Source organism: Lentzea sp. NPDC060358, from assembly GCF_042725365.1.
In the GTDB taxonomy this organism is placed as follows: domain Bacteria; phylum Actinomycetota; class Actinomycetes; order Mycobacteriales; family Pseudonocardiaceae; genus Lentzea.
Genome location: NZ_JBHXCW010000002.1, coordinates 34,526 through 92,196, shown reverse-complemented (window position 1 = coordinate 92,196; position 57,671 = coordinate 34,526). Strand labels below are relative to the sequence as shown.

Genomic DNA, 57,671 nt, shown 5'->3' with positions numbered 1-57,671 from the left:
ACGGTCACGCCGGCCAGGCGGGCGACGTCCGCGACGATCCGATGGCCGGCCTCACGTACCCCGTCGGCGTCGGCAATGTTCAGCACGACGCCGCCTACATCGGTCTTGTGCGCGAGCTGGTCGGACAACGCCTTGACCACCACGGGGAAGTCGAACGGCAGCTCGACGTCGTCGAGCGAGGCGGTCTTGAGGACCACCGACGGCAGCACGGGCACGCCGGCCGCCGAGAGCACCTCGGCCGATGCCTGTTCGTCGACGAGCTCCGGCTCACCGGGCGGGCACACCCCGATCCGTTCCGGGTCGATCGTGGTGGTACGCCGGGCGAATGCGGCGGCGACGGCATCGGCGCACGTCTCCGGAGTGCGGAAGGCGGGAACACCGGATGCTGCCAGCAGTGCGGCGGCGTCCGGGGCGTCCGGGAGCGCGAACCCGACGACGGGCACGGCGTGACCACCGCAGTCGGCCAGCGCCTGCACGGCGAGTTCGGGGTTGAGGCGCGCGGACGATCCGATCACGAACACGACGAGGTCGTACTCGCCGCTGTCTTGCAGTTCGCGCAGGGCAGCGGTGACGACGTCGTGCCGTGCGCCGGCCAGGCCGAGGTCGGAGATCAAGCTGTGCGGCACAGGGGCACCCGCCGCCGCCATGCGGGCGACCAGGTCGTGGCTGGGCGCCCGCACGGACACCCCGCGCAGCGCGAGCTGATCGACCATGATCGCCGCCCCGCCGCCGGTGGTGGTCACGACGCCGACGCGCGGGGTGCGCGGGCCGCTGCCCGCCGCGATCCGGGTGAGCAGCGCCGGCGCCTCGGCAAGGCCTTCGAACGTGTTCACCCTGGTGAACCCGCAGGAGCGGAAGAACGCGTCCGCCTCGGTGTCCTCGCCGGCCAGCGCGCCGGTGTGGGACACGGTGAGCGCCGCGGCCTCTTCGGAGCGGCCGAGCTTGTAGACCGCGACCGGTTTGCCCGCCCGGTGCGCCGCAGCGGCGAACTCCGCCAAGTCACGGGAGTGGCGCAACGACTCGAGAAACAGCGCGTAGGAGGTGATCTCGGGGTCGTCGAGCGTCGCCGCGCAGATCTCACCCAGGGACAGGTCGGCCTCGCCGCCGGTCGACACGAGTCCCGCGAACCCGATCCCGCGTCCTCGCGCCCGGCTGACGAGTGCGCCGATCACACTGCCGGACTGCGAGGCCACGAAGATGCCGCCACGCGGGGTGTCCGGTTCACCGAACGCGGCGTTGCCGGTGAGCATCACACCGTTGCGCGGGTTGACGACACCGAGGCTGCTCGGACCCACCACCCGCGTCGGCCCCTGTGCGGCCGCGGCACGCAACCGGTCCTCCCGGGCGAGCCCCTCCGCGCCCTCCTCGGCGAAGCCCGACGACAGCACGGTCACCACCGGTACTCCGAGCGCCGCGGCCTCGGCGACCGCCTCGACGGCCGCGTCCGCCCCGGTCATCACGTAGACGTGGTCGGGCACGCCGGGCAACGCCGACAGACTCGGGTACGCCTTCTCCCCCTGCACGGTGTCCCGGCGCGGGTTCACGAACCACGCGATGCCGCCATAACCGGCCTGGGCGAGAAACCGCTGTGGCCGGCCGGTGGTTTTCCTCGGATCGTCGGAGGCACCCACGATCGCCACGCTCGCGGGGTGGAGCAGGGCGGCGGCCAAGGGGATCTGGCTCATCGGTTCTCCTCACGCAGGTCGTTGCTCGACACTCTATAGACTATTTCTTGTATTGTCTGCGGCATGGCGCACACCGGAGACGAGACGTCGGTTGCAGGAGTCGTGAACACCACTTCCCTGGCAGAGCGATTGGCTCTGCACCGTGCGGACGACCTGCTGACCGGGTCCCCGATCCACGGGTTCGACCAGCGGCTGTTCGGCGGCCACCTGCTCGGGCAGGTGGTGCTGGCCTCGGGCGCGCACACCTCCGGCGGACGGGTCGTGGAGTCGCTGCACGTCTACTTCCTCCGCCCAGGACATCCCGGCACCCAGCTCGAGTACTCGGTCCGCACCGTCCGAGAAGGACGCACGCGCACGGTGCTCGCCGTCAGCGCCGTGCAAGCCGGCCGCGAGTTGCTCACCGGCCTCGTCTCGCTGGGTCCGGGAAAGCCCCCGCACGATCCCGTGTCGCCGACGGCGCCGTCCGTGCCCGCGCCGGAGGAACTGCCCACGCTCGCCGAGCGCCGTCGTCTGGGGCTCGCGCCGGACGGGGTGCGCCTCCCTCCGCTCGGGGACTGGCGCACCGCGTCCCGGCCGTTGGACGTGCGGTACGTCGGCGACTCGCCGCGGTGCTTCTGGTTCCGCTCCGAGCCCGCGCCGGACGCGGACGCGCATCTGCACCGGGCAGTGCTCGCGTTCGCCTCCGACCGCTCGTTGCTGCCGGTGCTCGCCCGTGGCCGTCCGATGACGAGTGTGGACCACGCTCTGTGGTTCCACTCCACCCCGACGTGCGGCCAGTGGTACCTGTACGTCCAGGACTGCGCCGCCGCGCACGCCGGGGGCGGGCTCGCGCGCGGCACGGTGTTCGACACCGCGGGCCTGGCCGTCGCCTCCGTCGCCCAGCACGGTCTTGTGCTCTGATCAACGCAACAACGCCGGATCGCCCGCGCGAAACCCCCGGCCTGCGGCGTCTTCCAGCCGCCGCAGGGCTCGTGCGAGCTTCTCGGGTGGCTGGGTGGTGGCCCAGTGGCAGGGGCCGCCCAACTGCTCCGGGAAGCCGTAGCCCCGAGTCAGCAACACGTCGATGTCGCCGGGCCTGGCCGCGATCCCCTCGGCGAGCAGCAACGCGGCCTCGTTGGCCATCGAGGCCAGCACGCGCTCCGCGATCTCGTCCGGTCCGATCGGCCGGGCTGCGATCCCCCTGCTCGACCTGGAGTCGGCGATGATGCTCGCCACCTCGGGGTCGTCCTGCGGCACCCGAGTGCCATCGGGGTATCGGTACCAGCCGGCGCCGGTCTTCTGCCCCAAGCGGCCCTTCTCGACGAGTCGGTCGGCGACGTCCGGGTAGCGCTCGCGCGGATCCCTGGTGGCATCACGGCGGCGCCGCGCCCGCCAGGCGACGTCGAGCCCGGACATGTCCGCCACCGCGAACGGTCCCATCGCAAAGCCGAGATCCAGCAGGGCCTCGTCGACCTGGTGTGGCTCAGCTCCTTCCTCGACGAGCAGTTCGCACTGGTGACGGTAAGCGCTGAACACCCGGTTGCCGGCGAACCCGTCGCACACGCCGACGACGACCGGTGTCTTGTCCAGCAGCCGCGCCGCGGAGAACGCGTGGTCCAGTGCCTCGGAGCTGGTTTCCCTGCCCCGCACCACCTCCAGGACGGCAGTGCGGTGCGCCGGGGCGAGGAAGTGCAGGCCCACCACGAGCCGCGGGTCCGGTACGGCGGCGGCGAGCGCGTCGACGTCCAAGTAGGACGTGTTCGTAGCGAGCGGGACCCCCGGCGCCGCTGTGGCCGCGGCAGCGAGCACCTCGGTCTTGACGTCGTGGTCCTCGAAGACCGCTTCCACCACCAGGTCCACCCCGGCGAGGTCGTCCATGCGCTCGCTGGTGCGCACGTCGTGTCCCGCGCGCTGCACCGCCGCGCTGGCCCGTTCCAGCATCTGGGGGTTCACATCGACCAGCACGACCTCGGCGCCGGCCGAGGCGAACGCGCGCGCGATTCCCGCGCCCATCGTGCCCGCACCGATCACCCCGACACGCCGGATCTCCCTTCGCACCAAAGGTTTTCCCGCTTTGTTCGCCGCCGCGCGAGCGAAGAAGAGATGCCGCAGTGCCGCCGCTTCCCTGCTCGCGCGCAGTCTGGTGAACTCCGCGCGTTCGTGCCGCAGTGCGGCTCGCGCCGGGAGCGCGCACGCCGCCAGCACCGCGGCGACCGCCGCGACCACAGGCCCCGTCGCACCGTGACGGGCGAGCAGCCGGCGGGACGTCTCCTCGACCTCGCCTGGCGGACCCGTTCGCGCGGGTAGTCCGGTGAGCACTCGCTTGGTCGCGGTCCTGGCGGCGGCGACGGCGTGGTCCCGCAACCGCTCGGGCACCACCAGGTCGACCAGGTCCCCGGCGTGCTTCACGTCCACCGAGGTCGCGGACACCACGAGTTCCAGCACGCGGGCCGGGTCGAGCAGCCGCACGGTCCGCACGATGCCGCCCGCTCCGGGGATCATTCCGAGCCCTGCCTCCGGCAGGCCGACCCGCGCGCCCTCCGACGCCACCCGCAGGTCACAGGCCAGCGCCAGCTCGAGTCCGCCGCCCAGGGTGGAACCGGAGATCGCCGCCACGACCGGGCACGGGTGCCGTTCGATCGCGGCGAGCACCTCCGGCAGCTGCGGTCCGGGGATCTCGCCGTCGAACTCGCGCAGGTCCGAGCCGGACACCAGGTGCCTGCCCGCGCCGATCAGCACCACCGCCCGATCGTCCCCGGTCGCGCGCAGCGCTTCCAGCAAACCTCGGCGCACGGCGGCGGTGCTCGCGTTGACGGGAGGGTTGTCGATCACGACGACAGCGACGTCGCCGTCCCGTTCGACCCGCACGGGCCCGCTCATCGGGGCGCTCGCTGGCTGAAGCGGCGGCCGAAGATCTCCTCGGCGACCCGGTTCTTCATCATCTCGATCGAACCGCCGGCGATCATCCAGCCGCGGGTGCGGCGCATGCAGTACTCCACCAGCGATTCGGTGCTGTAGCCGAGCGCGCCCATCATCTGCATCGCCGCGTCGGCGGCGTGGAACCCGGCCTTGTTGGCGGCGAGCTTCGCCACCGTCGTCTCGTAGGCGGACGGCAGCCCGTCCTCGGCATTGCGCACCGCACGGTCAAGCAGCGCCTCGGCCGCCTCGAGTTCGACCGCGGTCTCGGCGAACGTCCACTGCACGCCCTGGAACTCGTTCAACGTCCGGCCGAACTGGGTGCGCTGCGAGACGTGGTCACGAGCGAGGTCGAAGGCGAGACGGCCCAGCGCGAGCGACCGCGCGGCGTTGCCGATGCGTTCCACGTTGAAGCCGCTCATCTGCTTCTTGAACCCACCGGGACCGAGCAGGATCCGCGAGCGCGGGATCCTGCAGCCGTCGAAGTACAGCTGTGCCCAGGTCTCACCGCTCATGTAGGACGACGGTGTGCCCAGGCTGAAACCGGGGTCGCCGCGCTCGACGAGCACCGAGCCGATGTTGCCCGTGCCAGGCCCGAACCGGACGTAAACAAGGAACAGGGTGGCATCGACGCTGTGGGTGGACCAGATCTTGGTGCCGTTGATGACGATGTCGTCGCCGTCCTCGGTGACGCTGGTGGTCAGCTCGGTGGCGGCGGAGCCGGCCTCCGGTTCGCTCATGCCCAGCGCGATCAGCGCCTTGCCGGACAGCAGGTCCGGCAAGTAGGTGGCCTTCTGCTCGGGTGTGCCGAACTGGGCGAACGTGCGGATGGCGCCGAAGTTGCCCGCCTGGAGGATGTCCGCGCTCTTCGGGCAGTGGCGGGCGACGGCCCTGATCACGGCGACGGCGGTGGCGAGCCCGGCGCCCTGGCCTCCGTCCGCCTCGGCGATCGTGAGGCCGAGCAGGCCCTGCTCGCCGAGCGTCCTGGCGATGTCCCAGGCATACCGCGGGTCGTGGGCCCGTTCCAGGGCGCCTGGTGCGAGGTGCTTGCGAGCGAACGCGTTCACCGAGTCGAGCAGGTCCTGCGTCGCGGTGACGTCGGCGGGATGCGCGACGGTCGTGGTCATGTCGTGCCTTTCGTCGGAAGTCAGCCGATGAAGCCGAACTTCTGCTTCCACAGGGTCTCGTCGGCCTTGGCGTGGCGGGCGAACCCGTCCTCGGTGAGCAGGTGGAACCGCGGTGAGTCGGCGGTGGGCAGCTCGTAGTCGCCGGTGCGGACGGTGCCGATGTCGGTGCGCACCGGCACGAAGCCCTGCGATCCGACGAACCGCTGGCCCGCCTTGGACGCCGACCAGTTCATGAAGACCTGTGCGGCCGGGTTTTGCGCGCCGCGAGGAGTCACACCGAGAGGTCCTTCGGAGGCGGAGACGCCTTCCTTCGGGATGACCAGCCGGATCGGGGCTCCCCCGGTTTCGGCGCCGAAGGCGTTGTTCACGCTGACGGTCGCGATCGAGATCTCGCCGCGTGCCAGCGCTTCGACCTCGGTGGAGGTCGAGTTGAAGACCCGCGGTCGCTGCGCGGCCATGCGGTCCAGGAACTCCGGGCCGAACGTGTCGAGCTGGAAGCGCGTCAGCGCGTTCAGCGTGCCGCCGGTGGTGATCGCGACGACGCCGAGCTCACCGCGGTAGCGCGGATCGACCAGGTCCTCCCAGCCGTCCGGCGGGTTTTCGGTGTGGATCGCCGCGTTGTAGGCCATGGCGTTGACGAAGTAGTACGCGGCGAACCAGTTCGGGCTCGACTGCTTCAGCTGAGCGCGGAACGGCGTCTCGTACGGCACGTACACGCCCGCGTCGGTGAACTTGCGCGCGGTGCGCGGGTCGGTGAGCCGGATGACGTCGGCCCCGAGCTTGCCCGCGCCGTGCTCGGACAGCGCCCGCTCGGCCAGCTTGTTGTTCGGCAGCCGGGTCAGCTCGACCGCGATGCCGGTCTCTGCGGTGAACCGGGCGAGCGTGAGGTCCTCGGCTTCCTTGCCCGCGGCGGAGTACAACGTCGCGCGTTGTCCGCGAGCTGCCTCGTAGAGCGCGCGATCGGCGACCAGCTCGCCGTCGATGCGCAGCCCGTCGGAGGTGTCCACCGCTGCCCGTGGCAGCAGCCGTTCCGCTTGCGCGGTCTTGGAGTTCGCCGGCGATCCGCACGCGGTGACGAGCAGCACGGCCGCTGCCACCGCCAAGATCCGGAACCTCGTGTCAGGCATTGCGGCCCCCGGACCCCGCGCCGAACCGGCGCGGCAGGTAGCTGAGCAGGAACATGATCGCGCAGTAGACGAGCGCGGTGGCCGAGGCCTCGCGCAGCGCACCGCCGTTCTCGAACTGGTCGTAGATGGCGATCGAGAGGATCTCGGTATCGGTGGTGTAGAGGAACAGGGGCACGGTCAGCTCGCGCATGCTGAGCATCAGCAGCAGCAGGAACGTCGACAGCACCGCGACTCGCAGCAGCGGGACGGTGATCCACGCGACGGCCTTGGAGCGCCGCGCACCGAGCATGACCGCACTGTCCTCCAGATCCCGGTCGAGCGACCGGATCGAGGACGCGATGCCGCGGAACCCCTGCGGCATCTGCACCACCAGGAACCCGATGATCAGGACGCCGAGCGTGCCGTAGACCGGCAGCGGCATCACCAGCCAGGTCCACAGCAGACCGATGCCGAGCACCACGTGCGGGATCGCCAGCGGCACCATCGAGATGCCCTCGAGCGCGCCCCGTCCCCACGTCCTCGTCCGGTACACCAGGTAGGCGACGACAAAGGCCAGTGCGGTGCCGAGGGCGGCGGCGGCCACCGAGACCACGACGCTGTTCGTCGTCGCGCCCAGGAACCCGTCCGAGGACACCGCGGCGACGAACGACGTGATGTCGATGGCCCCCGGATCCGCCAGCGAGGCGAACGACCGCATGTACGGTGAACTGCGCACCGCGGAGAGCAGCAACGCGAGCAGCGGCAACACGATCGACAGCGAGAAGTAGGCCAGTGCCGCCAGCAGCACCGGTGTGCGCCACTTGCCGAGCGCGATGGCCCGGGGCTTCACCCCCTTGCCGGACACCGTCGTGAACGACCTCGACGCGAGGAACCGCCGCTGCATCCACGTCACCAGCACGACCACCACGACCAGTGCGATGGCGACCACCGCGGCCTCGTTGCCGCGTGACGGCGTCGTGTTCATCAGCTTGTAGATGAAGGTGGGCAGCGTGTCGATACCGCCCGGCGTCGCGAGCACCTGGGAAACCGGGAAGTTCTCGAAGACCAGCACGAAGATCAGCAGGCCGGACCCGAGGACCGCGGGAAGCGACAGGGGCAGTGTGACCATCCGCAGCGCACGCCACGTCGGGCTGCCGTGCACACCCGCCGCGTCCTCCAGGTCCGGGTTCATCAAAGCCATCGAGCCGTGGATCATCAAGAACGCGTACGGCGCGTAGTACATCGCCATCACGACGATCACTCCGCCGTAGGAGTACACGTCCACCACCGGCCCGGTGATCCCGAGGTCGCGGAAGCCGACGTTGATCAGCCCGGCACCGGGGCTGCCGAGGATCGACCACGCCAGCGCGCCCACGTAGGACGGCAGGAACAGGGGCATCAGCCCGATCAGGTACAGGAACCCGCGCGCCCGGACATCGGTGCGGGCCGCCGCGAAGGCCAGCGCGCCGCCGATCAGCAACGCCAGCGCGGTAGCACCGACGGCGATCACCAACGAGTTCACCGTGGCGGCCGTGACGCCCTCCGCCACGAGCACCCGCAGGTTGTCCAGGGTGAACTCCAGGCCGGTGCTGCCGGGACGCGGCACGTCGGAGCTGAACGCGGCGAGGATGATGAAGCCGACCGGGACCAGCACCAGGAACGCGATCAGGGCCAGCAGCGGCAGGCCGAGCAGACGGGTCCGCCACGGGACGGTACCGCGCCGGCGGGGCCTCGGGCTCGCCGCACCGGGTGTCGCGGCGGCGGGAGGACGGGTGGGGACGGGTGTCGTCGTCATGCCGCCACGACCTCCCCGTACTCGGGTGTGTGCTCCGGCAGCAGCCGGATGTCGCGGGCATCGATCGCCACGCTCACCTCGGTTCCGGCCGTCAGCGTCCCGGCCGACGGCGGCGGGCAGATCGCCTCCAGCACCATTCCGGACCCCGTCCGCACGGTGCACCGGATCGACGCGCCCTGGAACACCGCGACCTCGACGGTGCCGGACAACCGGTTCACCGCGGGATCTTCCGCCCCAGAGGTCAGGTCGACCCGGACGTGCTCGGGCCGGATGCACGCGTGCTGCGGCCCCGTGCCGGCGGCGACCTCGTCGACCACGAGTTCCTGGCCATCGAGCCGCACCCGGTGGCCGTCGGCGGCGGTGACCTCGAAGACGTTGGTGACGCCGAGGAAGCGCGCGATCGACGCGCTGGCGGGCCGGGCGTAGATCTGCTCGGGCGTGCCGAACTGGGTGATCCTGCCGTTCTGCATGATCGCGATCGAGTCCGCGAGTGCGAGTGCCTCCTGCTGGTCGTGCGTGACGTAGAGACTCGTCAGCCCGTTCTCCAGCTGGATGCGACGCAACTCGACCCGCAGCTCGTCGCGCAGCCGGGCGTCCAGGTTGGACAGCGGTTCGTCGAGCAGCAGCACAGCCGGTTCCATCGCCATGGAGCGCGCCAGCGCCACCCGCTGCATCTGGCCACCCGAGAGCAGGCTGGCACCACGGGACCCGAGGTGCGCCAGCCCGACGACCTCCAGCACTGCCAGAGCGCGGCGACGGCTGTCTGCGCGGTTGATCCCCTTCATGCGCAACGGGAACGCGACGTTGTCGATGACCGTCATGTGCGGCCAGACCGCGTAGGACTGGAACACCATGCCGACGTTGCGCCGGAACGGTGGGACCGTCACACCGTTCGCGCCGTCGTACACCGTCCGGTCGCCGATCGTGATGCGGCCGCCGCAGGGCGCCTCCAAGCCGGCGATGCAGCGCATGGTGCTGGTCTTGCCGCAGCCGGACTCACCGAGCAGCACCACCGACTTGCCGTCGGGGATGGTGAGGTCCAAGTTCTTCACGGCACGGTGCTCGCCGTAGACGAGCTCGAGCGCCTCGACACCGACCTTCATCGGTTGCCTCCTCGGGTGCGGGCCGCGCGGTCGACGTCAGCCAGGAAGTCCAGGTCGTCGAACCGGTGCACGGCGTCGATCAGGTCCCTCGTCGCGGGTTCACCGATCGCGGGTTCGCAGAGACCGCGAACCTTGTCCTCCAGCGCGGCGTCGGACAGCGGATTCGCGGGTTCGCCGTAGGGGTGCTGGACCCACGTGCTGAAGGTTCGCCCGTCGCTCAGTCCGACCGTCGTGCGCGCCGGGCGGCCCGACCTCGGGTACGCGGCATCGGCTTCCGGGTCGACGGTCACCGTGACGCGGTTCATCAAACTCCGGACGGTGGCATCGGATCGCGCCTCGTCGGCGAAGTCGCGCAACGTCACGGCGCCGCGGGTCAGCGCGACGGCCACCGTGTAGGGAAGGCTGAGCTGGGCCTGCAGGACGGTGTCGAGCACCGTTCCGGCGTGCCGGGCGGCGATGGGGAAGGTCTCGACCAGGACCGTCTCGATCTCCGCCGAGTCGATGCCGAGTTCAGCGCGCAAGGCCAGTGCTCCGTCGATCGCGCCGTGCACGTGGCGGCAGCACGGGTAGGGCTTGACGTAGGTGTCGAGCAGCACCCATCGCTCACCGAGGCCGTCCAGCACCCGTTCCGGGAACCACGCCTGGCCCACTGGACCGGCGTAGGCGGCGAAGTAGCCGTCGACGCCCTCCAGCACCGTGGTGGGGCCGGTCAGGCCGCATGCCGCGAGGTCGGCGGCGGCGATGCCGTCCCGCGCGGCTTTGCCCGGGTGGAACCGCTTGACCTCGGCCGAGTCACCGAGGAACTCGAACAACCCGCCCGCGTGCGAACCGGCGATGCCCAGTGCGTTCGCCGTCTCCTCGACCGTGAGACCGCGCAGCACCGCGGCTGCGGCCGCGGCACCGAACACCCCGGCGAGAGGGGTGTTGTGGAAGTGTCGGTCGCGGGTCGCCGGGTGCCCGGCGGCCGCGATGCGGCACGCCAGCTCCATCCCGATCGCGGCGGCCACCCGCACGCGCGCCGCGTCCGCGCCGGTGCTCTGGCCGAGCGCGAACACCACCGGCAGCACCACCGACGTGGGGTGCATGCTCCCGGGCGTGTAGCCCTCATCGGACTCGATGCCGTGCCCGTTCGTGCCGTTGACCAGCGCCGCTCCCAGAACCGAAGCACGCCCGTGGCCGATCGCGGTGGCCTCGTCGCCGGGGTACAGGTTCGCGACGTGGCGCGCGACGGCGTGCGACACGGCCCCGCCCGAGCTGGCGACCATGCCGGCCACCGCGTCGAGAGTCATCCGTCGCAGGTGCCGGTCGAGTTCGGCGGGCGGAGGCCGATGCCCCTGGCCGACGATCCATTCCGCGACATGCCAGGTCAAACCGGTCTGTGCAGCCATTGCACCCTCCCGCTCGGCTGGTGGGCCACCCGCGTCGGCGGCGTGCGAGAGAAGCTACATAGTCTATAGAGTGTTGTCTACGGGTAACGCTGGTGTTTCCCGGAAGGGCCTTCTTACATCCCATAGACTGTAGAGATCAGGCCTCTGGACCGAAGGGCGTCGCATGACCAACGGAAGCTCCGCGTCTCCCCCGCAGAGCCGCACCGCCTGGGTTGCCGACCGGATCCGCGAGGACGTCGCTTCCGGCACGCTGCGCCCCGGCGAGCTGATCAAGCAGACGGTGCTGGCGAAGAGGTACGGAGTCAGTCCCACACCGGTACGCGAGGCACTGCGCATCCTCGAAGCCGACGGCGTGATCGACTACGCCACGCACCGAGGTGCCACGGTGCGGGAGATGACGCCGGACACCGCAGCCGATCTCTACCGTCTGCGCGCCGCCGTGGAGGCCGTCGCGGCGACTTCGGCCGCCGAACGGATGACACCGGAAGGCCTGCGCAAGATCGAGGAACGGCACGCGGACATCGAACGGGCCATGCGCGACGGTGCCGCACCAGCCGAGCTGTCCCGCCTCAACAAGCGGTTCCACTTCGCGATCTACGAGATGTCGTCACCACTCATGCTGCAGTACGTCGAGACGCTGTGGGTGCGCTTCACACCGCCCGCGACGATCTGGTCGACCGACCACGCGGACGCGCTGCAACGAGATCACGACGACATCCTCCGGGCGCTGCGTGAAGGCGACGCGGAGGCAGCCGGAAGATTGACCGCCGATCACGTCCAGCACGCGGCGGCGATCCGCGACCGGCACCCCGAACTGCGCGCGTCCGGCAGCCACGACCGGGAAACCCTCGACGCCACCTGAACCGCTCGCACCGTGCCGACCGCGAGCCGTGACAGCTCTGCCAGGGCGTGGCGATCGGCGTTCAGTGGCTGATGACGACCTTCCCGAAGTGCCCGCCTGCCGCGAAACGGGCGAACGCGTCCGGTGCCCGGTCGAAGGAGAAGACCTGATCCACGACGGGCTGCAGGGCACAGCGGTCAATCGCCTCGTTCATCTGCTCGAAGTCACCACGGCTGCCCACGCTGATGGACCTCAGTGAGGCCGCCCGGCGAAAGAACCGGTCCACGTCCATGCCGTCACCCGGAGCGAGGTTGCCCACGAGGGCGATCTGGCCGCCGAGCGCGACGGCCTCCACCGACTGCTCTAGCGTGCCCGCCCCACCGATCTCCAGCACGCGAGTCGCACCACCACCGGTCAGTTCGCGCACTCTCGCACCCCAGGCCGGTGTCGCCCGGTAGTCGACCACGTCCATCGCGCCCAGGGACCGGAGCCGTCCAGCCTTGTGCTCGCTGGACGTGGTGGCCACCACTCGTGCGCCCGCGAGGCGAGCGAACTGCAGCGCGAAGACCGACACGCCACCTGTCCCCTGGACGAGCACTGTGTCGTCAGGGCCTGTCCCGGACACGACCGACCACGCGGTGAGCGCGGCACACGGCAGGGTGGCCGCTTGCTCGAAGGACAGCGCGCCGGGAACGGGAACCAGGCTCTGCTGGTCGGCCACGACGTACTCACTGAGCCACCCGTCGAGCTGCGTGCCGCGCAGCTCTCCCCAGCCGGGAAAGGTGCCGTACAGCCACGTGGGGTGAAAAGTGCCCACGACCCGATCTCCGGCCCGGAACCGTGTCACCCCGTCACCGACGGCCTCCACGACGCCCGCGCCGTCCGACAGCGGCACCCGTCCCCGCGCGTCGACGGAGTAGGTGCCGGACACGATGAGCCGGTCTCGGGCGTTGAGCGACGTGGCCCTGACCTTCACCAGCACCTCGCCCGCCGACGGATCTGGTATCGGGAGCTCGGTGAGTGCCAGACCTCCACCGGCCCGCACTTGGTACGCACGCATCGCGTCTGCCGCCTTTCCTTCGAGGACTCGAACTCACGGTAGGTCGCTCCCGCTGGCCGACTTGCATCTTGACGTCCACAATTCGGTGCAGATCGTCCAGGAGGATGCATGGATCCGGTTGACGACCTCCTCGCCACGATGAGGATCGAAGACGCGCGGTACGTCCAGGTGGAGGCGCACGCGCCGTGGGGCCTCTCCTGCCCGCCACGGCATCTGGCCCGGCTCGTCCTCGTCGCGGAAGGATCGTGCCTGCTCCACTCGGATGCCCTGACCAGTCCAGAGCGCCTGCGGGCCGGTGACTGCTTCCTGGTGCGCGCAGGAGTGGGCTTCACCCTTTGTGACGCGGACGGCAGCGAAGTAGTCGACTGCGACGACTTGGCGGCCCAGGCCTCCGGTCACCGGGTACGACTCGGAGGAGACGGCGATCCGGCCCGGATCGTGTCGACCAGGTTCACCTTCGACGCGATCGCCTCGGAGATGTTCTTCGCGCTCCTGCCCGCGTTGTTCCGGCTGCGTCTCGACGATGTGTCCGGCGGGCTCCTGCGCGCCACGTTCGACCTCATCGAGCAGGAGTGCTCAGCGAACCGCCTGGGTGCCGGTTTCGTCCTGAGCCGCCTGTCCGACACGCTGTTCGTCCAGGCGGTGCGCACCTTCTGCGCGGACGTCGGCAGCGGCACCGTCGGCTGGATCGCCGCCTTCCGCGACGACCGGCTCGCCCGTGCCGTCCAGGACATGCACGCCGACCTGGGCCGGCCGTGGACGGTCGGCCACCTCGCCAGGACAGCGGGGATGTCCCGGTCGGCCTTCGCCGCGGTGTTCAGGGAAAGAACCGGGGACACGCCGCTGAACTACCTCGCGACGTGGCGCATGTACCGCGCGAAGGTACTGCTCCGGGAGACGACGCGGAGCGTTCAGGACATCGCCGCCGAGATCGGCTACGAGTCCGGCACCGCTCTCAGCCGGGCTTTCGCCAAGAAGGAAGGGGTCTCTCCGGGACGGTGGAGGACGGCCCTGGGAAAGGCCACGGGACCACCGATCACGACGGACCGGTGACACCAGGCCCGGCACGGGGTCTGCGAACGTCCGGCGGCAGTTGCGTCATGTCGCCGCGGGTGGCCGCTTTGGCGAGTACCCAGGCGGGGACGTTGGACATGCCCCAACTTGCCGCCGGCCCGGACCGGACGAAATCCTGGAGCACGTCCACCCAGCGGGCAACGTCGATCCGCGGGTCGTGCACGGTGGGCTACAACGAGATCCAGGTAGTCGGTGCGCGGGCGCCGATCGGCCTGGATCCGCACGTCCCCGTTCTCCAGGGCGGCTTCCACCACGGCACTGGCACCACCGAGTGCCGGCAACACCGCGGCCAGATCCTCCCCGCAGACCCGAGGCCTGGGCGTCCCCCGCGAGGAGTTCTCAGCCAGCGCACCTGCCTGGCCTGCCAGGTGGTCGGGCAACTGGTACTTGGGCGAGGTGGCCAGGTAGGCGGCAAGCTGATTGAGCCCGGCAAGGATGTTTCAGATCCGGGCCGCGGCGGTGTCATGGGGTGCTGCAGGGCAGGTCACCGGACACCCACAGGATCGTCCCGTTCGGCGAGGCGATCACCTGCAAGTTGACCCCGTGCATCTTGTGCTTGCCGGAGCAGAACGGCCGGTTGGCGGCGATCCGGTCGATCGGGATCGGCGTGCCGTTGATCACCACGTAGGCCACGCCCTGCCGTTTCGCTCTGCGCAGCGCCTGCCACAGCTTCGGGGACCGCTGAGCCGGCAGTTCGACGGTCTCGTTGACATAGCGCCAGCAGGTTGTGGCCGAGACCGCGAACCCAGCGCCGCCGTCGGCGAACGGCTCGCCCTTGTGCAGGTACACCAGCACCAGCAACGCCTGCTGTCCTGGGGGTCGGGCTTGCGCCACACCGACCCGAGCTGCTTGCGATGGGCGCGGATCAGGCTGGACGCGAAGGTCAGGGCACGCGCCCGCCAGAGCGGGCACGGCTGTGCCACCGGCGTTGACGCTCCTTGAGGACAGGCTCGATCCGATCGGTTCGAATCGAACACGGCCGCGATCGTGCCGGACGATGATCGGCCCGCCCATGCCGCTGAACTGCTCAGAGGTACTTCTCAGTACGCCAAGGCCCTGGCTTTCGCCCGCGACGGCCTTGGACGAACCGAAGTCGGCGCGCCGTTTTGTCACCCCTTCGTGCAATTGGTCCAGCCAACCACAGGTTCTAGGTTCGAAGGCTGGTGTGCCTACCAGTCGAACAGGAGCTCTTCAGTGGCGATCGCGGACACCGGCGTGCGGGCGGGCCTGCTCTCCAAGCGGGCGCTCGTGGTCGCGTCGCACGCCGTGGAACAGGCGGCGCTGGCGAGTGGTCCCCACGAGCCCGTGCTCGTCATCGCGTTGTTCCAGCGGCTGCCGTACTTCCTGCGGGAAGCCGAGGTGTACCAGCGGATCGGGGCGCTGGCGTCGGTAACGGTCGTCGGCATGGTCTCCGACGTGCGTCCCGACCTGCCGTTCGGTGTCACGCCCGTGCTGCTGCGGCCCGACGAGGAACTGTCCAGGGAGTGGTCGGTGGTCGTGCTGTCCCCCGCCTTCGGCGCCTGCGTCGTCGCGACCGACCTCGAGGAGCTCGACCCGGACGGCACCACGCTCGAAACCAGCCGGTTGTTCCGGGGGCGGTGGGGGTTCCGGCGGGAAGAGGCCTACGCCGAGGCGATCCGGTTGCGCGACGCGCTCGGCGACCGGGTGCCACCCGACGTGCGCAGGCGCTTCGAGGCCGTTCTCGGCGCCATCGTCGCTCCTCCGTCCGGTGAGGTGGAACGCCGCGCGGAGGCGGCGGTGCGACACCTGGCCGCACGGCTGGTCGACGCCCGCGACGCCAATGACGTCGCGTTCTCGAAGGCCGGCCAGAAAGCGATGAACACCCTCGACCCGTGGACCGGTCTGCACACGGTGGAGTCGGTGAACGTGTGGCTGGGCAGGCAGGTGGCGGACACCGTTCGGCTCGGGCTCGTGGTGATCCGCGTGCCGGGCCTGAGCAGCTTCCCGGACGTCCACGGGCCCAGCGCGGCGGTGCACACCGAGAACAACATCGCGGACGTCCTGCGACTCCACCTGCGTCCCGTCGACCGCGCCGCTCGGCTCAACGGCGACGAGTTCGTGCTCGTGTTGCCGGGTGCGTCGCCCCTGTCGACGCAGGCCGTCGCGGACCGCGTGCTGGACGCATTACGCCGACTGCCCGACACCTACCCCCACCTGCCCGTCACCGTCGAGGTCCGCGTGCAGCACACCCGTGACCGCCCGATCGACGTCGGGGACCTGGGAACCCGGCGCGCCCCGGTCGTGCCGGAGCGGCCCTACACGCTCTCCGGCACGTTCGACGAGCAAGAGTGGGCGGCACTCACCTCGCGCTGACGTCCTCGCCGCGTGCAGTGACGGGCCGCGGAGATGGCGTGGCGCTCAGTGGCAGATGAGACGGAGGTCGGTCGCGACGGCGGCCGTGCGCCTTGTCCGGTGTCGCGACGAGACACTGGGCGCTCTCGTACTTCAGTCGCAGTGCCTCATACTCCCCCGGGATCGCGGGAGGCGCGGGCCAGAGCTCGTGATGACGCCAGCTGAGCAGTTCATGCAGGTCCTCAGTGGATAGTTCGCGTTAGACGACCACCGCGTCCCGACCTGCCGGGCGGGACGTGCTTTTCGGCACGCACAACCCAGCTCCGCCGCACCCAAGAGCCCCTGCGCACAGCCTGATGTTCTACGCGGACTCCAAGCCCTAGTCGCGCGCTGGACAGGCAGCTGCAACACATGTCCAGACCCGAACACACGACACAACAATAACCCAAGCCAGAAAACACTAAAAAGAATTACCGGAATCATTCCAAAACTGAGACCAGCCGTGACATCGCACACTAGACGGGCTCACCGAGAACACTGGCGCGTTAGACCCACTTGGGCCACGGCTTCATCCCTTTGGGCGCATGAACGCAGATCAACGGGCGATCCGCACTTACCATGAGATCCAAGCCCTCGTGCGGTGTGTTTCCGACACTCCAGATCAAACCGTTTGCAAAAGCGGACATAGCGCCGTCTTCTCGCATGAAGACGTGTGAATAGCTAAGCCACCAGCCGATTGGAAACCAAACTCCACCGATTGCCGAGCCAATAGCCAAGGATTCATCCTGATGTCTCCCTCCAACCCCTGCAGCGTCGACAAAGAACGGCTCACCGTTAAAGAAGTTGGGGCCATCCTCGCGAGCTGGTCCGACTTTAAGCCCACAGAAGGATTCAAGGAAGCAGAGTGCTGCTGAACTCGGGGTACAACCCTGCGCTTCCAGGCAATTGATATTCGAGGATACGTATACATACCGTCCGGGGTACCAGCCAGCCACGCGTAGGGCGGAAACGGTTGTCGGATTCAATCGGGAGAAAAAGTCAACAGGTTCGCCAGCCATCAGCAATTTACCCTCAAACTATCCATCACCCGGCGGCACGCTTTACAAGGAGAGACAGGCGCTCCGTGATCTCCCTTGGGCGTATCGCTCACATGCACCGTGGACATGGTCCCGCCTCGAATCCCTACCTCACCTTTTCTTGAATATACCTTGCTCAGACACCGCATTTCCGCACATCCACCATTCATCGGATGGCCCTGCTGTTCGAATATCTCCATCATCTCGTCCGGAGAAATAACGCTCTCCTTATTGCCCGATCGGTAGACATAACCACTCCGCAATTCGCACTCGGCGGCGAAGTCACTTCCTCGAATCTCGCCCCCATCGGCCTGTACTCCAAGTGTTGCCTCACCACAATTATGAACGAGAACTGGCGTGGCCCCAAAAAGCACATGATACGTGCGATCGCTATCTACCGTAAGGTTGTGGACTCGTCCTTGTGTAGTCCATTCATAGGCTGCAGAGACCTTGAGTGCAGCGCCGGCTGAGGCCAGCAGGACTGAGCCGGTCTTGAGTTCTCTGGCGAATGTCCATTTCTTCTGTTCAGGGAGCCAAAAGGGATGGTTATCGGTCGCAGTGACGACGCCACCGCCCTCGACGCTGACCTCAACGAGGTTCTTGGTGCCGTCACCGACGATCGTGCCCACCACGTCACGTGCCGCAGTCTCGCCGGTGATTTCGTTCGTTGCAAGGACTTGATCGCCGGTGACCACGTCTTCGATCCGCTTGGCAGCCCCGTCAGCGAGAAGGATCTTGGCGCCGGGAATAAAGCTGTTCTTTTAGCACATCCTGGACTATTACCGCCGATCTTGGCCAGTGCCGCCGTCGCTATCCGTTGCGCCTCGCAGGCGAACCCGTCGACGCGACGGAGTAGCGCTTGGGCTTTGGTGATGATTCTGACCATGGAAGCGACGGCTTTTACCGCCTTGTAGCCGGCTTCGATGACTTTGCCGACCTTGCCCCACGGCACGAGGTTCATGACAAGACCGCCGCAGGCCCAGATATCGCCCTTGGTGAAGCAGTCGACACGGGCGTTCACCGAACTGGCTCGGCGGCACGCGGCACTGCGCACCGGGTTCTCGGCGACGCACCAGGAGGTCCTGCGGCACCTGCCGGTCACCGTCGAAGTGGACGAGGTTGCCCAGGACCGCGTCCACGACGAGTTCTTGGGCCAGGCCGAAGTGGAGTTCGACCTGGCTACCGTTCCTGTTCCGGCTCCGCACCGCCCATACCGGGGACGCCAGATGGATGCTGGCCCTCGTCTTCCACCACTCGCATCTGGAATCACGAAGGGCGGCTCGCGGACCGAGCGTGGCGGACCGGTGTCGCCCCCTGCTGAGCACGACCGCCGGTCCCGCACGCCTCGTTGGCATCATCAGCTGGTTGGTGCGGGCTTCGGGATCAGTCGCTCGACGATCTGACGCACTGCTTCGTCCACCGCCCGCGGGGTGTACCGCTGCTCGTACAGAGTCGCCGCGCACTCGGCGAGAGAGCGCCGCCGGCATCCGTCCAGCAGCAGCTTGGCCACCGCGTGCGCAAAAGCCTCGGCATCGTCCTCGATCCTCAGATGCACCTCGTCCTCGGCTTCCAGTCCTTCGCAACCGACACTCGTCGAGACGACGGGAACACCGTGGGCGAATGCTTCGAGGATCTTTATCCGAGTGCCACCACCGACACGCAACGGAGCGACCATCACGTGCGCGCGATCGAGATGAGGCTTCATCTCCGGAACCTCACCGACCACTTCGACACCTGGTAGCGACCGAAGGTCCTCCACGTCCCGCGAGGCCTTCCCGACCAGGAGCAACCTGGCTCGCGGGTGGAGGTCGCGGACGCGCGGAAGGATGTCCTTCGCGAACCAGATCGCCGCGTCCTCGTTCGGCGGCCACTCCAGCCACCCCTGGAAGAGGATCGTGTCACCCTCGCCACGCGTTCGATCCAGCTCTGCACCGAGATGGCCATCACGCCGATAGGTGTTGGTGACCACCGTGCTGTTGGCGAACGCCAGCTTGGCCGCGTCCGAACCACTGGTGAAAACGACCATGTCCGCAGCCGCCGCTACCTTGGCGTGTTCTGCTTCGATGCTGGCCGCCTCTTGCATTTGCCGCTCTGCCTCAGCCGGGGTCAATTCCGTCCTGTCTGGGCTCATGCCGAGCTCCGACCAGCGCCTCAGGATCACGTCTTCGAAGTCGTCCACGTCCACGACGGATTTTCCGCTCGTCAGCCCTCCTGCGATCTGCCACAGGCGTTCTCGGTCGTACCAGACCAGGTCGTACGGCTCGCCGTCCAGCCAGCCGGAAAGAGCGTCCTCGAGAGTCGCCCTGTTCCGGGGCGTGTCGTACGCGTCGTCCAGCGCGAGCACCTTGCGGAACGGGCCGACCGGCGGATCGTCGTCGACGGGCGGCGCGTCCTTGTAGCGGAACAGGACCAGGTCGACAGCACCGAGTTTCGCGAGCGCTTCGCACGTGGCTCTGATTCGCAAGGCCCCGCCTGTGGCCTGCCAGGGTCGCGTACCGGTAAGCACGAGAAATCGCATCAGTTGACCCCAATGCTCAGTCGATCCCCGCTCGAGATCGAACGATTCTTCTGGTCAGGCGAATGTCGGCGAGTCTGATTCCCGATGGTCGATCAGTTCGGCGTGCTCACCACGATCCGATGCCCTTCCGGCAAGCGGAACGCGAACTCGCGCCTCCCCCACGGCTGGTCGACGGGCGGTTCGACGTGAACTGCCCCTGAACCCAGCACCGACTGGTACAGCTCAGCGAAGCCACTGCCGACGTCGAGGCCGATCTCGACCGGAGCGCACGTCGACGGTGAACACCGAACCAGGCGCACGCCTGGCCCCGTACTCCACGGACCGAGGACGATCCCGGCCATGTCGGCGGGCTCGCCGACGGTGAAGGAAACCCTGGCGGCCAAGGCAGCGCACAGCAACGTCGCCGTCGCCGTCACGTCGGCCACCTGGACCACCGGTTGGAGGTGGACCACCGAAATCGGATCCGGTCTGCTCGCCCGGCCGAACACGATCATCTCGTGCGGCCGCTCCCGGTGTTCGTAACGCTGGACGAGCCGGCCTCGTTCACTCAGGCCGACCTTCCTGCACACCGCGATCGAACGGGCGTTGGTGGACTCGACCCAGGCCTCCACCCGGCCGTGGCCCATATGCGTGAAGGCGTGGTCGATGACGGCGGTAGCCGCCTCGGTGGCGAACCCATGTCCCCAGGCCTGTTCGGCCAGGATCCAGGTCAGGCCGGGAATGGCCACGCCGCCGAGCAGTCCGGCCATGCCGATCACCGACCTGTCCGCTGTACGACGCAAGGTCCACAGCGCGGCACCAGGTCTCGTCCCCTCCTCGGCGAGCACCTGGCGTGTCTGCTCCACCGAAGCTAGCGGCGGACAGGTCCACCACCGCATCACCGCCGGGTTGCCGTAGACCTCGTGCAGCGCTTCGGTGTGCTCGTCCGGGTCGAGTGGCAGCAGCTCCAGCCTCGAAGTCTCGAGGTACATCGTTCTCCGTTCTTCGTCGATAGCCGCGAAGACGCGTCCACGCCAGCACGTCGTGATCGTGGACACGGTCCTGCTCACGGGCTTCTGCGTTCCTAGCGCATCTGCTCGGCGGGTGCGATGCCGACTCCCGAAAGCCAGGTTTCGACCAGCTGCGACACCGCGTCGTCCGGGGCGAGAACGACCTCGCTGGCCTGGTTCACGCCGTTCCACCTCCCGCGGTTGCCAGGCAGAGCAACGGGTTGATCCGTTCCTCGCCGATCCGGGCGCGCAGGGCCGGATCGGTGACGCCCAGTCCACGCTCAGACGCGAGGCACAACACGGCGATCTTCCCGAGGTGGCAGTTGGTCTGCACGAGCCGAGCCGCCTCGGCAACCTCGGCCAGTGGGGACACGGCGGACATGGTCGGGACCACAGCACCGCTCGCGATGAGGCGGTTGGTCTCGACCTGCTCCTGGAGGTCCATCGCGTGGCTGCCGATGACCTTTTTCAGCTTCATCCACAGGTACCGGTTGTCCAACGTGTGCTGGTAACCGGTGCTGGAGCCGCACGTGACGACCGTTCCTCCTCGCCGCGCCACGAACACCGAGACGCCGAACGTCGCCCGTCCCACGTGTTCGAAGACGATGTCGGGCCCCGGCCGATCCGGCGGCGGATCTCGGTGCCGAGCCGCTTGCCGACCTCGAGCACCTTGGCCGGATCGTCGCCCGTGGTGTCGTCCAGGCCGATGGGCCGCGTACGCACCCAGACCGCCTGCGGCGCTCCAGATCAGCACAGCATCGCCCTGCTTCATCCTGGCGCCGTGGTCACCGACGAGCATGCGGCAGGCGGTGCCGGCACACAACTGGTTGCACGCGGCCTCCTCCCACGTCAGGTGCGCGGGTTTCGGCACCAGCCGGCTTGCCCGCACCAGCGCGTACTCCGCCAGGCCGCCGAAGTTCGTCTCGAAACCCCACGCGCGCATCCCGGCGCCGAGCATGCCGTCGTCGTGGGAGCCCGCTTCCTGCTCGTCGACGTAGGCGGGGTTGACCACCACGTGGTCGCCCGCTCGCCACCGCCGCATACCGGAGCCCACGCGGACGACCACGCCCGCGGCGTCGGAGCCCACCACGTTGCGGGGACGATCGTGCCGCCGCGCCCAGCCTCCCTGGGCCGCGAACTGCCGCAGGAAGCGGAACGTGGAGATCGGCTCGAACATCGCCGACCACACGGTGTTGTAGCTGACAGAGCTGGCCATCACCGCCACGACCACCTCGTCCGGCGCCAGGTCCGGCATCGGAACGAGGCCCATGTGCAGCGACTTGCGAACGTCCTTGCCCGTCACCCCCTGGAACATCGCGACGTCCTCCGCCCGCAGAAGCGCGGCGAGGTACATCTGTGGCAACGGGGAACGCTCGATTTCCTCCTCACCCGCGCCGGTGAGCACAGCGTCGGACAACGAGTTCATGGCACTTCTCCTTCGGTCACAACAGAAAGCGGGTGCGGACCGAATCGCGCTCGTGTTCCTGTCCAGTGATGCTCGCCGCACGACCGCCGAGCGCGGCATCGGTGATTCCGTGCAACCCGGCGCGGGATCGTCGATCGCGAGGTCCGGGCCGTCAAACCTGCCGCTCCCACCGCACCTGCTCGCCCTCGAGCTCAGCCCTGGTGATGCCGGTGCCGGACAGGTAGGTCTCGACCAGCTGCCGTACGGTGTCATCCGGCGTGAGCACCACCTCGCCGTCCTGGACGCGCACCTGCCGCAGACCGCGTTCGCGCATGAACGAGACGATCTGCTCCTCGAAATTGTGCCGCCGCCGCAACAACCGCTCCTGGTGGTCGCCGCTCAGATCTGGGTGCAGCACGTCAACGATCAGCACCACTCGGTCCTCGGTGCCCCGGTGCCACACCTCGTGCTCGAACGAGTCGTCGAAGACGAGGCACTTGCCCTCCTCCCACCGCGTCTCCTGATCACCGACTCGGATCCCTGCACCGGCAGGGACTTTGATCGGCAGGTGAATGCGAAGCAACGCGTTCGTCGAGCCGCAGTGCGGCATGATGTGCGTGCCCGGCGTCACCCTGGACACCGAGATCACCCCTGGACTGAGCACCGTCACGTCCGGGATCTTCTCCAGAACACCCATGGTGACGGGGAACCGCGCGCAGGTCTGGCTCTGGAAGCGGCCGTCCCGGTACAGGTATGCCTGTTTCCAGCTGCCCTTGCGGATGAGGCCCGCGTCATCGGTGATGGGCACCACCGGGTCGAGCGGGGTGTCGAGCAGCTGCTCGATCTCCGCCCGGATCAGCGGGTAGTTCTCTTCCAGGTACGACGTGAACCAGAACTGCCCGGGGTCGTGCAGCGGCTGCGCGGTCAGCCCAGGTACGTACTCCCTCGCCCGCTGCAGCGGATGCTCCCAAACGCCCTGCCGCACCGCCGCGTTCGCGCACTCCATCGCCTTCTCGGCATCGCCCGCGTAGTGCCAGGCGTCGATCAGGCCGGTGTAGTACCGACGTGCCATCTGCACCAGGTACGCGCGCGCACCGACTGTGCTGGAAACGCTCAGCTCGCGATTCACAGACGTCATCACTGTTCCCTTCTCCTCTGCAACCAGCCGACTCCCGAACGGGGTGTCCACGGCCTGTCGGCGCCGCAAACGCCGAGCTACCGGAAGTGGTCTCCGGGCAAGGCCGTGCACGAACGGCCGCCGAAGTCGATCTGCTGGTGCCGGAAGCACGGTTGCGCACCGTCAGGCCCACTGTGCAGCGGCGACCACCCTCCAAGGCCTCGGTGCCGTCGACGAGCTCAGCCACGGCTCGTCCGCTCGTCGGCCGGCTCGCTCACGGCCGGAACGAGGTCGAGGTCATCGGGAACCTCGAATCCCAGCTCCTGCAGGCAGAACCGCTTCCACTCCACCGTGACCTCGGCTAGGAGCACGTCCTCATCAGGCCAGATCGACGAGGTGACGGTGAAGTCGTCGTGCACGTAGACGATGGCTCCGCCTTCCCGGGAACCGTCCCGGACGCTCTCGTCCGCCTCCCAGGGCCAGCCGCGGTAAGCCCGCACCGCGTTCAGCGGATACGCGCGGCAGTAGGGCGTCCAGTTGCCGGACGCCTGCCCGGCGCTCTGGCGCAACATCCCAGCCACCTCCCGATGCCCGGCGGCCAAGGCGATCGCGTAGGGCGTCTGCTCGTCCCTGGTCGTGGCCGCCGGGTCGGCTCCTGCTTCGAGGAGAGCGGCCACAGTCGCCCGATTCCCGGTACCCGCGGCCCAGTCCAGCGCGCTCCACCCGTGTTCGTCGCGGGCCGCGAGATCCTCCGCTGTCGGCGCCAGTTCCCGAATCGCCCGGTCGTCGCCGGTACGACACGCTTCAGCCAGCGCACCGTCCTGCCGTTTCTCAGCTGCCATGGAAGCTCCTTGGATCGATGTGGTCGCTGTCGTGCCGGATCTTGTGCACTGGCGCAACCGGCACAGGCGAGGCCGGACCCGTCTTCGCCAGCCGGCGGTACAACGCGTCCGAACGCAGCAGATCAGCATGCTTCCCTGCTGCGCGGACCCCGTTCTCGTCGAGCAGAACCACCAGATCGGCCTGAGTCGCCACGGACATGCGATGGCTGACCACCAGTACGGTGCGGGTCCTGGACTGGTCGACGAGAGTCCGTAGCAACGTCTGCTCGTTGTCGGCGTCGAGTTGTGACGTGGCCTCATCGAGCAGGAGCACGTCGGCTCGGCGCAGCAGTGCGCGGGCCACCGCAAGCCGTTGTCTCTGCCCACCAGAGATCGCCACGGCTCGCTCTCCGACGAGGGTCTCCAGGCCGTCGGGCAGGGCGTTGACCCAGTCACCGAGCCCCACCGAGTCGAGGGCGGCGATCAGTTCGTCGTCGTCCGCGCAGTCCGCGCCGTAGCTGACGGAATCGCGGATGTTCAAGCCGAGCAGTGGCGCGTCCTGCTCGACGTAGGCCAGGCGATCGCGGAGTTCGGCGCGTCGCAGAGCTGTGATGTCGACCCCGTCGAGCAGCAGTCGTCCCCGCCGCACCTCAACGAACCGTTCAATCAGGTTCAGGAGCGTGGTCTTACCGATCCCGGAGGGCCCGGTCAGGACGGTGAGCCCGTGCGGGATGTGCAACGAGACGCCTTTGAACACGGGGTGTTTCCCGTACCCGGCCCAGACCCCGTCCAGCACGATCCCCGGGGGGATCAAGGCGTCGGCGGAGGTGGTGGACGGCGGGACGGCCAGGACGTGGTCGTCCGGCTCGGCCGGGATGTTTCGGATCTCGTCCACTCTCGCCAGTGCGGCCAGACCAGCCGTGATGGCACTCGCGGCGTTCGTGAGCACCGCCACCGGCGTGCGAAGGGTGGTGACATAGATCATGAACGCGACGAGGTCGCTGACCGACATCTGACCTGACGCGATCTTTGCGGCACCGATCCCGAGCGAGGCCAGAAACATGACGTCCATGAGTCCCCAGCCGGTGCCGTCGATGACCGCTTTCCAGCCCGACGCCCGCGTTGCCTGCCGGTAGGCCGACTCCGCCTGCCCGACGACCTCGCGCGCCTCACGCGCCTCGGTGCCGAACGCCTTGACCGTGCGGAAGGCGAGGAGAACTCGTTGCAGCCCCGTGAGCATGTCACCGACACTGACCTGGCCGGCCTCTGCCGCCTTCGACAGTCCACGAAGGACCAGCCGCTCGGCTCCGATACCCACGACCACGATGACCAGCAGGACCAGCACCATCGTGAGGTCTGTCAACGCCATCAGCACCACGGTCGCCACCATGACGATCGGGGCGACCGCACCGCGGACCAGCGCTTCGGACAGCGCGTGCTGCAGCAGTGCGGTGTCAGTGCCGACCCGGGAGAGCACATCACCGATCGGCATGCGCAGCACGGTGGTGACACGCGCCTTCAAGAGCGAACCGATCATGTCCTTTCGCGCCCCTAGCACGATCCGGTGCCCGAGCTTGCCCATCTGGTAGCTGCTCACCACGACCAGGGTCGTGGAACACACGGCCACGGCGGCGAACATCAGCAGGGCGGGCGCGAAGCTGGCACCGGTCGACACCGAGTCCAGCAGCCATTTCACGGCCTGGGGCTGGATCAGCACGGTGGTGTAGGACAGCAGGTCCAGCAACAGCAGTCCGGCCAGGGCGAGCCGCAGGCCGGGACCGAACCGCAGCAGGGCGGAGAGCTGCGACCAGCCCGGCCTCGGCTGCGGGTCCGTGCCGGTGGCGGCGGGCGTGGTCACTCGTAACTGACCTTTCCGTCCCTGAACTCGACCGCCGAGGCGTCGATCTCCCTCATGTGCCGGGTGAAGAGACTGGTCGTCGCGCCGTCCGCGACGAGATGCAGCACTCCGTCGACCATCTCCGCGCGCGCGATGCCGCGTTCGTCCATGTACGCGCGAATGCGTTCGTCGAAAGCGGTGCGGGCGGAGAGGATCCAGTCCCGGGCGCTGTCATCCAGCCCGGCGTGTGAGACGTCCATCAGCAGCACGACCCGAGGTTCGGTTCCCTCGTGCCACACCTCGTGTTCGAAGGAGTCGTCGAAGACCAGGCAGTCGCCTTCCCGCCACCGCAGGATCTGGTCCCCGACCCTCATCCGGGGTCCCTCCGGGACGACTAGTCCGAGGTGCACCCGTTGCCGGGCGTTGGACCCGCCGCAGTGCGGCAGGATGTGCGATCCAGGGTAGAGCCAGGACAGCGTGACCGCCCCCGGCCCGCCGCTGCTGGCCTCGGGAATGCCCTCGATCACGCCGGCGGTGACCGGGAACCGCTCGCAGGCGTCGTCGAACCGATGTCCCATGTCGTAGAGGGTCACCTGGTCCCATCGGCCGGCGCCGACCAGCGGTTCCTCCACCGGCAGGAAGCCGCGCGCCGACGGGTCGGTAACCGAGTCCAGCTCGGCCCGGATGCGCGGGTAGCTCTCCCGCAGGTAGTCGGTGAACCAGAAGTCGGCCGGGTCGTAGACCGGGATCGGTGGCAGCGAGGGCACGTAGTGCTTCGGGCGCTGGTCGGGGTGGCGCCAGATGCCCTGGGCGACGGCCAGCTCCGCGCACGCCCGCGCGGCGGTCTCATCGCCGGCGGCGAGCAGGGCGTTGATGAGTTCGGCGTATCGCCGCCGCGCTCGCTCCAGTCGCCGGAATCCGGTCGTCGTCGTCGATTCCATCATTTCGTGCTCCTCTTCAGTCCGAAATGGACCGTCATCTTTCGCCTGACAACGCGTGGATGTCTCGGATGATCTTGGTGGTCGACTGGTCGGCGACCGTGCGCAACAGCTCTACACGGCCGCCGAGGCGTTCGACGAGCGATGCTTCCGGCAGGTCCTCGAAGGCGTAGTCGTCACCCTTGACGTAGACGTCCGGTCGCAGCCGTTCGATCAGCTCCGCAGGGCTGTCGGCGTGGAACGGCACCACGACGTCAACACACCCCAGCGCGGCCAGCACCCGCATTCGCTCCGCCAGCGGGACTACGGGCCGGGACGGTCCTTTGAGCCTGCGCACGCTCTCGTCGGCGTTCACACCGACGACGAGCAGCTCACCGAGTGCCTTCGCCCGGCTGAGCAGGGAGACGTGACCGCCGTGCAGGATGTCGAAGCAGCCGTTGGTGAACACCACCTGGCAACTGCGGCCCGCGACGTCGGTGAGCCACGCGGGCAGCTCGCCGTCCGGCAGGACCTTGCCCGTGCTCGCCAGCGTCCGGCGCAGTTCTGCGGGATCGCAGATCGCCGTACCCGGCTTGCGCACCACTGTTCCCGCTGCCGCGGAAGCGAACTCGGCTGCGGAGGCCGGCTCGGCACCCGCAGTCAGCGCCAGCGCGAACGCCGCCGTGAAGGTGTCTCCTGCGCCGACTGTCGTCTCGGCTTCGCGAACGGCCGCGCAGGTCCGCACGCTCGGCCGGCCGGCCTGCAGCACCACGGCACCGTCCCGGTCCAGGGTGACCGCGACGAGTTCCGCTCCGCTGCGCTCCAGCAGGCTGGCCTGGTGGTCCACGACCTGGCTCACCCGGTCGCCACACGAATCCAGCCGGGGCTTGCCCAGGAGCGTGACGGCCTCGTCGTAGTTCGGCTTCACCACGTCCGGGTGAAGTGACCGGAAGTGCTCCGGCGTCCTGGAGTCCACGGCGAACAGCGGGCGCCGCGGGTAGCGGGCCAACGCCTCGACGACCGGGCCGGTGAAGGTGCCGTAGCCGTAGTCGCAGGCGATCACCAGGTCGCACCGATGCAGCTGGTCGCTGAGCCGGCGGGTCAGTTCGCCGGCCGTGGCCGCGGTGATCGGGCCCGTGCTGCCCTCGTCCATCCGCAACAGCATCTGTTCCCGGGCCAGCACCCGGCGCTTGACCACCGTCGACCGGCTCTCGTCGACCACCAAGTCGCCGGTGCCGACCTGGGCGGCGGCCAGAGCGGCACGAAGCCGCTGCCCGGCCGGATCGGCACCGACCACCGAGAGCAGCTGCGGCTCGGCGCCGAGCGCGCGGAGGTTCGCCGCCACGTTCGCCGCACCACCGCACTGGTCGTGCTCGCTGGTCAGCTCCACCACAGGAACCGGTGCCTCCCTGGACAGACCGGTGGACGTCCCCGTGAGGTACCTGTCGAGGATCGCGTCGCCGACGACCAGCACCCGCAACCCTCTGATCGCGGACAGCAGGCCGAGGAGATCACCGCTCATGACGGCGTCACCCGGCCCTCGGCGAGGACACGGACGGCCGAGCCCTCGCCTGCCGCGAGCCTGCTTGGCGCGGTCATGGCGTCTCCCGGCGGCGCACGATCATGTGCGGCAGCACGAGGTGGTCGAGCCCCGCGTCCAGCAGGGTCCGCACGGCGTCCCGCGGGGTCTCGACGATCGGCTCGCCCTTGGTGTTCAGGCTCGTGTTCAGCACCATCGGCACCCCGGTCCGGTCCTCGAAGGCGCGGATCAGGTCGTAGTAGGCGGGGTTGTCCTCCCGGCGGACCGTCTGCAGGCGCGCGGTGCCGTCCACGTGCGTCACCGCGGGCACCCCCGGCTTCAGAACCGGAGCGGCTCGGAGCATGAACGGGCTGTCGGCCACGCCGAACCACTCGGCGGCCCGCTCGCCTCGCACCGACGGCGCGAACGGGCGGAAGTACTCCCGCAGCTTGATCTCCGAGTTCAGCCGGTCCCGCATGGTCGGGCTGCGCGGGTCGGCGAGGATGCTGCGGTGCCCGAGCGCGCGGGGGCCGATTTCCGCGGCACCCTCGTACCAACCGACGACAGCGCCGTTGGCGATCAGGTCGGCCGCACGGCCCACGTAGTCGTCGACCACCTCCACCGAGATCTGGTCGCGGAACTCGTCCAGAGCGGCCTGCACCACGTGGTCCGGGTACTGCCGGACCGAGTACATCAGCTCGGTGTTCGGGTGCTGCTGCCGTGGATTCCCCAGAACGTGGTGCCAGTGCCAGAGGGCGGCCCCGATCGCGGTTCCGTCGTCACCGCAGGCGGGGTGGAAGTGCACCTGTTCGAACTTCGACGCGGCGAACGCCGGTTCCGTCCCGATGACGTTCAGCGAGGTGCCACCGGACAGGCACAGGTTCGGCGCGACCCCCGACTGGGCGGCGATCGTGCCCAGCTGCGCGAACAACTCCATCAGCTGGATGTCCAGGCCGAGCTGGACGTAGTGCGCCAGACGGGCGTTGAGCTCGCGCTGGCCGACCTTGACCGGCACCGGGTCCCGGTCGGCCAGTGCGACCAGGTCCTCGAGCCGGGTGATCCCGGTGAGGTCGACCCCGGCCGGCGCGCCCGCCGCACCGTAGGGCGCCAGCCCCATGACCTTGCCCGCGCCGACGATGCCCGAACCGAACATGATCTGTGCGACGGAGGAGTAGCCGATGTTGGCGATGAACCAGCTGTCGAAGTCCTCCTGCACGGGCAGGAGCTTCGTGCCCTGCCCCAGGTACGCGCGGCAGCCGATCGCGTCGATGGCCACCGACACCGCGGTGTCGAACGGTGAGGTGTAGTAGCTCGCGGCGGCGTGCAGGAGGTGGTGTTCCGGGTTGACGGTGCACGGGATCTCGACGCCGTCGATGCGAACCCGCGTGTTGCGCTGGTCCACCCAGAACTCGAACCAGGTCTCCTTGAGGTCGGATCCGTACAGCTCCACGATGTCAGGCGAGTCGATGTTGTGCAGGTTGCACAGCATCACGTGGTCCACATCGGACAGCGAGATCCCGGCCTGGTCGAGCAGTTCGGCGAGATCGGCCTCCCGCAGCCCGGGGTGCTTCTTGAGCCCGGAGAACCTCTCGGTGGTGACGAAGCCCGCCGCCCTTCCCTCGTGGAGCAGGACGGCCGCGCCGTCGTGGTTGAAGTTGATCGACAGAATGGTGCGGACCGGATCCGCGTTCTCTTGGCTCACGTCACGACCTCGATTCTGCGTTCTCGGGGCAACCGAGCCGACGGGCCACGGCGACCCACACGCGCTCGACGTCGAGGTCTGTCAAGCACTTCGGGTAGGGGCCGTCGGGCGCTGAGTAAGGGACGAGGCAGTGGTGCGCGCAGCTCCGGGCGGAGAGGTCGTCCGGAGGATTGGCGACCGACTGGCAGGGATAGCTCAGGGAGACCCCCGTGTGCAGCGGGTACACCCGCTTCCAGAAGAACTCGGTTCCAGTCGGGCCGTAGACGACCACGGTCGGCGTGCCCACGGCGGCGGCCACGTGGGCCGGTGACGAGTCATTCCCGACCAGCAGATCCATCTCGGCGAGCAGATTCGCCGCGTCGTCAAGTGTTCCGCCCGCGACGACCTCGACGCGCGCATCCGGCTCCGACGCGGCGACTCGCTCCGCCAGGCGAAGCAGGTTCTCGCGCTCCGCCTGGTCCCCGAGCAGGTAGCAGACGGCACCGGTGCGCCGGACCAGGAGCCGGCAGAGCTCGGCGTAGTTGTCGAGCGGCCAGCGCCTGTTCCACCGCGGGTCGCCGCCGGGATGGACGGCAACCCTGGGCGAGCCCGCGACCAGTCCCCGCGGCGGTGTGGCACTGCGCGGAAACTCCGGCACCACGTCGTGTGCACGGACCTTTCCCGGCAAGCCGAGGGCACGGGCCAACGCGGAGGCGTAGTCGAGGAGGTCCGGTGCGCGGGACACCGGGAATCGCAACTGGAGCGGGTGCGTGAGAAGATCACCATCGTCGGCTTCGCGCCCCGGGACACCGAGGCGGACCGGGATCCCGGCCTGCCTCGCCTCTCTCGCGCCCAGTCCCCTGCTGTCCGGGTCGACGAAACACACCTGAGGTTTCCGCGCGGCCAGGTCGTCGATGAACCGGCGCCAGCCGCCCTCGTCCCCGTCATCCGGGCAGCACACCACGTCCGCGGCGTAGCTGTGCCGCTCGAAGAAGTCCGCGAACCGGGCCGCCACGTCGTGCCCAGTCACCACGGTGATCGCCGCGTCCGGGTACGCCCGGCGCAGCAGGGCCAGCGCGATGTTGCGCTGGACGAGGTCGCCCAGGCCCGGCGCGACGAGCCGTGAGAACACGTACACAGTGGACTTCGCCATTTCCCGGCTCCCTTGACCTCGATCCGTCACTGATCACGCCTGGCGTACCGCGACGGCCCCCTGTCCAGCCAAAGTGGACAGATCGATCGAGGCGGTACAGGTGATCGGGACGAAGTCCAGCTCGAGCGATCCGCTCAGGCGGATCTCCCCCGTCGCCGCGGCGAAGTCCGCGCCGGACAGCGCGCAGTCGTCGGGGACCAGCTCGACCCCCAGTTCGGTGCCGCCGTCGGTGCCGGTGAACCGGACGAAGACGAAGCCGCGCTCGACGGCCTCGCCGAGCGCGACCGCGGTGCGCTCGGGGCGCAGCGAGATCTCGACCGGGTGCTGCCCGGCGGAGAGCCGTTCCACCAGCGTCGGGACACCGGCGTACGGGTCCTCCACGACCTCGTCGGTCAGTCCTTCCGGGTGCTCGGCCATGAACTGCCGCAGGCTCAACGGCCGCATGTCGGTCCACACCTCGTCGATGTGGGCCAGGCACTCGTCCCTGCTGCCGGTCTTGCCCGCCACGGTCCAGCCGTCGGGCAGGTCTTGGTCGGTGGCCCAGATCGAGTACTGCTCCTCGGCGTTGATGACGACGTGGAAGGTGCGGTTGTCGGTGGTGTCGTCCACGGGCTTGGTCACGGAATATCTCCTGTTCGTTTTGTGGGGAAGGGTGTTCGGGACGGTCTGGGAGGGAGGCCGGAGGATCCGGCCGGCCGCGGTCATCCCGGCAGCGGTGGTGTGCGGGCGGTGGCCTGACAGCGTGGGCGGGACGCGTAGGAGCTCACCGGCTCGCTCCTGGCCGCACCGCGTCCCAGGAGAGCGGGACGCCCATGCCGACGGCCACCTTGCGGTCACCTGTGTAGGGCTCTCGGCCGTGCGCTGCCAGCAGGTTGTCCACCACGAGGACGTCACCCACCTGCCACGGCACAGCGACCTGCTCGGACGTGTAGGCCGACCGCAGATGATCGAGTGTCTTTGCGGGAATCGGTGAGCCGTTCCCGTAGGTGGTGGCGGCGGGCAGGTCGTCCGCCGGTAGCGTCCCCACCTGGCTGCGGATCTGCTCAGGCAGGCTGCTGGTGTGGAAGAAGACCGCGTGGTTGAACCACACTCGCTCGCCGGTGCCGGGGTGCACGGCGAGCGCGGGCCTGATCTGGCTGGTGCGCAACCGGTCACGCCCGATCCACTCCCAGCCGATCTCCTGCTCCCGGCAGTACTCCTCGACCTGGGCGCGCTGCTCGGTCTGGAACGCCTCCGGCCAGGACATCCCCAGGCCGGTGCCGTAGTTGCGCACGTAGCGCACTCCGTGCTCCGCGAACACGGCGAGCACCTCGGGATCGATCCTGCCGAGCACCCGACGGGTGTCCGCCAGTGGCGTCGCGCCGCCCGTCATCGGTGGCCGGAGACAGCAGAACACGAGACGCCCCGGGAAATCCCGCTGATAGGAGTTCTCGGAGTGCATCAGGATGGTCTGGTCAGCGGGGTGGTCGGTGGCGGTGTAGATCCGATCGCCGAGCTCGGTGCGCGGGGAGGACCGCTGCAGGTAAGGACTGGGTGCGCCGACGAACGCCTGGACGACCGCCGGGAAACCGCCGAGGTCGACGCCGAAGCCCTGGAACAGCAACGCTCCGTGCCGGTCGAGCCAGGACCGCACTGTGTCGACCGCGTCCGTCGCCCAGCGGGCGAGGTCGAGTCCCGGTTCGGTTGCCACAACCCGCAACGGGAGGGTGGCACCCGCCGGCGGTCCGATCGGGCGCACCCAATCGCGGGTGTCTGCCGACACCGGCCGCCGTCGGCCAGACAGGGGTCCGCTGCGGGCCGTCATCGCGGTGCCCTGGTTCCGTCTCGGTGTGGGATTCCACCGAGCAGGGCGTGCACGAACCGGTCGTTCTGCTGCAGCTGCAACGGTTCGGTCAGCTCGGTGGAGTCCAGCGTGCCCACGGAGCAGAGTCCGAGACCGGTCTCCGCCGCGACGGACATCAGCAGCTGCGTCATCGCTCCCGCCTCGAACACGGAGAAGTCCCACGCCAGCTCGCCGTAGAGCGGCGTGATCGCGTCCATCCTGCTGACCAGGTAGAGGGTGAAGGCCGACTCCTCCAGCGCGGCCTGGTTGAGGTCGGCGTGCGCGGTGGCGGGGATCCGGCCGCCCGAGGTGACCGGCACGAGTTCGGCGCGGTCGGGACGCACGTAGTAGATCCCCGCGTCGAGGTCCCGAACGCGGTGCGGCGCCACCTCCAGGTAGACGCCCAACGGGTAGGCGTTGCCCGCAGAGGGATACCAGAACTTGGACTCGCCGCCCTGGTCCGCCGACCGCAACGCGCCGAGCAGCAGCGCGAGATCGGCGAAAACCACTGGTGCGGGAGAGAAGCGGCGTTCCGTGCGACGGGCGAAGAGCCTGGGATCGGCGTTCCCGCCCAGCCTGAATCCGGTCTCGGCGGTGTGTTCGTGCCGCACACCCATGTGCCTGTCCTTGAAGGCGTGCCGTTTCACCACTCCGACGAGCAGGTCCTCAGCCTCGTCCGGAGACCGCGTGGGCTCCTGCCGCACGGGCTCGGTGCTCTTGGCGAGCTGCGGACCGATCAGCATGGAGATCGACGGGAAGTTCAGCAGTTCCTCCACCTCGACCTCGATGTCGAGCTCGTCCTCGGCCAGCGTGGCCAGCCGCACCAGCTCGACCGAGGTGACGCCGAGGTCCAGCAAATTCGTGTCCGGCTCGATCTCGCTCACGTTGAGCACCCGGCACGCGATGGCGGTGGCCGCGGCGAGCAGGTCCGCGTCGGTCCGCGTCAGAACCTCGGGAGCGACCTCGGCGGCCCTGCTCGCCGCCGAACCGTGCATCGCGGCCAATTCTGGTCGATCCACTCGTCCGTCGGCGGTGAGCGGAAACCTGTCCAGGACCTCGATCCGGCTGGGCAACAGGTAGGGCGAGACCTTGCGGCGCAATCGGTCCAGCAGGTCGGCCCCGGTGATACTCGCTCCTGCCAGAAGACGCACGAACCCACGTGACTCGGTGCCATCGGCGACGGTGACCACTGCGGCCGAACGCACCTCGGGCATCGCAGCCAGGGCAACCTCGGTGTCGTGCACGTGCAATCGCCGGCCGTGCACGAGCAGCTGCGCGGAAGCGTCGCCGACGATCTCCACGACACCGTCCGGGAGCACCCGGCCGTACTGGGTGGTGGGCCTCAGCCTTTCACCGGTCGCGGGGTGGACGGTGCCGGAGTCGTTCTGGCCGTTGACGGTTTCGGCCACCAATCCGCCGTAGTACACCTGCCCGGTCACCCACGCGGGACAGTCGCTGCCGTTCTCCGCGAGCACGTGGACGCGCTGGTTGCGGATCGGCCGTCCGATCGGCACCGTCGGCGTCTCCCGCGCTTCACCGGCGGGCGCGTGGCAGGCGACCCACGAACCATCCGGTTCGGCCGCGGACAGGTTCGCGACGGTGACCCCCTGACCGGCGAGGTCGCCCAGCCGCCGGGTGAGGTCCACGGGAAGTCGTTCGCCGCTGACCAGCACAAGCCGGAGCTGTTCAGGCACACCTTCACCGCGATCTTCCAGCTCGGTGACCAGCAGGTCGAGCAAGTAGGGCGTGGCGTGCCACACGGTGATCTGCTCCCGCGTCATCAACGCCGGCCAGCCAGAGGAATTCCGCGCGTCGGCGTCCTCGCAGAACACCAGCGCGGCACCGGTCAGCAGACCGATTGCGGTCTCCTGGACGCCTCGCCCCGACGTGAGCGGGGTGAGCGCCAGCACGCGGTCGTCCTGGCCGATGCCGAACCGATCGGCCAGGTCGGCCACCAGGTTGAGCAGGTCCCGATGCCGCAGCACGGTCTCCGCACCACCGACGACGCACGCGGCGGCGTGGCCGTCCGTCAGGTCCGGCAGGGTCAACGGCGTCCGCGCCCGCGGCAGGTCGTCGACCGCCAGCACGCCGAGGCGTTCCGGCCAGCCCAACTGACCAAGCAGCGACCGCTGGGACACGAGGACCGCCGCGCTCGACCGTTCGACCGCCCGCCACCGGGCCACGTGCCCCGCCACGGGATCGATCGGCAACACCACCGCTCCCGCACGGAGTATGCCGAGCAGACCGATGATCTGGCCGACGCCGGGTTCCACGCACAGGGCCACCCGCTGGCCCGGCGTCACCCGCAGCTCCAGCAGGGCGGCGGCCAGGCGATCGGCCTCCACGAGCAGGTCCGCACGAGTCAGTTCGCGAGCCGGGCCCCGCGCCGCGAGGCAAGAGCCCCGCTCGGCCGACAGGGCGGCCACAGCGGCCGCGACGGTCCCCGGCGGGACATCACCGGTCAGCTCGTTCAGGCCGCGCAGCAGTTCCCGCTGCTCGGCGGGGAGCAACGACAAGTCTTGATCGACCGTGGTCATTCCAGATCACCTCCAGCTCGCTCGGCGACCTCGACGAGATCGCCGAGCACCGTGTTGAACGCGTCGAACATGCTTTCCACCAGGCCGGGCGGGAACGCGTCGGCAACGAAGTCCCAGGTGCAGACCAACGTCCCGGACCACTCGGCGACCTGGTGGTCGAGCAGCACCTGCGGCGTCTGGCTGAGCCCGTACACCGGCTTCGCCTGCCAGAAGGCGGTTTTCTCGGTTGTGTCCTCAGTGGAGGACGCGCCTCCGGAATCCAGGGTGCTGGTGAACACCACCGGCATGATCACCTCGCCCCGCCAGTCCGGCTTCCTGCGCAGCATGCGGAGCACCTCGACGCCGCTGACCAGGCTGTGTTCGAGGTCCTGCCACAGCCGCTGCTGCAACCGCTTCGCCCGCAACGGGAACGTGTGGGCACTCGCAGCGTCCACGGCGAGCAACGTGGTAGTGGTGAAGTCCCCGACCAGAGCATCCACATCGGAGTGCAGGGGGAACCGATTGGACGTCGTGACGTTCAACGTGAAGCGCGGGCTGTCGCTCCAGCGCGCGAGCACCTCACTGAACGCGGCGCAGAGCGTCCCGGAGGGCGTGAGCCCGTTCGCCGCCGCCCACTCCCGCACCGCGTGCCACCGCTCCGGGTCGAGTTCGGTCTGCAGACGGTGGAACCGCGGCGCCACGAGGTCCTGGGGCCGCCGCAGCAGTGGCAGTCCCGGAGCCGGGGGCAGTTCGGTCAGCCTGGCCGTCCAGTGGTCCCGGGCACGGCGGTGGTGGTCGCTCCCCTTCAGCTCCTCCGCCGCCAGGACGTAGTCGCGGAAGGTACAGCCGAACTCGGGCAACGAGGCAGCGGGATCGTGGTAGAGCGTCATCAGCTCCTTCGTGAGGATCCGGCTGCTGTACGAGTCGGCGATGAGCAGGTCGATCCCCAGGTACAGCCGGGTGACGAGGTCGTCGAGCCGATGGGCGCGCAGGTCGAACAGCGGCCACTGGCCAGCGTCCCGGACCTGGTGCGACATCTCGGCGCGGATCGCGGCGAGACGCTCCGCCGCGGTGTCGGGGTGCTGGGAACGAAGGTCCTCGGTGCTGACGCGGTACGGGGGAACAGAGGGAAGCACCTGCTGGCTGCCGTCCCGTCGCACCACGGTCCGAAGCGCGTCGTGCCGGTCCACGAGCAACCGCACCGCCCGTTCCAGGCGGCCGAGGTCCAGCTCCTCGACGTCCATCTCCAGGTAGGCGTACGTGGCGACACCACCGAGCCCGAGGCCGGTCCGGCGGCCCAGCCAGTAAGCGTGCTGGATGTCGGTCAGCGGGAACGGCTCGTACCGGTCGTCGGGACGGGGCACCAGGGGTTGCAGGACACCGGATCCGGAGTCCGCGCCGCTCAGCGCCTCGGTCACCGCCTCGGCCACCGCGGCGAGCACCGGATTGTCGAACAGCCTGGTCAGCGGGATGCGCACACCCCACAACTCTTGGAGCTTCGTGTTCAGCCGGATCGCCTCCAGAGAGGTGCCGCCGAGCGCGAAGAAGTCGTCTTCCGGCCGCGCCACCGGCACGGACAACAGCTCCCCCCACAGCACGCCGAGGTCCTCGATCACCCCGGCGACGCGCGACGGGTCCACCGGCGCCGTCGCCTGGATCTGTCCGTCTGCTTGCGACACACGCTCCTGCAGGGCGGACCGATCGACTTTTCCGTTGTCGGTCAACGGGAGGTGCTCGAGTTGCCGGAACAGCGCGGGCACCATGTACTCCGGCACGATCTCCTTGAGCCGGTCGCGCAGCGAGGCGGGTTCGAGCGCCGTTCCCGCCTCCGGCACCACGAAGGCGACGAGCCGCCGTGCTTCACCGGGCGCGCCCACGGCCACCACCGCGGCGGCCTGCACCCCGGGGAGTCGTTGCACCGCCGTCTCGACCTCTCCCAGCTCGACGCGGTACCCGCTGACCTTCACCTGGCCGTCCTCGCGGCCGAGGAACTCCAGGTTGCCGTCGGGCAGGTGCCGGGCCAGATCACCGGTCCGGTAGAGCCGCCGGCCAGTCTCGGGGTCGAGCGGGAACCGGTGTGCGGTCTGCTCGTCGTCCCGCCAGTACCCCAGCGCGACACCCTGTCCGCCGAGGTACAGCTCCCCCGTCACCCAGTCCGGGCACGGCCGCAGGTGCTCGTCCAGGACACGTGCGGACTGGCCGGGCATGGCGACGCCGTAGGGGACGCTGGGCCAGTCCCGTTCCACCACACCGATCGGGTACCAGACCGACCAGATGGATCCCTCCGTCGCGCCACCGAGACTCAGCACGGTCGCGCTCTCGGCGAGCGCGCGGACCCGGTCGGGCAGCGCGATGGGAATCCAGTCGCCGCTGAGCATCACCAGCCGCAGCGAGGCGAGGGCGTCCGGGGCCAACGGCTCGGCGTAGTCGGCGAGCACCCCCGCGAGCGCGGGCACCGAGTTCCACACGGTGACCCGCTCCCGCCGGACGAGATCGGCCCAGTGCGCCGGATCTCGGCGCTTCCCGTGTTCCGGCAACACCATCGTGCCGCCGGCCGCGAGGAGTCCGAAGAGGTCGTAGACGGCGAGGTCGAAGCTGAGCGACGACACCGCGAGGACCCGGTCGTCCGGCCCGATCCCGAACCGCGCGTTGACCGCGTCGACGGTGTTGGCGGCACTCCGGTGGTCGATCATGACGCCCTTGGGCGTCCCGGTGGACCCGGACGTGAAGATGACGTAGGCCAGGTCGTCCGGATCGACGGACACCCCAGGCGGCGTCGTGCACGGGTCGAGTTCCGCCGGAGTGTCGAGGTCCACCACCTGGACACCGGGCAGTCGCGGCAGCTGTCGCGCGGCCTCGCCCGCGGTGAGCACGGTCCGCAGCTCCCCGCGTTCCACGAGGTGTTCCAGCCGTGCCGGCGGCAGGTCGGCGTCGAGCGGCAGGAAGGCCATCCCCGCCTCGAGCACGCCCAAGGCGGCGGCCACCTGCTGCCACCCCTTGCGGATCGCGATCCCGACCAGGGTCTGCCGCGGGCCTCCCTGTCCGAGCAGCGTGCGCGCGACCTGATGCGCCCGCGCGGCCAGGTCGCGATAGGTCATCCGGGTCCGGCCGTCGACCACCGCCACCTGGTCCGGCCTGCTCTCGGCCATCGCGAACACCGCGTCGTGCAGGCACCGGGCCGCAGCGACCTCCGACTCGACGGTGACGCTCGCCCGCACGGCCGCCTGCGCCTCCGGGAGCGTGGTTCCCGGCGGCTCCGCCCACACGGCCTCGTCCGCGACCAGCCGGCCGAGCAACCGCTGGTACTCGCCGAACATGCCGTCGACGACACCGGGGCTGAACAGCTCGTCCACCGAGTCCCAGTTGTAGACGAGCGCGCCGTCCTGCTCGCCGACCTGGTGGTCCAGGTGCACCTGCGGCGTCTGCGTGACACCGAAGCCGACCTGGCCGAAGGGAGAACCGGTGTCGTCGCCGCCGGACGCGCCGGCCACCGGCAGGTTCGACGTGAACACCACCGGGGTCAGCAGCCGCGGCGGCAGGCCGCGGTCCCTGGTCCACTGCCGCATCACCTCGACCCCGCTGACCTGAGCGTGGTCCAGGTCGTCCCACAGCCGCCGTTGCAGCGCGTGGGCGTGGGCGGCGAAGGTCGTCCGGGCGCGGCGGTCGACCTCGAGCACGGACAGCGTCGTGAAGTCACCGACGAGACCGCTGACCTCGGGGTGCACCTGGTCGCGCTGGAACACGGTGAGCATCAGGCTGTAGTGCGGCCGCCTGCTCCACCGGGTCACGATCTCGACGAAGGCGTTCAGCAGGAGGGCGGACGCGGTCAGCCCGTGTTCCGCGGCCCTGGCCTTCAACGCCGACCAGTCGCGCTCGTCCAGCCGCCCGGAACGTCGAGCGAACCGGGGCTGCCCGACGTCCTCCGGCGTCGTGGCCATCGGGAGTTCCGGCCCTGCCGGCAGTTCGGCGAGCCGATCCCGCCAGTACGCCTGTGCCTTCTCCCGAGCCGGTTCCCGGCGGCGGCGCTCCTGCTCGAGCACGTAGTCTCGGAAGGTGAGGCTCAGCGGCGGGTGCGCGTCGCCGCGTCCCGCGTAGCGGTCCGCGAGCTCGGTCATCACGAGACCGAAGCTGTAGGCGTCGCAGACCAGGGCGTCGATGCTGATGTGCACCACCGCGTCCTGGTCCTGCATCCGGGAGACCCGCACGTCGAACAGCGGCCAGGTGTCGGCGGGCAGCACCTGGTGCGACATCTCCTCGCGCCAGCGGAGCATCCGCCGCTGCCGCGTGGAGGTGTCGTCCTCCCGCAGATCCTGGCACTCGACCAGGTACCGGGGAACCGACTCCAGCACTCGTTGCGTGCCGTCGTCGGACATCACCGCCCGCAGCATCGGATGCCGTCCGACCACCTCGTTGAGGGCGGTCTCGAACCGGTCGACGTCGAGTCCGGCGGCGTTCAGCTCCATGTAGGCGTGGGTGGCGACCTCGCCCAGGTCGAGCTCGGCGTCGCGGCCGACCAGGTAGGCGCGCTGGATCTCGGTGAGCGGGAACGGGTCGTGCAGCGCCGCCGGATCGGGCACGACCTGGGCGACCGGGCCGGATGCCACCCGCTCGGCGGGCAGAGCGGCGCCTTCTCGCTCCAGGCGAGCGGCCAGGCTCGCGGCGGTCGGAGCCGCGAGGAGGTCACCCAGCGAGACCGCGACGCCCAGACGTTCCCGCAGCACGGCGGCGACGTGGGCGGCGAGCAGCGAATGACCGCCCAGCAGGAAGAAGTCGTCGGCGGCGTGCGGGCGGGTGGTGACGGGCAGGACGTCCTCGAAGACGTCGAGCACCACGGCCTCCAGCGGCGTGCCCGGCCCGGCCGGAGCGCCTCGTCCCTGCTTGCGGCCGGGACGGAGCAGGCGCGGGCGATCGACCTTGCCGCTCGCGTTCAGCGGCAGTTCCGGCAGCCGGACCATTGCGGCGGGCACGGCGTACGACGGGAGCCGATGCCGCAGGAAGGCGGTCAGGTCGCCGGGAAGCTCGGTGTCGTCCACCGTGACCACGTACGCGACGAGCGACCGGTCACCCACCGCGTCCGGCTGGGCGGTGACGGCGGCGTCCCGGACCTCCGGGTGCTGCCGCAGGGCGCCCTCCACCTCGCCGGGCTCGACCCGGTGGCCCCGGATCTGCACCTGCGAGTCCATCCGGCCGAGGTGGTCCAGGGCACCGTCCACGCGGCGGCGGACCTCGTCGCCGGTGCGGAACCACCGCCGACCGGCACCGCCCGCTCCGGGGACCGGGACGAAACGGGCCGCGGTCTCGGCCGGGCGAGCGTGGTACCCGAGAGCGAGACCGGCGCCTCCGACGTGCAGTTCGCCCACGCCCAGCAGAGGTGCGGACACGCTGGACGGGGTCAGCACCTCCGTCGTCACCCCGTCGAGAGGGGTACCGATCGGGACCGCGGGCAGGTCCGCCCCGGGCACGACCTCGAACGCGGTCGCGTCCGCGGCCACCTCCGCGCTGCCGTAGAGGTTCAGCAGACGGCGTCCCGGCAGCCTCCGGTGGAACCGCTCCGCGAGCCCGGCGCTCAAGGACTCCCCGCTGCTGACCCACGTGTGCAGGTGCGGCAGGTCGTGCTCCAGGTCCGGGCGGTCGTCGAGGAGGATCCGCAGCAGCGACGGGACGGTCACCAGCCGGGTCACCCGCTGTGCGGCGAGCACCTCGACGAGCCGGGCCGGGTCGGCCGTGTCCCCGGCGCCCACGACCACGAGGGGCACACCGGACAGCAGCGGGCCGAACGTCTCCCACACCGCGTCGACGAAACCGGGAGAGGTCCGGGCCGCCCAGACCTCGGTGTCACCGGCCGGGTAGGCGCGCTGCATCCAGCGGATCCGGTTGATCACGCCGCGATGCGTGCCGAGCACGCCCTTCGGCACGCCGGTCGAGCCGGAGGTGTAGACCAGGTAGGCCGCGGAGTCGTCGTGCACCGGCAGCGTCCGCCGGTGGGCGGCGCGGCCGTCGAGCTCCCCGCCCACCGCGTCCACCACGACCTGACGGGCATCCGCCGTGGCACAGGTGTCGCTGAACGCGGCGGTGGTGAGCACGCAGCTCGGCCGGGCGTCAGCGAGGATGGTGCCGATCCGCTCCGCGGGCTGGTCCGGGTCGACCGCCACGTACGCGGCTCCGGCTTTGAGCACGGCGAGCATGGCGAGCACCGAGTGCACCGACCGGGGCAGGCAGCAGGCGACGCGGTCGCCCGGCGTCACCCCGTGCTCGGCGAGCAGGCCAGCGAGCTGGTTCGCGCGCCGCTCCAGCGCCCGGTAGGAGATCGTGCGCGATCCGTCGTACAAAGCGACGGCGTCGGGCGTGCGGTCCACCTGCTGCTCGAACAGGGCGGACACGCTCTCCCCCGCGGCGGGAACCGTTGCGGCGGGCAGGTTCCAGGGCTCGGCCAGCAGTTCGGCGCCGGTCCGTTCCACGTCCAGGACGGCACCGGTCAGCACGGTGCAGAGGTGCTCGGCGACCTGCCGGATCGTGGCCTCGGTGAACAGGTCGACGTCGTACTGGCAGGAGATCCTCACCCCGGAGGACTCCTCGCTGACCTCCACCAGCAGGTCGTACTGCGCGGCGCCGAGCTCGACCTCGAGCCGCTCGGCGGCCAGGCCCGGCAGGTCGAGTGACGGTTCCGACTGCTGAGCGACGCAGAGCACCCGGATCGGGCTCCCGGCCCCACCGGACTCGCGGTGCAGCTCCAGGAGCTTCTCGTAGGGCAGTTCCTGATGCGCCAGGCTGTCCCGCACCGCTTCCCGCACGCCCGCCCAGGTCGAGAGGAAGCTCCTGTCGTCCGCGGCCTCGAGGCGCACCAGCACCACGTTGACGAAGTAGCCGACGAGGCGCTCGAACTCCGGCCGGGTGCGCCCGGAGACGAGCGTCCCCAGCGCCAGGTCGGTCTGCCCGGTAGTGGCGCGCAGCACCACCGCGAACGCGGCCAGGACGAGCATGAACAGCGATCCGCCGTTCTGCCGGCGCAGCCGCTCGAGGCCGGCGGCGAGGTCGGCTCCGAGCACCAGGCTGTGGTTCGCTCCCGCGCCCCGCCCGGTGGCGGGCCGAGGGTGGTCCAGGGGTAGCTCGGTCTGCGGGAGGTCGACGAGCCGGTCCCGCCAGAAGGCGGTCAGCTCGCGCGACTCCGGCCCATCGGCCCGGTTCCGCTGCCACTCGGCGAAGTCGCGGTAACCGAGATCGGGCACGGGCAGTCGCACGGGCCGGCCGGCGACCAGGTCGCCGTAGGCCTCGGACAGCTCCCGCGCCAGCACGCCGTTCGACCAGCCGTCGGTAATCGCGTGGTGCGCGGTCAGGAGCACCACGTGGTCGTCGGAGCCGAGCCGGAAGACCACGGCACGCAGCAGCGGGCCGTTCCCCAGGTCGAAGGGACTGCGGGTCTCGGCCGCCACGAGCCGGTCGAGTACCTCGGTCTCGCCGGCCGACGTCAGGTCGACGATCCGGAACGGCACCGCGACCCGCTCGGCGACCGAACACGTCAGGGTGCCGTCGTCCGCGGGGATCAGGCTGGTGCGCAACGACTCCTGGCGGCATGCCACCGCGTCGAGCGCGCCTTGCAGCGCGAGCGGGTTGAGCGGGCCGCGCAATCGCACCGCCGTGGCGTAGTTGTACGCCACCGGCGTCAGCCGGCTCAGCACCCACATCCGCTCCTGGCCGAAGGACGGCCTCACCGGCCCCGCGGCCGCGTCCGGAACACCGGGTGAACCGGGTACGCCCAGCCCGGCGCTCAGCACCTCGTCGAACAGCGCCCGGCGCTCCGGCGGCAGCGCGGCGATCCGCTGCCACAGCTCGACCTCCTCGGCGGCCGAGAAGCCGGCGAACACCTGGTCCTGGTCCAGCTCAGTCACCGCTGCCTCCAACAGTCTGTGCGGCGTCGGCGGTCATGCCGAACTCGGTCGTGAGCAGGGCGGTCCCCGTCACCAGGTGCAGCAGGCGGTCGCTGTCCGCCTGTCGATCGGCGGGCCGGTCGGCCAACTCGTCGAGCAACCGGCGCACCGCGTTCGGTTCGTAGAAGGGGTTGTCCCGCATCGCCGAGTCACCGGTGAGGTCGCGCAGGAGTTCGACCAGTCCGCTGCCGACAGTGGCGGGCGGGGCGAAGAAGCCGCGCTTGCCGCCCGTGTAGACCTCGTCGGACAGCTCGGTGCGAACGGCCTCGCGGAGCACGTGTTTGCTCCGGCCCTCGGGCGCGTACCAGGACAGCGCCGCAGTCCGGACGGTGGCGAACAGGTGGTGGTCGAGGTAGGGCAGCCGCACCTCCACCGCCTGGGCGGCGTCCAGGCGCTCGGCCGCCAGCAGGTAGTTGGCCAGCCGGCCCTTGGCGAACAGGTACGAGGACTGGTGCAGCGGCGGCCGGCCGTCGAGCTGGGAGCGGGCCTGGTCCAGCAGGGGGGCGCAGGAGTCCGTCTCCTCCAGCAGGCCAGCGAACTCGCGGCGGAGCAGAGGACGCGACGGGACCACCACGGTGAGGTACCGCTGGGTGAGCCAGCTCGGCAGGAAACCGAGCCTGTCCAGCGTGCTGCGCAGATGCCGCGGCGCGCCGAAGCCGGACAGCTTGCGGTAGCCGGCCCTGGCCCGGTGCAGTGCAGCCGCGTCCTGGCTGAGCGCGAGGTCGCGCTGGGACTGCGGATACCCGGCGAAGAGTTCGTCTCCTCCTTCGCCCGCCAGGGCGACCTTGAACCCACCGGCGCGGATGGCTGCGCTGTGCAGGAACCTCGCGACGCCGTGCGCGTTCTCCTGCACCATCTCCCCCGCCCGCAGGGTGGCCACCAGGTGCGCGGCGACGTCCGCCGGTTCGACGCCGACCCGGTGGAGGGGCAGGTCGAGCCGGGCGGCGGTGCGCGCCGCCACCGGGCTCTCGTCGAGGGCGGTGTCCGGGAACCCGACGGTGAAACCGCTGACCGGGACGTGCCGTGCGGCGAGCGCGGTCATCGCGGACGAGTCGACGCCGCCGCTGAGGTGACAGGCCACGGGCACGTCGGCGATCGTGCGCAGCCGCACCGCCTCGTCCAGGGCGAGGCGAACCTCCGCCACGTGCCCGGCGAGAGCGTCCGCTCCCCGGTGCTCGGTGCCGGCCAGTTCCTCCTCGGTCGGGTAGTTCAGGTCCCAGTACTGGTGCACCGTCACATCGCCCTTGCGCGCCACCAGGTAGCACCCCGGTGGCAGCTGGCGCACTCCCGCGAACAACGTCCGGTCGGGCGGCAACGCCATCTGCAGGTGTGCGGCGTAGGCGGCCAGGTCCCACCGCGCCGGCACGCCGCAGGCCAGCAGCGCCTTGATCTCCGACGACAGGTACAGCCGTCCGTCCCGTTCGGCGTAGAACAGCGGCTTCACGCCGAACCGGTCGCGCGCGGCGAACAGCTCGCCCCTGCGCTCGTCCCACAGCGCGAAGGCGAACTCGCCGCGCAGCTCGCTCAGCGCGCGGTGCCCGTCCCTGCGGTACAGCCGAAGGGCGATCTCGCTGTCGCCGTCGGTGCGGCAGGCGTGTCCGGTGCGCGCCAGGTCGCGGCGGATCCGCCGGTGGTCGTAGAACTCGCCGTTGACGACGATCGTGACTTCGCCGGACTCGTCCCTGATGGGCTGGGCGCTGCCCGCCGGGTCGACTACGGCGAGCCGGGTGTGCCCGAGCACCGCGCGACCGGACGCGGAAGCCCAGACCCCTGTCCCGTCCGGACCGCGGGGCCGCAGGACCTCCACGGCCGCGGTCACGTCCGACGACGAGAGGCCGCCGTCACCGAAGACTCCGATGATTCCGCACACGCCGCTCACCGCCTCGCCTGCGCCGCGCGGCGCGGTGCCGGCCGGTCCGAAGTGGTCTCACCGGAGCGCGGTACCCGGAAGCCCAGCAGGATGTTCGTGCTGTCGCCGTCGTTCCAGCGCTCCTGCTCCAGCCCGTCGTCGAAGACCAGGCAACCGCCCTCCGGCCAGGAACGGGTGCTGTCGCCGACCCGGATCCCGCTGCCGGCGCTGACCACGGCACCGAACTCGACCCGCAGGAACGCGTTGCTCGGGCCGCACTCCGCCGCCGAACGCGACGCAGCGCGCAGGGACCGCAGTTCGACGACGGCGCCGGGGAAGAGCAGGGCTTCAGGGATGCCGTCGAGCGCCGCCCTGGTGACGGGCACTCCCGCGGCGGCGGCCGTCCACGCACCGTCGCGGTAGAGCACCAACGGCTCGGCTCCCGCGTGGGCGTCGTCCTCTCCGCGAGCCTCGTACACCGCGCTCAGCTCGTCGGCGATCGCCCGGTGCCGGTCCGCCAGATGAGCGGTGAACCACAGGTCGTCCCCGTCGCCTTCCGCTACCACCGGCAGGTCCGGGTGGTAGTCGACCGGACGGTGCAGGGGCGAGGCCCACAACCCCTGTCGCACCGCCAGCTCGGCGCACTGGGCCGCGGCCTCGTGCTCTGCGGCGACGTGCAGCTCGTCGATGAGCGCGCGATAGCGCTCGCGGACCCGTTCGCCCGCGCCTTCAGTCAGTTCCACCGGCCTGCCACACCCTCCGGCGACCCTGGCCGCGAGCTTGGCGGTCTCCGCGACCCTCTCGGGTTCCGTGCGCAGGAACAACGCATGGTCGGCGAACGACTTGTCCCTCGTCATGCGGTGCCGCTGGTAGGTCAGGTCGAACGTCGCCTTGTAGTCCTGGTAGTGCCGGTGCTCGACGAACACCCCGGACACGGCGAACAGCCGTTCCAGCCGCTCCGCGAGGTCGAAGACCCACTGCTCGACCTCCCACTGCTGGAAGATCGTCGGCACGAAGTAGCCGAGGGTCTCGTACCAGGACCTGCTCACGATCGGGAAGTCCCGGCCGCCGTCCGTGTACTGGTTGCCGTCGAAGTACAGGCAGAGCACTCCGTCGCCGTGGAGCGCCGTCAGCTCGGCCACCCTCCGGTCGAGGGTGGCGTCCCAGCCGTGGTCCACGTAGAGCTGGTCGTCATTGGCCATCAGGAGGAAGTCGCCCGTGGCCTGCTCGGCGAGGCTGTTCCACGCGGCGGCCACCCCGATCGACGGGCCAACGTGCAGGACGCACCGGGCGAGCCCGCCGTAGCGCAGCCGGGCCTGGGCGAACAGCTCCTCGTACTCCGGCAGCGCCGGATCGTCCTCGTCGACGTAGCACAGCACCTCGACCCGGCCGGGTGCGGCGGCGGTCCGGTGCACGCTGCGCAGGAACTCGGCCAGGTTGGCCACGCGGTGCCTGGTGGGGCACAACAGGGACAGCGACGAGCTGGGGGCGGCCGTGGCGCGCCGGGAGAAGGTCAGCCTGCTCCACAGCCGGCGCGGTTCCAGCCGCAACACGTAGGCAAGTCGTTGCCGAATCCGGATGCTGACGTTCAGCAGGCCGATGACCCACTCGCGGCCCGCGTCGTTGTCGCGCAGGGCAGCCGTGACCACGTCCTGCAGTCGCGCGTCGCGGAACCACCGGAAGTGCCCCAGCAGCAGCCTCGTCAGGTCGAGCACACCGGCCATCGCCTTGGCGCGCTCGGGTTTCACAGCGCCACCCGCTCACCGACGCGAGGCATGACGACCTGGTTCTCGATCCAGCGGTAGGTGCGGCGAAGCCCCTCGTCGAGCGTCGTGCGGGGCTGCCAGCCGAGCAGCTCGCGGCACAGCGCGTTGTCCGACACCCTGCCCAGCGGCCCGACCGGCTTGTCCGGCCGGTAGCGCGGCGTGATCTCCTTACCCGCGACGCGCGCGATCATGGCGACCAGCTCGCCGATGCTGACGCGCTCCTCGGACCCGATGTTCACCGGCTGGTCCACCGCGGACTCAGCGAGGCGCAGCAGGCCGGTGACGCAGTCGTCGACGTAGCAGTAGGACCTGGTCTGGGTGCCGTCGCCCCACACCTCGATCTCACCGCTGTCCCCCGGCACCGCGGCGACCTTGCCGCAGAGCATCGACAAGGACTTTGCGCGCAGACCGCTGTAGCTCCCCATCGGCCCGTAGATGGCGTGCAGCCGGGCCACCTTGATGTCCATGCCGTAGGTCTTGCGGTAGGTCTCGCACAGGATCTCGGTGGTGAGCTTCTCCCAGCCGTACTGCATGTCCGGCTCGGCGGGGAACACCGGCGTCTCGCGCAGCGGTGCACTGCCCGGAGTTCGTTGCAGCGACTCCGGGTAGACGCAGGCCGACGAGGTGTAGACGACCGTGCGCACACCTTGCCGGCGGCACGCGTCCAGGGTGTTGACCGAGATCAGCAGGTTGTCGTGCAGGATCTCGGCCGGTGCGGCGTGCGTCCAGCCGATGCCGCCCATGTTGGCGGCGAGTGCGAAGACGATGTCCGCGCCGCCGACCGCCGCCGCGCAGCGGTCCCGTTCGCGGAGATCGGCCAGCAGGAACTCGTCGGCCTCACTCCGCCCGTACCGCGGGTAGTGCAGGTCCACTCCGCGCACCCGTGCACGGGGGTACCGCGCACGCACAGCCCGGACCAGGTGGCCTCCCACGAAGCCACCCGCACCAGTCACCACGACCAAGGTCATGCTTGTTCTCCCGTGTCCGTCGCTCCGGCCATCGACTGCCGCCGTGCGGCCACCAGCAGTTGTCCCGCCCTGTCGTGGCGAGTGCGGAAAGTCCGTTCCCGGTGCTGTCGCAGGCGTTCGGCCAGCGGAACGCGCAGCCGGGACGGTGACTGCTCCGGGTCCTCGGTCACCGCGTCCAGGCAGGCCACGAGCGCGTCGAGCAGGCCGGCCACCTCCGCGGCGTCGAGCCGAGCCGGGTCGTGCCGGGCTCGCACCAGCAACTCGGTGCCCGGCACCACTTCCAGCACCAGCGGGTAGCCCTCGTCGACGACGGTGCGCACGTCCCCGATCGCCAGCGCTCCCGGGCTCTCCCCGGTCGCGGTCACGGGGAAGTTCTCGACCACCACGATCGTGTCGAACAGGGTGTCGCGGTGGTGCAGGCCGACGGCACGGGTGACGCCGGAAAGTGGGACGTACCCGTGCTCGCGCATCTCGGCGAGTCGGTCCTGCAGCTCCCTCAGCCAGGGCAGGGCCGACCCGGCCGCCGCGGAGCGCACCCGCAGCGGGACCGTGTTGATCAGCAGACCGACCAGCTCCGTCGCTCCGGGGAGCGTCGGAGGCCGGCCGGACACCGTGACGCCGAAGACGACGTCGTCGCTGCCGCACAGCTCCGAGAGCACCAGCGCCCATGCCCCGTAGAGGGCGGTGCTGACCGTGAGACCGGTGCCGCGGCACAGTTCTTTCAGAGCGGCAGTTCGCTCCGCGGACATGCTCAGCTCGACCTCACCGCCGCGCCGCGCGATGACCTGGCCCCGCACGCACCCCGGCCCGGCGACCCTCGTCGCCCCAGGCAGTCCGGCGAACTGCCGGTTCCAGAACGTGTCGGCGGCGGCACGATCTTGCCGGTCCAGCCAGGCCAGGTAGTCGGCCATTCCGGGCCGCCGGGGCAGGTGGGGTTCGCTGCCCGCCACCAGTGCCGCGTAGGTCGCCAGGACGTCCGCGAGCACCAGCTGCTGGGACCAGCCGTCCAGGACGAGGTGGTGGTGCGTCCACACGCACCGGTACATCTCGCCGGACTCACGCACCAGGGTCAGCCGGAAGAGCGGTGCCTTGCCCAGGTCGAAGCCTCGTTCGCGGTCCTCCTCCAGGAAGTCCGCCAGTGCCGCGTCCCTGGCCGGGCCGTCGAGGTCGCGCCAGTCGAGCAGGTGGACGTCCGGTACGACGCCGTCGGCGACGACCTGGTGCGGCCGGACGCGGTCGGCCCAGTCGAACGAGACCCGCAACGCGGGAGTCGCGTCCACCACGGCGACCCACGCCGCGCGGAACGCCTCGAGGTCGAGTTCCCCAGTCAGCGAGCAGCACGCCTGGACCACGTACGCGCCGGGACTGCTGCCGCCGACCGAGTGGTAGAGCATTCCCTCCTGCATGGGGCTGAGCGGGTAGTCGGTCGCCCGCGAGCCGGCGGCCACCGCGGTGGCCGGGAAGCCGGCGCTCGCCCGTTCCGCTACGGCGCGAACGGTGGCCAGGCCGAACAGGTCCTGGGCCGAGATCCGCAGCCCGGCCGTCTCCAATTTCGCCACGATCACAATGGCGTGCACGGAGTCGCCGCCCAGGGCGAAGTAGTCGTCGTCGAGCCCGACCTCGTCGAGGTCGAGGACTTCTTCCCAGATTCCGGCGACGGTCTGCTCGGTGTCGGTACGCGACTCCTGCTGCACGGCGGGGCCGTCGGCCAGCCAGAGGTTCAGCAATTGCTGCTTGGTGTCGGACAACCGCGCGATGCGCGGGTCAGGCTCGGTCATCACGATCTCCAGGTGCCTCCGGCCGGTCCGCCTGCCCGCGTGCTTCGCGCAGCAGCCGGTCCGCCTCCTCCTCGGTCAGCAGTTCGATCCGGTCCACCAGCCGTTCCCGGCGCTCCGGCCGTGCGGCCAGCACCGCGTGGTCGACCTTTCCGTTGCCGGTGAGCGGTAACGCGGCCAGCCGGCGCAGCTCGGCGGGGACCAGGCGGGCGGGCAACCGTCGCCGGAGCCAGTCCTTCAGCTCGGGGGCCTCTGGAGTGCCGCACCAATAGGCGATCAGCCGGGGCGTGCCCGAGGGACTGTCCCCCAGCAGGACTGCGGCGCCGGTCACGCCGGGGTGCGCGGTCAGCGCCTGTTCGATCTCGCCCGGGTCGACGCGGTAGCCGCGCAGTTTGACCTGCCGGTCGGCGCGGCCGCGGAAGACGAGCGCTCCACCGGGCAGCCGGTGGACCAGATCGCCCGTGCGGTAGCGGCGGGCACCCGGCCGGTCCGGGTCCGGCACGAACACCTCGGCGGTGGCGGCCGGCGCACCGAGGTAGCCCCTGGTGACCCCGGTTCCGCCGACCGCGAGCTCGCCCCGCAGGCCGACCGGGGAGTCGAGGATCGCCGCCGAGCTGCCCGCGATCGGTCCGCCGATCGGCACCGGGCCTTCTCCCGCCACGCCGACTCGGTGCACCGAACAGCCCACCACGGTCTCCGTGGGGCCGTACTCGTTGAACAGCACGGCATCCGGCGCGACCGCCCGGATGGCGGCAACCTGCCTGCCGTCGAGCTGCTCGCCCCCTGCCACGACGGTGAGCCCGCCGACTGTGTGCCCGAGCGCGGCGAGGTGACCCGCGACCGCGAACAGGTGCGACGGGGTGATCTTGACCAGGGTGTGGTGCCCGGTGGCCAGTGCCGTGCTCAGGTTCGTGACGTCCCTGCCGGGCAACAGGTTCGCGGTTCCCCCCGCGGTGAGCGGCGCGAGCAGGCTTGTGACGGTGAGGTCGAACGCGGGTGACGAGTGCACCGGTGCGAACGTCCGCTCGGTGATGCCGTAGGCGGGCACGCACCAGCGCAGGTAGCCGGCCAGCCCCTGGTGGTGGACACCGACCAGCTTCGGCCTCCCGGTGGACCCCGACGTGGCCAGCACGCCGGCCAGGTGGTCTCCGCGCAGCCGGGGACGACGCAGCCCGGCGCCGGACCTCGCACTTGTCCGCAGCACCGCCTCCGGCGCGACGCCCTCGGGAACCGGCACTCCGTCGGGCAGCACCACCAGGGCGGCACCCGCCTCGGTCAGCACGGCGGTCACCCGCTCCGGCGGGGTCTCCGGGTCGATCGGCAGATGTGCCGCGCCCGCGCGGAGAACGGCCAGCAGCCCCACCACGTAGTCGATGCTGCGTTCCGCCCACAGCCCGACCACGGTGCCGGGACCGGCGGAAAACGCCTGCAGGGTCTGGGCGAGCCGCCCCGATGCCGTCCACAGGCCCCGGTAGCTGAGGTGCTTGCCACCCTCGATCAGTGCGGTCCGGTCCGGTCCGCGACGCACGACGGCTTCGATCAACTCGTGCACGGCGAGGTCGGAGCCGGGCTCCGGGGTCAGCGTGTGGCCGGCGGGAGGACGGGCTTTCGCTTCCCAGTGCGGCGAAGCGTTGTGGGGCCGTCTGGCCGCCGCCTGGAGCGCGGCCGTGAACAGCGCGCCGATCTCGTCCACCTGCTCCGCCGGGACCTTGGCCGGGTCCGCCTCCAGCAGCAGCCGGAGACGGCCGGACCCGGCGTCGACGTTGAAATGCGCGGTCAGCGGTACGTAGGTCTGGTCGGGGGCCTGCAGATCGGAGACCCGCATCTCCTCCACCGCGGACACCTCGCGGTAGAGGTGGAAGTGGGTGAAGACGAAGAGCGTGTCGAACAACGCACTGGCGCCGAACTCCCGATTCAGTGCGACCAGCGGGTAGCGGCGATGGGGCGAGGTCCGCCGCTCCGCCGCGTACGCGGAGCGAGCGAGGTCGGCCCAGGTCGCGTCGGCGGGCACGGTGACGCGCAGGGGGAGGATGTTGTTGAACACGCCGACCACGCGGTCGCCGTCCAGTTGTTCCGGCCGGCCGTTGGTCTCCAGACCGGTGACGGTGTCCTCCACGCCGGTCAACGCGCGCACCACCCGCAGGTGCACACCGAGCAGGACGTGCTTGAGCCCGACGCCCAGTTCGGTTGCGAGTGCGGAGAGCGCGTCCCGCACGTCGTCGTCGACCTCCAGCACGGTTCGTTGTTGCAGGACCGGATGCCGCGTGGCGGACTCGGTCGCCCGCTGCGGCAAAGTGGACGGTGGGGCGCCTTGCAGTTCCGTCGCCCAGAAAGCCTTGTCCTGCGGCGAACTCATCGCCGCGCGCTCCAGTGCAACGAAGTCCGCGTACCCGGTCCGCAACGGAGCCCGGTGCCAGGTCTCGCCTCGGGCCGCCGCGCGGTACGCGTGCAGGATCTCGGTGAGCACCAGCGCGGTGCACCAGCCGTCGAGTGCGAAACTGCTGACGGTGAATCGGAAACCGGAGCCGTGGTCGTGTGCGGTGAACCGCACCAGCGGGCCGTGGTCGAGGTCGAAGTGGCGCTTGCGCTCCGCCGCCATCCACGCGGAGAACCGTTCCTCGCGGTCGGGGTGGATGCTCAGGTCCACCACCTCGAGAGGCAGGCGGGGCACGTCGCTCCAGACGAGCTGCACCGGTTCGCCGTGACTCGTGAGGTCGAAGGACGACCGCAGGTAGGGATGACGGGCCAGCACCAGGCGAACGGCCTGCGCCAGTGCGGAGGGCAGGAGAACGGCGGACACCGCGACGCTGGTCACGTAGACCTCGTAAGCCGGGTCGTTGTCCCCATGTGCCAGCAACGCCCGCTGCGCCATCGAAACGGGGTACGCGTCGGCCAGTCCTCTCCGCCCCGCCAATTCCGGGCACAACGCGAAGGGCGGCAGGGTCCTCTGCTCCGCCTCGGCGCCGGGCTGCCGGCCCTCCAGATGCGCGGCCAGGGACGCGACGGTCGGGTGGGCCATCAGCTCGGCCACCGTGAAGCCCGCGCCGGCCTCCCGCGCGGTCGCCGCGATCGCGATCGCGAGGATCGAGTCTCCGCCGAGGGAGAAGAAGTCGGTGTCGACGTCGATCTCGGGCCTGCCCAGGTGCGCGGACCACAGGTCGGCGAGCGTGCGCTCCGCCGGCGTCCGCGCCAGGGTCGTCCGCTGCTCGCCGTCAGGCCCGGGAGCGGGCAGGGCGCGGTGGTCGAGCTTGCCGGCGCGCGTGATCGGCAACGCCTCGACCGCGACGATCCGGGCAGGCACCGACCGTGCGGGCACCAGCTCTCGCAGCCGCTCACGCAGTTCGGCGGGGGCAGGCGCCTGCGGTCCGCTGACGTAGCCGATCAACCTTCCGTCGCGCACGACCGCCGCCGCGTCGGTCACTCCGGGCTGGGCGCGCAGCGCCTCGGTCACCTCGCCGAGCTCGACCCGCTGCCCACCGATCTTCACCTGGTGGTCGGTGCGACCGAGGAAGACCAGCGCACCGTCCGGCCGGCGCCGCGCCCGATCGCCGGTGCGGTACAGGCGGCCGCCCGCCGCACCCGGATCGGGCAGGAACGCCGCCGCCGTCTTGGCCGGGTCGGTGACGTAGCAGGTCGCGAGCCCGGCCCCGCCGAGGAACAGCTCTCCCGCGATCGGCCTCGGCACAGGGCGGAGCCGGCGGTCGAGCACCCGCGCCGAGGTGTTGCTGATCGGCAGGCCGATCGGCACCGGCCCGCGCTCGGACGGCGCGCACCGCCAGGCGGTGACGTCGACGGAAGCCTCGGTGGGACCGTAGAGGTTGTGCAGCTCGGCGTCGAAGAGTTCGAAGAACCGTTCAGCGGCAGCGGAAGGCAAGGTCTCGCCGCTGCACACCACCCTGGTCAGCGGCGAGGCCACCGTGGCCGTACGAGCTACCTCGGCGAGGAACGGCGTGAGCATGCTCGGCACGAAGTGCGTGGTGCTGACCGCGGCGCGCGTGATGAAAGCCGCCAGCGCACTCGGGTCGCGGTGCAGTCCGGGCGGCGCGAGCACCACCGTTCCGCCGGCGATGAGCGGCCAGCACAGCTCCCACCAGGAGACGTCGAAGCCGACCGGGGTCTTGTGCAGGACCCGCTCCGCCGGAGCGAGCCGGAAGTGCTCCTGCATCCAGTGCAACCGGTTGACGATGCCGCGGTGCGGCACCAGCACGCCCTTCGGTGCGCCGGTCGACCCTGACGTGTAGAGCAGGTAGGCGGGCTGTTCCGGGTGAACCCGTGCCGAGTACCCGGTACAGGGCCGCCGGGCCAGCGCCGTGGTGTTGAGGCTCCGGACGGGCAGGGCGAGGCCGTCGCCCGCCACGTCGTCCCCCGTGAGCAGGAACCGGGCTTCGCTGTTCTCCAGCACCACGGCGTGCCGCCGCGCCGGGTCGTCCGGGTCGAGCGGCAGCACGGCGCATCCGGCGTGCAGCACCGCGAGATAGGCGATCGGCAACGCGACACCGCGCTGGTGCAGCACCGCGACGGGCTCACCCGGCATCGCGCCGAGGGCACGAAGTTGGGCGGCGACCCTGGTCGCGGACCGGTGCAGCGCGGCGTAGCTCAGCGTGCCGTCCACCGCGGCCACGGCGGTCGCGTCCGGACAAGATCGCGCGGTCCGCGCGATCAGGCGGTGGAGGCCACCGAGGTCCTCCCAGGTCCGCGCGGGTCCCTCGTCGGCGTCCGAGCCGTTGTCCCGCAACGGAATCGCGTACACCGAGCGCGCCGGGTTCGTCACCAGGGCGCGCAACAGCTCGGTGAGGTGTCCGGACATCCCGGCCACCGTGGACTGGTCGAACAGACCGGTGCGGTACTCCCAGCACCCGGTCAGCTCGTCACCCAGCCGCGCCATGCTCAGGCTGAGGTCGAGCTGCGACCAGCGACGGGGAACGTGGACGGGCGTGACGGTCGCCGTGCCGAACCCGACCCGGCCGGCGGATCCCTGCGCCAGCGCGAACGTCCCGCCACGGCGCTCGCCGTACTCCTGCTGCAGCACGAACTGGCTCTGCACCAGGGTGGGGCGGCCCGCGTCGCGGTCCGGCGCCAGCTCGGTGATCATGCGGCGCAACGGGTACCGGCCGTGGTCGACGGCGTCGCGCAGCAGTTCCGCCGACTCGGCGAGCAAGGCGTCGAACGACGTCTCCTCCGGACACCGGGAGCGGAGCGGGACGGCCTGGACGAAGTAGCCGACGGCGTCGGCCAGGGCCTCGGAATCCCGTCCGGCCAGCAACGTGCCCAGCACCAGGTCGGACTGGCCGGTGTAGCGGTGCAGCAGCACCCGGTAGGCGGTGAGCAGGACGGTGAACAACGTGCAGGACCGTTGCCGCGCGAAGGCTCGGAGAACGCGCACGAGGTCGGAGGGCAGCCGGAACTCCACCGTCGCGCCGCGGAAGTCGCGGTGCTGGGGCCTGGGGCGGCATGTGGGGAGTTCGAGCGTCGGCGGCGCCTCCGCGAGCGTGCGGTGCCAGAAGTCCCGATCCCGGTCGTGGGACGGGGACCGCAGGTAATCCGTCGCTGCGGCCAGCCCGACGGCATGCGGGTCGTGGCTGCTGAACGGCTCCTGCGGCAGCGAAGCTGTTCGCCCTTCGCAGGAAGCACGCACCTCGTCCAGCACCACCAGGAACGACCACAGGTCCATCACGAGGTGATGCGCGACCAGCACGAGCAGATGGGTGCGTTCGTCCCGGTGCACCAGGGTCGCCGCGAACGGCGGTGCCGTGGTCAGGTCGAACGGTCGCTCCGCCAGTTCGAGCAGGCGAGCAGCGAGATCGTCCTCCGTATCCGTGGTCGCGTCGACCACCTGCAAGACAGGCCCGGTGTCGTTCACCTGGCACCATGGGCGGCCCTTTCGCACCGGGAAGGAGGTCCGCAGCGCGGGGTGCCGTGCGACGAGCGCGTCCACCGCCTCGTGCAGGACCGCGATGTCGAGCGGCCCGTCGATCCTGAGGACGCGGGAGAGGATGTAGGCCGCACCTGTCGGATCGAGCTCGTGCTCGAACCACAGAGCTTGCTGTCCCTCGCTGAGCGGTAGCAGACCGGGTTCCGGCGACACCCCGCCGAGCCGGGGGGTGGCCGCGGTCCCGTTGTCCTCGTCGGCCAGGATCAACGCGGCGAGATCGTCTGCGCTCACCTGGTCGGCGAGTGCGGTGGCGCCGAGGTCCACCCCGTACCGCCGCTGCACCAGGTGCCGCAGCTCGATCGCCTTCAGCGAGTCGAGCCCGAGCCTCATCAGGGGTTCGCCTGGACGTGGCGTCTCCGCGGAGACCCCGGCCAGCGCCGCAGCCGTCCGTCCGATCGCGGCAGACAGCGCCGCCCCTCGCGCGCCAGGCTCGAGTGCCTCGATCTCGATCCGGCCGGGCAGGTCGGGAACGGTGTCCCGGCTGGTGCTGACCACGCCGACCACCCGGAGAGCGCCGTCGAGATACAGCTGGCGGCACTGCTGCCTGCGCACCTTCCCGCTCGTCGTCTTCGGGATGCCGCCCTTGGCGACGAACACGACGTGCCGGGTCTCGACGCCGTGCCGGTCGACGATCGCCCGCCTCACCCGCGCGGCGATCGCGTCGACGTCCCGCACGTCCTTCGGCGAGGCGAGCTCGTAACAGAGCACCACGCTCTCGACGCCGTCGAGGTCCACCGAGATGGCGGCTCCGCACGACGGGCGCAGCGCCGGGTCGGCCCGTTCCGCGGTGTGCTCCAGGTCCTGCGGGAGATGGTTCTCGCCGCGGATGACGATGACGTCCTTGCGCCGGCCGGTGATGTAGAACTCGCCGTCGAGGAGGACTCCGAGATCGCCGGTCCGAAGGTAGGACCGGCCGGAGACACCCGCGAGGTGAGCGCCGAAGGTCTCCGCGGTCTCCACCGGACGGTTCCAGTACCCGGCGGCGACACTTCTCCCACTCAGCCAGATCTCACCGACGTGGCCGGGAGGAACGGGCGTAAGGGCCACCGGGTCGACGATTGTCACCTCGGTCCCGGGAACCGGGTCTCCACAGCTGACCAGGGTGGTGCCGGGCTCGTCCGCGCCGACTGGGGCGAGCCTGCCCCGGCGAAGCGCGGCCAGGTCGGCGCGCATCGTCGTGTGCGGCTCGGCCGCAGGCGTCGACGCCACGATCAGGGTGGCCTCGGCCAAGCCGTAGCAGGGGAAGTGGGCGGCCGGGGCGAACCCCGCCGAAGCGAAGCCCGCGGTGAACCGGCGGAGCGTCTCGTGCCGCACCGGTTCCGCGCCGTTGTAGGCAACGGCCCAGCCGGACAGGTCGAGCTCGGCGCGCTCCTGTTCACTGACCCGCGTCAGACACAGCTCGTAGGCGAAGTTGGGTCCACCGCTGACGCGAGCTCGGTAGCGCTCGACGGCCCGCAGCCACGCGAGCGGCGAGCGGAGGAAGGCCTCCGGTGGCATCAGCACGGATCGTGAACCCAGGTACAGCGGCTGGAGGACGTTCGCGATCAGCCCCATGTCGTGGAACAGGGGCAGCCAGCCGACGAAGTGGGAGTCCCGGTCGTTGTCGCACGCGAACTGGATCGCGTGCTCGTTGGCGAGGATGTTGGCGTGGGTGACCAGCACCCCGCTCGGAGTCCGGGTAGAGCCCGAGGTGTACTG

Annotated in this window: 32 protein-coding genes and 2 pseudogenes (1 of these 34 cut by a window edge); 4 read left to right on the top strand and 30 right to left on the bottom strand. The window is 70.1% G+C overall.

Annotated features, from left to right (window positions below):
- A protein-coding gene (locus tag ACFWGZ_RS00885; protein WP_382449360.1) for an acetate--CoA ligase family protein crosses the window boundary here: on the bottom strand, nt 1-1,685 show its 5' portion. 406 nt of this gene lie to the left of the window's left edge; 1,685 of the gene's 2,091 nt are visible here — the first part of the coding sequence; the start codon lies at nt 1,683-1,685; its stop codon lies beyond the left edge, outside the window.
- 63 nt (nt 1,686-1,748) lie between these two features.
- Here ACFWGZ_RS00885 and ACFWGZ_RS00880 point away from each other — a divergent pair, with 63 nt between their 5' ends.
- Nucleotides 1,749-2,585: an acyl-CoA thioesterase gene (locus ACFWGZ_RS00880; RefSeq protein WP_382449359.1), complete on the top strand. Its 837-nt coding sequence runs from the start codon at nt 1,749-1,751 to the stop codon at nt 2,583-2,585.
- Here ACFWGZ_RS00880 and ACFWGZ_RS00875 read toward each other — a convergent pair whose 3' ends face one another.
- Genes ACFWGZ_RS00875 through ACFWGZ_RS00850 form a run of 6 tightly spaced genes read right to left on the bottom strand, consistent with a single transcriptional unit; the run spans nt 2,586 to nt 11,099 of the window.
- A complete protein-coding gene (locus ACFWGZ_RS00875) occupies nt 2,586-4,544 on the bottom strand; it encodes a 3-hydroxyacyl-CoA dehydrogenase NAD-binding domain-containing protein (protein ID WP_382449358.1) in 1,959 nt (652 codons plus the stop codon).
- The gene (locus ACFWGZ_RS00870) at nt 4,541-5,707 is read right to left on the bottom strand and encodes an acyl-CoA dehydrogenase family protein (RefSeq protein WP_382449357.1); all 1,167 of its coding nucleotides are present in this window, start codon (nt 5,705-5,707) and stop codon (nt 4,541-4,543) included. The genes ACFWGZ_RS00875 and ACFWGZ_RS00870 overlap by 4 nt, the downstream gene beginning before the upstream one ends.
- Before the next feature lie 20 nt (nt 5,708-5,727).
- Complete coding sequence (locus ACFWGZ_RS00865; RefSeq protein ID WP_382449372.1) at nt 5,728-6,804, bottom strand: ABC transporter substrate-binding protein; 1,077 nt, start codon at nt 6,802-6,804, stop codon at nt 5,728-5,730.
- A 22-nt stretch (nt 6,805-6,826) separates the two neighbouring features.
- A complete protein-coding gene (locus ACFWGZ_RS00860) occupies nt 6,827-8,608 on the bottom strand; it encodes an ABC transporter permease (protein WP_382449356.1) in 1,782 nt (593 codons plus the stop codon).
- Nucleotides 8,605-9,711, bottom strand: a complete 1,107-nt coding sequence (locus tag ACFWGZ_RS00855) for an ABC transporter ATP-binding protein (RefSeq protein ID WP_382449355.1) — start codon at nt 9,709-9,711, stop codon at nt 8,605-8,607. The genes ACFWGZ_RS00860 and ACFWGZ_RS00855 overlap by 4 nt, the downstream gene beginning before the upstream one ends.
- Entirely contained in the window at nt 9,708-11,099 is a 1,392-nt protein-coding gene (locus tag ACFWGZ_RS00850) for an MmgE/PrpD family protein (protein ID WP_382449354.1), read from the bottom strand. Before ACFWGZ_RS00850 ends, ACFWGZ_RS00855 begins: the two co-directional genes overlap by 4 nt.
- Nucleotides 11,100-11,262: 163 nt before the next feature.
- On the opposite strand from ACFWGZ_RS00850, the gene ACFWGZ_RS00845 reads away from it, so the two are divergent.
- Entirely contained in the window at nt 11,263-11,961 is a 699-nt protein-coding gene (locus tag ACFWGZ_RS00845) for a GntR family transcriptional regulator (protein WP_382449353.1), read from the top strand.
- A 61-nt stretch (nt 11,962-12,022) separates the two neighbouring features.
- On the opposite strand, the gene ACFWGZ_RS00840 is transcribed toward ACFWGZ_RS00845, so the two are convergent.
- Nucleotides 12,023-13,000 carry an NAD(P)-dependent alcohol dehydrogenase gene (locus ACFWGZ_RS00840; RefSeq protein WP_382449352.1) on the bottom strand — a complete coding sequence of 326 codons (978 nt, stop codon included), beginning with the start codon at nt 12,998-13,000 and terminating at the stop codon, nt 12,023-12,025.
- 108 nt (nt 13,001-13,108) lie between these two features.
- On the opposite strand from ACFWGZ_RS00840, the gene ACFWGZ_RS00835 reads away from it, so the two are divergent.
- Nucleotides 13,109-14,053: a cupin domain-containing protein gene (locus tag ACFWGZ_RS00835; protein WP_382449351.1), complete on the top strand. Its 945-nt coding sequence runs from the start codon at nt 13,109-13,111 to the stop codon at nt 14,051-14,053.
- Nucleotides 14,054-14,517: 464 nt separating this feature from the next.
- Here the strand turns inward: ACFWGZ_RS00835 and ACFWGZ_RS00830 are convergent.
- Nucleotides 14,518-14,997: pseudogene (locus ACFWGZ_RS00830) on the bottom strand (transposase family protein); the annotation flags it as partial.
- A gap of 271 nt (nt 14,998-15,268) precedes the next feature.
- Here ACFWGZ_RS00830 and ACFWGZ_RS00825 point away from each other — a divergent pair.
- Nucleotides 15,269-16,408 carry a DICT sensory domain-containing protein gene (locus tag ACFWGZ_RS00825; protein WP_382449350.1) on the top strand — a complete coding sequence of 380 codons (1,140 nt, stop codon included), beginning with the start codon at nt 15,269-15,271 and terminating at the stop codon, nt 16,406-16,408.
- A gap of 524 nt (nt 16,409-16,932) precedes the next feature.
- Here ACFWGZ_RS00825 and ACFWGZ_RS00820 read toward each other — a convergent pair.
- The 21 genes and pseudogenes from ACFWGZ_RS00820 to ACFWGZ_RS00720 all read right to left on the bottom strand — a co-directional run.
- Nucleotides 16,933-17,445, bottom strand: a complete 513-nt coding sequence (locus tag ACFWGZ_RS00820) for an SUKH-3 domain-containing protein (protein ID WP_382449349.1) — start codon at nt 17,443-17,445, stop codon at nt 16,933-16,935.
- Nucleotides 17,445-18,197, bottom strand: coding sequence for a polymorphic toxin-type HINT domain-containing protein (locus ACFWGZ_RS00815; RefSeq protein ID WP_382449371.1), 753 nt, complete (start codon nt 18,195-18,197; stop codon nt 17,445-17,447). The genes ACFWGZ_RS00820 and ACFWGZ_RS00815 overlap by 1 nt, the downstream gene beginning before the upstream one ends.
- 623 nt (nt 18,198-18,820) lie before the next feature.
- Complete coding sequence (locus ACFWGZ_RS00810; protein ID WP_382449348.1) at nt 18,821-19,981, bottom strand: glycosyltransferase; 1,161 nt, start codon at nt 19,979-19,981, stop codon at nt 18,821-18,823.
- A gap of 92 nt (nt 19,982-20,073) precedes the next feature.
- Nucleotides 20,074-21,018: a GNAT family N-acetyltransferase gene (locus ACFWGZ_RS00805; protein WP_382449347.1), complete on the bottom strand. Its 945-nt coding sequence runs from the start codon at nt 21,016-21,018 to the stop codon at nt 20,074-20,076.
- 130 nt (nt 21,019-21,148) lie between these two features.
- A complete protein-coding gene (locus tag ACFWGZ_RS00800; protein ID WP_382449346.1) occupies nt 21,149-22,396 on the bottom strand; it encodes an alcohol dehydrogenase catalytic domain-containing protein in 1,248 nt (415 codons plus the stop codon).
- Between the two features lie 151 nt (nt 22,397-22,547).
- Complete coding sequence (locus ACFWGZ_RS00795; protein WP_382449345.1) at nt 22,548-23,513, bottom strand: aspartyl/asparaginyl beta-hydroxylase domain-containing protein; 966 nt, start codon at nt 23,511-23,513, stop codon at nt 22,548-22,550.
- A 218-nt stretch (nt 23,514-23,731) separates the two neighbouring features.
- Nucleotides 23,732-24,334, bottom strand: a complete 603-nt coding sequence (locus ACFWGZ_RS00790) for an ankyrin repeat domain-containing protein (RefSeq protein ID WP_382449344.1) — start codon at nt 24,332-24,334, stop codon at nt 23,732-23,734.
- Nucleotides 24,324-26,171: an ABC transporter ATP-binding protein gene (locus ACFWGZ_RS00785; protein ID WP_382449343.1), complete on the bottom strand. Its 1,848-nt coding sequence runs from the start codon at nt 26,169-26,171 to the stop codon at nt 24,324-24,326. The genes ACFWGZ_RS00790 and ACFWGZ_RS00785 overlap by 11 nt, the downstream gene beginning before the upstream one ends.
- Nucleotides 26,168-27,094 (bottom strand): aspartyl/asparaginyl beta-hydroxylase domain-containing protein, encoded by a 927-nt coding sequence (locus ACFWGZ_RS00780; RefSeq protein WP_382449342.1) that lies wholly within the window; start codon nt 27,092-27,094, stop codon nt 26,168-26,170. Before ACFWGZ_RS00780 ends, ACFWGZ_RS00785 begins: the two co-directional genes overlap by 4 nt.
- 31 nt (nt 27,095-27,125) lie before the next feature.
- The gene (gene rfaE2, locus ACFWGZ_RS00775) at nt 27,126-28,589 is read right to left on the bottom strand and encodes a D-glycero-beta-D-manno-heptose 1-phosphate adenylyltransferase (RefSeq protein WP_382449341.1); all 1,464 of its coding nucleotides are present in this window, start codon (nt 28,587-28,589) and stop codon (nt 27,126-27,128) included.
- A 73-nt stretch (nt 28,590-28,662) separates the two neighbouring features.
- Complete coding sequence (locus tag ACFWGZ_RS00770; protein ID WP_382449340.1) at nt 28,663-30,288, bottom strand: carbamoyltransferase C-terminal domain-containing protein; 1,626 nt, start codon at nt 30,286-30,288, stop codon at nt 28,663-28,665.
- A 1-nt stretch (nt 30,289) separates the two neighbouring features.
- On the bottom strand, nt 30,290-31,420 hold the full coding sequence (locus ACFWGZ_RS00765; protein ID WP_382449339.1) for a glycosyltransferase family 9 protein: 1,131 nt from the start codon (nt 31,418-31,420) through the stop codon (nt 30,290-30,292).
- Nucleotides 31,421-31,828: 408 nt separating this feature from the next.
- Nucleotides 31,829-32,029: pseudogene (locus ACFWGZ_RS00760) on the bottom strand (MbtH family protein); the annotation flags it as partial.
- Between the two features lie 154 nt (nt 32,030-32,183).
- On the bottom strand, nt 32,184-33,110 hold the full coding sequence (locus ACFWGZ_RS00755; RefSeq protein WP_382449338.1) for a TauD/TfdA family dioxygenase: 927 nt from the start codon (nt 33,108-33,110) through the stop codon (nt 32,184-32,186).
- A gap of 110 nt (nt 33,111-33,220) precedes the next feature.
- Nucleotides 33,221-35,779, bottom strand: a complete 2,559-nt coding sequence (locus tag ACFWGZ_RS00750; protein WP_382449337.1) for an AMP-binding protein — start codon at nt 35,777-35,779, stop codon at nt 33,221-33,223.
- The gene (locus ACFWGZ_RS00745; RefSeq protein WP_382449336.1) at nt 35,776-43,644 is read right to left on the bottom strand and encodes an amino acid adenylation domain-containing protein; all 7,869 of its coding nucleotides are present in this window, start codon (nt 43,642-43,644) and stop codon (nt 35,776-35,778) included. The genes ACFWGZ_RS00750 and ACFWGZ_RS00745 overlap by 4 nt, the downstream gene beginning before the upstream one ends.
- Complete coding sequence (asnB, locus tag ACFWGZ_RS00740; RefSeq protein WP_382449335.1) at nt 43,637-45,553, bottom strand: asparagine synthase (glutamine-hydrolyzing); 1,917 nt, start codon at nt 45,551-45,553, stop codon at nt 43,637-43,639. The genes ACFWGZ_RS00745 and asnB overlap by 8 nt, the downstream gene beginning before the upstream one ends.
- A gap of 5 nt (nt 45,554-45,558) precedes the next feature.
- Nucleotides 45,559-47,280, bottom strand: a complete 1,722-nt coding sequence (locus ACFWGZ_RS00735) for an aspartyl/asparaginyl beta-hydroxylase domain-containing protein (protein ID WP_382449334.1) — start codon at nt 47,278-47,280, stop codon at nt 45,559-45,561.
- Nucleotides 47,277-48,266, bottom strand: coding sequence for an NAD-dependent epimerase/dehydratase family protein (locus ACFWGZ_RS00730; protein ID WP_382449333.1), 990 nt, complete (start codon nt 48,264-48,266; stop codon nt 47,277-47,279). The genes ACFWGZ_RS00735 and ACFWGZ_RS00730 overlap by 4 nt, the downstream gene beginning before the upstream one ends.
- Entirely contained in the window at nt 48,263-50,044 is a 1,782-nt protein-coding gene (locus ACFWGZ_RS00725; RefSeq protein WP_382449332.1) for a condensation domain-containing protein, read from the bottom strand. The genes ACFWGZ_RS00730 and ACFWGZ_RS00725 overlap by 4 nt, the downstream gene beginning before the upstream one ends.
- Nucleotides 50,031-57,671: amino acid adenylation domain-containing protein (locus tag ACFWGZ_RS00720; RefSeq protein WP_382449331.1), on the bottom strand; the 7,641-nt coding region annotated here is incomplete at its 5' end. The genes ACFWGZ_RS00725 and ACFWGZ_RS00720, both read right to left, overlap by 14 nt.

Bases quoted from the DNA above. Each gene is read 5' to 3' on its own strand.
- ACFWGZ_RS00790 (WP_382449344.1), bottom strand. From the start codon at position 24,334: ATGGCAGCTGAGAAACGGCAGGACGGTGCGCTGGCTGAAGCGTGTCGT.
- ACFWGZ_RS00835 (WP_382449351.1), top strand. From the start codon at position 13,109: ATGGATCCGGTTGACGACCTCCTCGCCACGATGAGGATCGAAGACGCG.
- ACFWGZ_RS00855 (WP_382449355.1), bottom strand. From the start codon at position 9,711: ATGAAGGTCGGTGTCGAGGCGCTCGAGCTCGTCTACGGCGAGCACCGT.
- ACFWGZ_RS00795 (WP_382449345.1), bottom strand. From the start codon at position 23,513: ATGACGTCTGTGAATCGCGAGCTGAGCGTTTCCAGCACAGTCGGTGCG.
- ACFWGZ_RS00750 (WP_382449337.1), bottom strand. From the start codon at position 35,779: ATGACCACGGTCGATCAAGACTTGTCGTTGCTCCCCGCCGAGCAGCGG.
- ACFWGZ_RS00860 (WP_382449356.1), bottom strand. From the start codon at position 8,608: ATGACGACGACACCCGTCCCCACCCGTCCTCCCGCCGCCGCGACACCC.
- ACFWGZ_RS00725 (WP_382449332.1), bottom strand. From the start codon at position 50,044: ATGACCGAGCCTGACCCGCGCATCGCGCGGTTGTCCGACACCAAGCAG.
- ACFWGZ_RS00840 (WP_382449352.1), bottom strand. From the start codon at position 13,000: ATGCGTGCGTACCAAGTGCGGGCCGGTGGAGGTCTGGCACTCACCGAG.
- ACFWGZ_RS00850 (WP_382449354.1), bottom strand. From the start codon at position 11,099: ATGGCTGCACAGACCGGTTTGACCTGGCATGTCGCGGAATGGATCGTC.
- ACFWGZ_RS00780 (WP_382449342.1), bottom strand. From the start codon at position 27,094: ATGATGGAATCGACGACGACGACCGGATTCCGGCGACTGGAGCGAGCG.
- ACFWGZ_RS00800 (WP_382449346.1), bottom strand. From the start codon at position 22,396: ATGAACTCGTTGTCCGACGCTGTGCTCACCGGCGCGGGTGAGGAGGAA.
- ACFWGZ_RS00765 (WP_382449339.1), bottom strand. From the start codon at position 31,420: ATGGCGAAGTCCACTGTGTACGTGTTCTCACGGCTCGTCGCGCCGGGC.
- ACFWGZ_RS00875 (WP_382449358.1), bottom strand. From the start codon at position 4,544: ATGAGCGGGCCCGTGCGGGTCGAACGGGACGGCGACGTCGCTGTCGTC.
- ACFWGZ_RS00730 (WP_382449333.1), bottom strand. From the start codon at position 48,266: ATGACCTTGGTCGTGGTGACTGGTGCGGGTGGCTTCGTGGGAGGCCAC.
- ACFWGZ_RS00810 (WP_382449348.1), bottom strand. From the start codon at position 19,981: ATGCGATTTCTCGTGCTTACCGGTACGCGACCCTGGCAGGCCACAGGC.
- ACFWGZ_RS00845 (WP_382449353.1), top strand. From the start codon at position 11,263: ATGACCAACGGAAGCTCCGCGTCTCCCCCGCAGAGCCGCACCGCCTGG.
- ACFWGZ_RS00870 (WP_382449357.1), bottom strand. From the start codon at position 5,707: ATGACCACGACCGTCGCGCATCCCGCCGACGTCACCGCGACGCAGGAC.
- ACFWGZ_RS00820 (WP_382449349.1), bottom strand. From the start codon at position 17,445: ATGGCTGGCGAACCTGTTGACTTTTTCTCCCGATTGAATCCGACAACC.
- rfaE2 (WP_382449341.1), bottom strand. From the start codon at position 28,589: ATGAGCGGTGATCTCCTCGGCCTGCTGTCCGCGATCAGAGGGTTGCGG.
- ACFWGZ_RS00880 (WP_382449359.1), top strand. From the start codon at position 1,749: ATGGCGCACACCGGAGACGAGACGTCGGTTGCAGGAGTCGTGAACACC.